At 69.6% G+C, this 57,671-nt stretch carries 35 protein-coding genes (1 of these 35 cut by a window edge); 9 read left to right on the top strand and 26 right to left on the bottom strand.

From position 1 onward, the window contains the following. The 5 genes from ACIPFH_RS02270 to proB form a co-directional block, all read right to left on the bottom strand. Positions 1 to 904, bottom strand: the 5' portion of a protein-coding gene (locus ACIPFH_RS02270) for a hypothetical protein (protein ID WP_356254004.1). It extends 167 nt beyond the left edge of the window; only the first 904 of its 1,071 coding nucleotides appear in the window; its start codon is at positions 902 to 904; its stop codon lies off the left edge, out of view. Positions 905 to 970: 66 nt separating this feature from the next. Then, positions 971 to 1,555 (bottom strand): hypothetical protein, encoded by a 585-nt coding sequence (locus tag ACIPFH_RS02265; protein WP_401822212.1) that lies wholly within the window; start codon positions 1,553 to 1,555, stop codon positions 971 to 973. Positions 1,556 to 1,648: 93 nt separating this feature from the next. Beyond that, on the bottom strand, positions 1,649 to 2,935 hold the full coding sequence (locus tag ACIPFH_RS02260; RefSeq protein ID WP_401822211.1) for a glutamate-5-semialdehyde dehydrogenase: 1,287 nt from the start codon (positions 2,933 to 2,935) through the stop codon (positions 1,649 to 1,651). Positions 2,936 to 3,138: 203 nt separating this feature from the next. Continuing rightward, positions 3,139 to 3,696 carry a hypothetical protein gene (locus ACIPFH_RS02255; RefSeq protein ID WP_401822209.1) on the bottom strand — a complete coding sequence of 186 codons (558 nt, stop codon included), beginning with the start codon at positions 3,694 to 3,696 and terminating at the stop codon, positions 3,139 to 3,141. 123 nt (positions 3,697 to 3,819) lie between these two features. Beyond that, a complete protein-coding gene (gene proB / locus ACIPFH_RS02250) occupies positions 3,820 to 4,926 on the bottom strand; it encodes a glutamate 5-kinase (protein WP_359119136.1) in 1,107 nt (368 codons plus the stop codon). A gap of 238 nt (positions 4,927 to 5,164) precedes the next feature. Between proB and ACIPFH_RS02245 the strand changes: the two genes are divergently transcribed. After that, the gene (locus ACIPFH_RS02245; RefSeq protein WP_401822206.1) at positions 5,165 to 6,565 is read left to right on the top strand and encodes a polysaccharide pyruvyl transferase family protein; all 1,401 of its coding nucleotides are present in this window, start codon (positions 5,165 to 5,167) and stop codon (positions 6,563 to 6,565) included. A gap of 130 nt (positions 6,566 to 6,695) precedes the next feature. On the opposite strand, the gene ACIPFH_RS02240 is transcribed toward ACIPFH_RS02245, so the two are convergent. The 13 genes from ACIPFH_RS02240 to ACIPFH_RS02180 all read right to left on the bottom strand — a co-directional run bounded on the left by ACIPFH_RS02240 (position 6,696) and on the right by ACIPFH_RS02180 (position 30,884). Beyond that, entirely contained in the window at positions 6,696 to 7,925 is a 1,230-nt protein-coding gene (locus ACIPFH_RS02240) for a glycosyltransferase family 2 protein (protein ID WP_401822203.1), read from the bottom strand. 176 nt (positions 7,926 to 8,101) lie between these two features. After that, positions 8,102 to 10,192 carry a hypothetical protein gene (locus ACIPFH_RS02235; RefSeq protein ID WP_401822202.1) on the bottom strand — a complete coding sequence of 697 codons (2,091 nt, stop codon included), beginning with the start codon at positions 10,190 to 10,192 and terminating at the stop codon, positions 8,102 to 8,104. Positions 10,193 to 10,349: 157 nt separating this feature from the next. Further along, entirely contained in the window at positions 10,350 to 11,849 is a 1,500-nt protein-coding gene (locus tag ACIPFH_RS02230; RefSeq protein WP_401822199.1) for a D-ribitol-5-phosphate cytidylyltransferase, read from the bottom strand. Positions 11,850 to 12,091: 242 nt separating this feature from the next. Continuing rightward, positions 12,092 to 12,838, bottom strand: a complete 747-nt coding sequence (locus ACIPFH_RS02225) for a hypothetical protein (protein WP_401822197.1) — start codon at positions 12,836 to 12,838, stop codon at positions 12,092 to 12,094. A gap of 202 nt (positions 12,839 to 13,040) precedes the next feature. Further along, entirely contained in the window at positions 13,041 to 14,477 is a 1,437-nt protein-coding gene (gene obgE, locus ACIPFH_RS02220) for a GTPase ObgE (protein ID WP_401823707.1), read from the bottom strand. A 139-nt stretch (positions 14,478 to 14,616) separates the two neighbouring features. Further along, positions 14,617 to 14,871, bottom strand: a complete 255-nt coding sequence (gene rpmA, locus ACIPFH_RS02215; RefSeq protein WP_003990207.1) for a 50S ribosomal protein L27 — start codon at positions 14,869 to 14,871, stop codon at positions 14,617 to 14,619. A 14-nt stretch (positions 14,872 to 14,885) separates the two neighbouring features. Next, complete coding sequence (rplU, locus tag ACIPFH_RS02210; protein WP_030601628.1) at positions 14,886 to 15,206, bottom strand: 50S ribosomal protein L21; 321 nt, start codon at positions 15,204 to 15,206, stop codon at positions 14,886 to 14,888. 221 nt (positions 15,207 to 15,427) lie between these two features. Then, positions 15,428 to 15,904, bottom strand: coding sequence for a hypothetical protein (locus ACIPFH_RS02205; RefSeq protein WP_401822194.1), 477 nt, complete (start codon positions 15,902 to 15,904; stop codon positions 15,428 to 15,430). A 7-nt stretch (positions 15,905 to 15,911) separates the two neighbouring features. After that, positions 15,912 to 22,805, bottom strand: a complete 6,894-nt coding sequence (locus ACIPFH_RS02200) for a polymorphic toxin-type HINT domain-containing protein (protein WP_401822192.1) — start codon at positions 22,803 to 22,805, stop codon at positions 15,912 to 15,914. Between the two features lie 155 nt (positions 22,806 to 22,960). Further along, the gene (locus ACIPFH_RS02195) at positions 22,961 to 26,638 is read right to left on the bottom strand and encodes a LamG domain-containing protein (RefSeq protein ID WP_401822189.1); all 3,678 of its coding nucleotides are present in this window, start codon (positions 26,636 to 26,638) and stop codon (positions 22,961 to 22,963) included. A 74-nt stretch (positions 26,639 to 26,712) separates the two neighbouring features. Then, positions 26,713 to 28,323 (bottom strand): VCBS repeat-containing protein, encoded by a 1,611-nt coding sequence (locus ACIPFH_RS02190; RefSeq protein WP_401822188.1) that lies wholly within the window; start codon positions 28,321 to 28,323, stop codon positions 26,713 to 26,715. 136 nt (positions 28,324 to 28,459) lie between these two features. After that, positions 28,460 to 29,908, bottom strand: coding sequence for a VCBS repeat-containing protein (locus ACIPFH_RS02185; protein WP_401822186.1), 1,449 nt, complete (start codon positions 29,906 to 29,908; stop codon positions 28,460 to 28,462). A gap of 334 nt (positions 29,909 to 30,242) precedes the next feature. Then, positions 30,243 to 30,884, bottom strand: a complete 642-nt coding sequence (locus ACIPFH_RS02180; protein WP_401823704.1) for a Uma2 family endonuclease — start codon at positions 30,882 to 30,884, stop codon at positions 30,243 to 30,245. Between the two features lie 179 nt (positions 30,885 to 31,063). Between ACIPFH_RS02180 and ACIPFH_RS02175 the strand changes: the two genes are divergently transcribed. Together ACIPFH_RS02175 and ACIPFH_RS02170 are read left to right on the top strand one after the other, a co-directional pair. Next, positions 31,064 to 31,324 (top strand): DUF397 domain-containing protein, encoded by a 261-nt coding sequence (locus ACIPFH_RS02175; protein WP_401822184.1) that lies wholly within the window; start codon positions 31,064 to 31,066, stop codon positions 31,322 to 31,324. Continuing rightward, positions 31,321 to 31,794 (top strand): DUF5959 family protein, encoded by a 474-nt coding sequence (locus ACIPFH_RS02170; protein WP_401822183.1) that lies wholly within the window; start codon positions 31,321 to 31,323, stop codon positions 31,792 to 31,794. Before ACIPFH_RS02175 ends, ACIPFH_RS02170 begins: the two co-directional genes overlap by 4 nt. Before the next feature lie 102 nt (positions 31,795 to 31,896). Here the strand turns inward: ACIPFH_RS02170 and ACIPFH_RS02165 are convergent, their stop codons facing one another. Together ACIPFH_RS02165 and ACIPFH_RS02160 are read right to left on the bottom strand one after the other, a co-directional pair. Further along, on the bottom strand, positions 31,897 to 38,898 hold the full coding sequence (locus tag ACIPFH_RS02165; protein WP_401822180.1) for a polymorphic toxin-type HINT domain-containing protein: 7,002 nt from the start codon (positions 38,896 to 38,898) through the stop codon (positions 31,897 to 31,899). Between the two features lie 232 nt (positions 38,899 to 39,130). Next, positions 39,131 to 39,331, bottom strand: a complete 201-nt coding sequence (locus tag ACIPFH_RS02160; protein ID WP_401822179.1) for a hypothetical protein — start codon at positions 39,329 to 39,331, stop codon at positions 39,131 to 39,133. Positions 39,332 to 39,755: 424 nt separating this feature from the next. Here ACIPFH_RS02160 and ACIPFH_RS02155 point away from each other — a divergent pair, with 424 nt between their 5' ends. Together ACIPFH_RS02155 and ACIPFH_RS02150 are read left to right on the top strand one after the other, a co-directional pair. Next, a complete protein-coding gene (locus ACIPFH_RS02155) occupies positions 39,756 to 41,513 on the top strand; it encodes a D-glucuronyl C5-epimerase family protein (RefSeq protein WP_401822178.1) in 1,758 nt (585 codons plus the stop codon). Between the two features lie 141 nt (positions 41,514 to 41,654). Then, positions 41,655 to 42,260, top strand: a complete 606-nt coding sequence (locus tag ACIPFH_RS02150; RefSeq protein WP_401822177.1) for an acyltransferase — start codon at positions 41,655 to 41,657, stop codon at positions 42,258 to 42,260. Between the two features lie 87 nt (positions 42,261 to 42,347). Here the strand turns inward: ACIPFH_RS02150 and ACIPFH_RS02145 are convergent, their stop codons facing one another. Next, positions 42,348 to 44,489 carry a glycosyltransferase gene (locus ACIPFH_RS02145; RefSeq protein WP_401822176.1) on the bottom strand — a complete coding sequence of 714 codons (2,142 nt, stop codon included), beginning with the start codon at positions 44,487 to 44,489 and terminating at the stop codon, positions 42,348 to 42,350. A gap of 148 nt (positions 44,490 to 44,637) precedes the next feature. Next, entirely contained in the window at positions 44,638 to 46,008 is a 1,371-nt protein-coding gene (locus ACIPFH_RS02140; RefSeq protein WP_401822174.1) for a glycosyltransferase family 4 protein, read from the bottom strand. 525 nt (positions 46,009 to 46,533) lie between these two features. Between ACIPFH_RS02140 and wecB the strand changes: the two genes are divergently transcribed. From wecB to ACIPFH_RS02120, 4 genes are all read left to right on the top strand, one after another. Further along, positions 46,534 to 47,610: a non-hydrolyzing UDP-N-acetylglucosamine 2-epimerase gene (wecB, locus tag ACIPFH_RS02135; protein ID WP_356249059.1), complete on the top strand. Its 1,077-nt coding sequence runs from the start codon at positions 46,534 to 46,536 to the stop codon at positions 47,608 to 47,610. A 111-nt stretch (positions 47,611 to 47,721) separates the two neighbouring features. Further along, complete coding sequence (locus ACIPFH_RS02130; RefSeq protein ID WP_356249061.1) at positions 47,722 to 49,044, top strand: glycosyltransferase; 1,323 nt, start codon at positions 47,722 to 47,724, stop codon at positions 49,042 to 49,044. Next, on the top strand, positions 49,041 to 50,705 hold the full coding sequence (locus tag ACIPFH_RS02125) for a hypothetical protein (protein ID WP_401822172.1): 1,665 nt from the start codon (positions 49,041 to 49,043) through the stop codon (positions 50,703 to 50,705). Before ACIPFH_RS02130 ends, ACIPFH_RS02125 begins: the two co-directional genes overlap by 4 nt. A gap of 12 nt (positions 50,706 to 50,717) precedes the next feature. Further along, the gene (locus ACIPFH_RS02120) at positions 50,718 to 51,842 is read left to right on the top strand and encodes an acyltransferase family protein (RefSeq protein ID WP_401822171.1); all 1,125 of its coding nucleotides are present in this window, start codon (positions 50,718 to 50,720) and stop codon (positions 51,840 to 51,842) included. Positions 51,843 to 51,945: 103 nt separating this feature from the next. Here ACIPFH_RS02120 and ACIPFH_RS02115 read toward each other — a convergent pair whose 3' ends face one another. From ACIPFH_RS02115 to ACIPFH_RS02100, 4 genes are all read right to left on the bottom strand, one after another. Then, positions 51,946 to 53,229: a nucleotide sugar dehydrogenase gene (locus tag ACIPFH_RS02115; RefSeq protein WP_356249067.1), complete on the bottom strand. Its 1,284-nt coding sequence runs from the start codon at positions 53,227 to 53,229 to the stop codon at positions 51,946 to 51,948. A gap of 9 nt (positions 53,230 to 53,238) precedes the next feature. After that, the gene (locus ACIPFH_RS02110) at positions 53,239 to 54,945 is read right to left on the bottom strand and encodes a glycosyltransferase family 2 protein (RefSeq protein WP_401822170.1); all 1,707 of its coding nucleotides are present in this window, start codon (positions 54,943 to 54,945) and stop codon (positions 53,239 to 53,241) included. A gap of 108 nt (positions 54,946 to 55,053) precedes the next feature. After that, the gene (locus ACIPFH_RS02105) at positions 55,054 to 56,079 is read right to left on the bottom strand and encodes a Gfo/Idh/MocA family protein (protein ID WP_401822169.1); all 1,026 of its coding nucleotides are present in this window, start codon (positions 56,077 to 56,079) and stop codon (positions 55,054 to 55,056) included. Then, a complete protein-coding gene (locus ACIPFH_RS02100; protein WP_401822167.1) occupies positions 56,076 to 57,191 on the bottom strand; it encodes a DegT/DnrJ/EryC1/StrS family aminotransferase in 1,116 nt (371 codons plus the stop codon). The genes ACIPFH_RS02105 and ACIPFH_RS02100 overlap by 4 nt, the downstream gene beginning before the upstream one ends. Positions 57,192 to 57,671: the final 480 nt, after the last annotated feature.

Here is a 57,671-nt window from a genome sequence, read left to right as displayed (position 1 = left end):
GGACATAGGACACGATCAGCCGGACCTGATGGGTGCGCAGGTCGGTGCGGTCGAAGCGGAAGTGCAGCTCACGGCGGACGGTGAAGAGGGAGGCCTGGGTGTCCGCGCCCGCGCCGGTCGGCCGCAGCGCGTACACGAAGGTGTGGTCGGCGGTCACCTCGAGGGTCGAGGAGTCGGTCTCGGCGGCCTGGAGTGTGCCCTGGACGCGGATCTTGTCGTCGGCCAGCTGAGCCTGGGCGGGGTCGAAGCGGACCAGCCAGCCCGTCGGCGCGTGCCTGCCGTCGGCGGCCGGGTGGCTGAAGCTCTCGTCGAACTGGTCGAGCTGGTCGGCCGCGATCAGGGTCCGCACGGGCCGCACCTGCTGCCGGGTGAGCACCTCCGGGTAGAGGGAGGAGTGCACGATGTACTCCCTGGCCGTGGTCAGGGCGGTGACGACCTGGCTGTCGGAGAAGTGCGCGGTACGCCGGGAGGCGGGCAGCGGGATGCCCTGGGCGCCGATGCGGAACTGCGCGGCGGGACTGTGCGCGAACAGCGACTCGGGGTCGGCCGCCCCGGGCACGACGCCCTGGGGGGAGAGTGGGATGACGGTCATCCGCAGGGGCTCGACGGACCGACGCATCTCGGAACTCTCGTAGGGGTTGCGTACGCCCATGTAGACGGCGGTGCCGAAGGCCACGGCGATGAGCAGCACCAGGATCAGCGCCTGCCGCGACAGGCCCCGGCGCAGCGGTGGCCTGCGGCGGACGGCGGGCGCGTGGTCGGCCATGCGCTCCTGTGCGGAGTACTCCTGGATGCGGGCAGCGCGGACGAACGATTCGTCGAAGACGACGGATCGGTACTCGTCCTCTCCACCTCCGGGAGTGCCCTCGGGTGTCTGCTCCGGTGGGTCTCCGGGCCCGGCCATACTTTGAGAGTAGGTCGCGCGGACCCCGGGTAAACGCCCCGCCGTACGGCAACTTCTGACATGCGTTCAGGGCGTGCGCGGTATCGCGGAGACAGGTGGCCGGGAGTGGTCGGCGGACGCCGACGGAGGCGGCACGCTGCCCTGTTCCAGACCGGTCGTGGCGGGCGGCGGCACCTGGTCGCGGCTGCCCGAGGACGAGCCCCGGTAGACCGCGGCGAAGGCCAGCGCGACCATGCCGACGCCCATCACGAGGGCGAGCATCCAGGCCACGGGGCGATGCCAGCGGACCTGCCTGCCGTACGCCCCGGGGTTGCCGTAGCGGCGTTCCCAGGCTTCGGGCAGGTCGGCGTCGTCCAGATCGTCCAGGTCCGGATCATGGCCGAAATCACCGGGTCCGTCGGGACCGTAGGCGTCGTCGTAGCGGTCGCCTCTGGCGCGGGCCCGGCGGGCCTCGCTCTCGGAGGCCTCGGCTCTCGCCTCCGCGGCGGCCAGGAGGCGTTCGACGGCGGTCGGCTCGTGCACCACGGCCGCCCTGACGAAGGCCTCGTCGAAGACCACGGAGGCGAACTCTTCGTCCGACACCCCGCGGTCGTGGTCGTCGTCGGGCTCCCAGCCGTCAGGGAACGGCATACCCCCCACGTCCTCCGGCACAGCTCCAGAGTAGACCTGGGGGGTCGATTTGGGCAGGCGGTAGCCGGATTCGTCCGCCGGATGAGACGGCTCTCACGGCTTCCGCAGGGCGCCTCAGCGCCGTACGTGCCCGTCGCCCGTGACGATGTACTTGGTGCTGGTCAGCTCCGGCAGGCCCATCGGGCCCCGGGCGTGCAGCTTCTGGGTGGAGATACCGATCTCCGCGCCGAAGCCGAACTGGCCGCCGTCGGTGAAGCGGGTGGAGGCGTTCACAGCCACCGTGGTGGAGTCGACCAACTGGGTGAAGCGGCGGGCGGCCTGCTGCGAGGTGGTGACGATGGCCTCGGTGTGGCCGGAGGTCCACAGCCGGATGTGCTCGACGGCCCGGTCCAGCGAGTCGACGACGGCGGCGGCGATGTCGTAGGAGAGGTACTCCGTCTCCCAGTCCTCGGGCGTGGCCTCGACCACGGTCGCCTTGGAGTCCTCGGCGTACGCCAGCACGCGTTCGTCGGCGTGCACGGTCACGCCCGCCTCCGCGAGGGCGTCGAGGGCGCGCGGCAGGAACCGGGGGGCGATGTCCTGGTGGACCAGGAGGGTCTCGGCGGCGTTGCAGACGCTGACCCGGTGCGCCTTGGAGTTGATCAGGATGTCGATCGCCATGTCGAGGTCGGCGTGGGCGTCGACGTAGACGTGGCAGTTGCCGGTGCCGGTCTCGATGACCGGCACCGTGGACTCCGTGACGACGGTCCGGATGAGCGAGGCGCCGCCGCGCGGGATGAGGACGTCGACCAGGCCGCGGGCGCGCATCAGCTCGCGCACGCTGTCGCGGCCCTCGCCGGGTACCAGCTGAACGGCGTCGGCGGGCAGCCCGGCCCCGCCGACGGCGTCGCGGACCACCCTGACGAGGGCGGCGTTGGACTCGTAGGCGGAGGACGAGCCGCGCAGCAGGACCGCGTTGCCGGCCTTCAGGCAGAGGGCGGCGGCGTCCACGGTGACGTTCGGGCGGGCCTCGTAGATGATGCCGACGACGCCGAGCGGGACGCGGACCTGACGCAGGTCGATCCCGTTGGGGAGGGTGGAGCCGCGGACGACCTCGCCGACCGGGTCGGGCAGCGCGACGACGTCCCGGACGTCCGAGGCGATGGCCCGCACCCGCTCCGGGGTGAGGGTCAGCCGGTCGACGATCGACTCGCTGGTACCCGCCTCGCGGGCCTTGGCGATGTCCTTCGCGTTGGCCTCGACGATTTCGCTCGTACGGACCTCCAGCGCGTCCGCGATGGCGAGCAGCGCGTCGTCCTTGGCGGCCCGCGGCAGCGGCGCGAGGTCGGCGGCGGCCGCCTTGGCCCGGTAGGCGGCGCGGGTGACCGGGGACATGGAGTCGTACGGCGAGAGCGTGGTCATAAGGGAAGGGTAGTGCGCCGTGCGGGCCGGTCCACCGTTCGTTCCACACCCCGAGATGTGCCGGGTGCCGGTGCCCCGGGACACCCGTCGGACCGTCCGCCCGACCGGCCGTCGGACCATCGGCCGAGGCGCCTGCCGAACCGGCTGTCGGACCGCCCGCCGAAGCGCCTTACGGGGCGTCCTGGGGCCTGCCGGTGGCGGGGTCAGTACGGGTGGACGCCGACCGGGGTCGCCGGGGCCGGTCCGTAGCCCTCCGCGATGCGCTGGTGATAGGTCTGGCGGTCGATGACCTCCAGGCCGACGATCTCCCAGGGCGGCAGTCCGGCGGTCTGGCGGTGCTCACCCCACAGGCGCAGGGCGACGGCGGCCGCGTCATGCAGGTCGCGGGCCTCCTCCCAGTACCGGATCTCCGCGTGATCGCCCGCGTATCTGCTGGTCAGGAGGAAGGGATGGTCGTGGGCGAGCTGTTCGAGGGCCCGCCGGACCTCCTTCAGCGGGGCCTCCTCACCGGAGACGCTGAGGGTGACGTGCCACAGCCGAGGGACGTCCACGGGCTGCCCGCCCTTCGGCTCGGCGCCCTCCTGGGCCCGGTACCGGTCGCCGGCCGCCACGCTGGTCAGGGCCCGCTCCTCGCCCGGCGCACGCGAGGGCGCCTGACCCGTGGCGCGTGACGGCGCCGGACTGGCCGTCCGCGGTGGCGCCGAAGCGGTTTCGCCGGTACTCCCACGGGCCGCTGCCACCCCAGGGCGCACTCGTCTCACGACGGCCTCCTTTACGCAGCGCTCGTGCGGAATCTGTCCCTGGAACAAAGTTGAGCAGGCCGCACGGCTCCGCGGGGCGGTTTCACGGAACGTCCCCCACCGGTACGGACCGTTCGAGCGGGTTTACGGGTGCAGGATCACCAGGTCGTCCCGGTGGACGACCTCGCGCTCGTACTCCGCGCCCAGCTCCTTGGCCAGTTCCCTGGTCGACCGCCCGATCAGCTGGGGGATCTCCTTGGCGTCGAAGTTGACGAGACCGCGGGCCACCGCACGCCCCCGGGTGTCGCGCAGTTCGACGGGATCGCCCGCGCTGAACTCGCCCTCGACGGCGGCGATCCCGGCCGGCAGCAGTGAGGTGCGCCGCTCGACGACCGCGCGCACCGCCCCGTCGTCCAGCGTCAGCGAGCCCTGCGGGGTCGAGGCGTGCTGGAGCCACAGCAGCCGGTCGGCGGAGCGCTTGCCGGTGGGACGGAAGTAGGTGCCGGTGTCCCCGCCGGTGAAGGCTTCGGCCGCGTGGACGGCGCTGGTGAGGACCACGGGGATGCCGGCGGCGGCCGCGATCCGGGCGGCCTCGACCTTGGTGACCATGCCGCCGGTGCCGACGCCGGCCTTGCCGGTGCTGCCGATCTCGACGTGCGCGAGGTCCCCGGGGCCCCGCACCTCGGCGATCCGTGAGGTGCCCGGCCTGCCGGGGTCGCCGTCGTACACGCCGTCGACGTCGGACAGCAGGATCAGCAGGTCCGCGTGGACGAGGTGGGCGACGAGGGCGGCGAGCCGGTCGTTGTCGCCGAACCGGATCTCGTCGGTGGCCACCGTGTCGTTCTCGTTGACGATCGGGAAGGCGCCCATCGCGAGCAGCTCGTCGAGGGTGCGGGAGGCGTTGCGGTGGTGGGCGCGCCGGCTCATGTCGTCGCTGGTCAGCAGCACCTGGCCGACGCGGACGCCGTAGCGGGCGAAGGAGGCGGTGTAGCGGGCCACGAGCAGGCCCTGGCCGACGCTCGCCGCGGCCTGCTGGCGGGCGAGGTCCCGGGGCCGGCGGCGCAGGCCCAGCGGGGCGAGACCGGCGGCGATGGCTCCGGACGAGACGAGAACGATCTCCTTCTCGCCACCGCTGCGGCTCTTGGCGAGGACGTCGACGAGTGCGTCGACCCGGTCGGCGTCCAGCCCGCCGGAGGCGGTGGTCAGCGACGAGGAGCCGACCTTGACGACGATCCTGCGGGCCTCGCTCACGGCCTGCCTTGCCCCTGCCACCTTGTTCTTCGCCCCTTGCGTAGGTCGACGGCTGCCCGCCTGGCAATCTACGCGAACGGGGGCGGAGGCCGCGCATGGGTTTCACTGCGCGGACAGGCGCAGCGCCGTAACCGTTTGCTCACAGTTTGCATACGGCAAAAAGGGTGTATCGGTTCCACATGAAATTCGAAGAGAACCCAAATTTATTTTGAAGTTTGTGTGACCTACAGTTCGCCCTGTGAAGCGCATACTCCTGCGATCGGGGAAGAGCCCCTTCGACGTCGTCCCGGTCGAGGAAGCCCTCCACCGCGACGTGATCGCCACCAACTCCGGCAACCTGATCTTCAGCGATGCCGCCCACAAGATCCTCACCACACCCGACACCGAGGTCGTCTCGAACGGCATGCGGACCGATGTGAACGCGGCGGCCCGCATCAACGAGGAGTACGACGCCTTCGTCGTGCCCCTCGCCAACGCCTTCCGGCCGACCTTCGAGCAGCCGCTCAAGCGGCTGACCAGGCTCATCGGGAAGCTGAAGATCCCGGTCGTGGTGATGGGCGTGGGCGCGCAGGCCCCCTTGGACCAGGACCCGACGCGGCTGAAGGCGATGGAGCCCACCGTGCGCGCCTTCTGCTCGGCGGTGCTGGAGCACAGCGCTTCCATCGGCGTGCGGGGCGAGTTCACCGAGAAGTACCTCACCGACATGGGCTTCCGGGACGTCGAGGTCATCGGCTGCCCGTCGATGTTCATGCACGGCGACCGGCTCACGGTGGAGAAGCGGGCGGCGGCGCTCACCGCGGACTCACGGATAGCGGTCAACGGTTCGCACACCGCGGTGCGCACCGGAGGCCTGCACCGCATCATCACCCGCACCCACGCGCACTACCCGAACCTGCGCTACATAGGCCAGAACCTCACCGACGCACGGCAGTTGCACTGGCGGGACGTGGACTCCCCGGCCGGCCGGATGACGCAGATGCCGACCCACCCCGACCACCCGATGTACCGGGAGGACAAGGTCCGGGTGTACATCGACCCGGTCACCTGGATCGACGACCTCAAGGAGTACGACTTCTCCTTCGGCGGGCGCATCCACGGCAACATCGCGGCACTGCTGGCGGGCACACCCGCGTCCGTGCTGGCCTTCGACTCGCGCACGCTGGAGCTGTGCCGCTACTTCGAGATACCGCACCGGCTGCTCAGCGAGGTGCCCGCGGACCTCGACCCGGCCGACCTGTACGAGGAGGCCGACTTCACCGGGCTCACCGGCAATCACAAGGAACGCTTCGACCGGTTCACCGCGTTCCTGGACAAGAACGGGCTGCCGAACACCTTCACCCACGGCGACGGCGGCGAGGCCTTCGAGAAGAAGCTGCGCTCACTGTCCTTCCCGGCGGGCGTGCGCCCCTGGAACGACACCGACCTCGCCTCGCTCGCCGGCCGGTTCGGCTGGCTCCAGCAGCGCATCACCGAACTGGACACCCACAACGCCCAGTTGCAGCGCGACCTGGCCAAGAACCGGTCCGGGGCGAGAGTCACCGCCAAGGCCTCCGCGGTCATTCCCGCACCGTCGATCTACCGCCGCGCGAAGCGCGTGGTGGGAGGCCCGCTGCGCCGCGCGTTGAAGCCGGGCAAGTAAGTAGGCCGCCGCGCGCTGAAGCCGGGCAAGTAGGCCGCCGGCCGCCGAAGCCGGCCGCCGAAGCCGGGTGCGGCGGCCGACGAGCCGCGCACACGCGTCTTCCAGGCCGCCGCGCCCCGCGCCCGCGTCCTCAGGCCGCGGCGGTGCCGCCCGGCCTCATCGTGCGCCGGCGCAGCCTGCGCAGCTTCCGGCGTACCTTGCGGGTGAAGCCGCGCAGGAGGGTCTCGGTCGGGGCGTTGCGCCAGCCCGGGAACTCCTTGGCCTCGCGGGGCTCGGCGAGGTAGACCCGGTCGGGTATGCCGGCCGTGCGGGAGCCGTAGTGCGGGTAGGCCAGGTAGAGCTGGGTGTTGCGCTTCTTCAGGACCGGAGTCGGCGTGGTCTTGGCCTTGATGAACTCGAGGACGTCCACGAGGAGTTCGGGGCGCCCGCGGGCCACCAGCTCCAGACGCAGCCGCTCGTGGACCCGGAGCCGTTGGGCGACGCCCTCGTTCCAGTACGCGTCCATCAGCGGCTTGGCCAGCTCCATCTTGGTGCGCCGGATCTCCTCGTCGTTCCTGAGGAAGACGGGCCCGAACTGCGGCAGCACGGTGACGAGGAAGGGGCGCACCATGAGCACGTCCCGCTTGGGGCCGGGCGGGACGAGACGCTCCAGCAGGCCCATCAGGGCGCGCGCGGAGTCGAAGCGCAGGGTGTAGCTCCCGCTCTTGGTCACATGCTTGCCGTCACTGCGGCCCACCAGGTAGTAGCAGGTGTAGTCGGCGACCACGGAGACGCCGTCGGCCCGCAGATAGGCCTCCATCGTGAACAGGGCGTCCTCGCCGGTCCACAGGGACTCGTCGAAGCGCATGCCGTGACGCTCGAGGAACTCCCGCCGGAACAGCTTCTGCGCGCTGAGGGTGAACTTGATGTTGGAGGAGTAGACGTCCGTGCGGTCGAGAGTCTTGCCCCACATCGACTTCGGCGGGTTGCGGTTGATGCCCTCGACCCGGCCGAGGACCACGTCCGTGCCGTTTCGGTCGGCGATGGCGACCATGCGCTCCAGGGCCTCGGCGCCGAGCCGGTCGTCGGCGTCGAGGAAGAAGACGTAGCGCCCGGCGGCCTTGGAGAGGCCGACGTTGCGCGGGCCGCTGGGGCCGCCGGAGTTCGCCTGGCGGATCACGGTGACGGACATGGGAGCCCGGGCGGCGAACTCCTCCAGGTACTCCCCGGTGCCGTCCTGTGAACCGTCGTCCACGGCGATGACCTCCAGGCGCCCCGCGTCCAGGGTCTGCGCCTCGACCGATGCCAGGCACTCGACCAGGTACGGCATCGCTTCGTACGCCCCGATGACCACCGTGACGTCAGGCTGCACAGCGGTCACTTTTCCCTCTCATCGCGCACCGATTCCCTCATATGAACACTTTGGATACCCGGTAGACGATGGATGAACGGGGTGGGTTGCTCGGGTTTCGGTACGTGTTGCACATCACAGGAAGCACAGAAGGCCGGGGCCCCGGAAAGCGCTCTCCGGGGCCCCGGCCTCAGGAAATACGGGCGTCATCCGGCCGTAACGCCCTTGGGCAGTTCCGCTCCGTCGTCCGGAGCGGCGCCGACCGCGCCGTCCGCGCCGGCGGCGTGGGAGTCCTGGCCGACGTTGCGTGCCTCCGACTTCAGCGCGAGGTCGGTGATCGCGGTGTCGAAGCGTTGGAGCGAGGTGGGCTCGTCGGGTCCGAGCAGGTACTCCTTGAGTTCCTCGCGGTCCTTGGCCAGCGGATCGGCGGCCGGGTCGCGGACCGCGTCCAGCAGCTGGTCCAGCTCGGCGGCGCTGTTGCTGAGGATCACTGCCGCGCGCACCGCGGTGTTCTGCCGCCTGAACTCCTCCGCGCCCAGCTCCGCGGAGTCCGCGACCGCATACGGTTTGCCGCTCGCGATGAAGTCGGAGACCACGCTGGAGATGTCGGAGACCATCGCCTCGGAGGCGTTGAAGCAGTCGTACAGCCGGGGTTCGGTGCCGGTGATCACCCGGTGCTCGAAGGAGGGGAAGGAGCGCCAGTAGGTCTCGTTCCACTCGGCGCGCAGCCGGGCCGCCTCCTCGTGCTTGCGGACGTCGACGATGCCGTCGCGGCTCGTCACCGCCTCGTCGGCACGCTCGTCGAACGCGAGGGAGAGACCGTCCAGACGGGCCTTGAGACGGGTCAGTTCCGCCTTGGCCTCGGCCTGGGCCGCCGGGTCCGCGGTGAAGCGGGGGTCGCCCGCCCGCTGGGCGGCGGCCTTCTTGATCAGGGCGGTGATCCGCCGGTGGGCGGCACCCGCCTTGGCGCTGCGGGTGCCGGTGAAGGGGTGCGGCTTGTACAGGACGCGGACCGGGGGCTCGGCCGCGACCAGCTTCTTCACGATGTTCTCGCCGGCCAGCAGGAGCGAGGTGTTGCCCGGGTTGTCGTCCCAGCCCTCCCAGGTGGGCGCGTACAGAACCGTCGGGACGCGCCCCACGGGTGTGCCGGCCCCGGTCCTGATCGGCGCCAGCTGCGGACGGCCGACCTCCACGATGTCCTCGTCGCGGATGCCGACGTCGGCGATGGCGTAGCGGTCGCGGCCGGCGCGGCCGGCGGTCCACACCTCGTCGTAGACCTTGCTGAACGGGTTGACGCTGGCGGCCTTGTCGCTGTCGCCGTGGCCGATGAAGACGTGCTTCATGGTCGGCACGCGCAGCAGGTGGATGTTCTTGCCGACGTTCGCGCAGTACAACGCGACCCGCACCATGGTCAGGTCCATGTTCATCAGGTGCACCCCCCCGGGCACGCAGACGACAGGGACCGACGTGGGCGCCATCTTCTCCAGGACGGTGCGCTCACGCAGGATGACCAGGGGCCGGGACTCCATCTGCTCCATGGTCTCCAGCCACATGTTGACCTGGTAGGCGGAGTCGTCGGAGCCCGAGAAGTACAGCACCGTCTGCGGCCTGTACTCGCGCAGCCAGGCACTGACGATGCCCAGGACCTTGTCGGCCTTCGGCGGCAGCCGCTTCGCCCGCAGGTGCGGCACCAGCGCGAGCACGTACAGCCCGCCCAGGCCCAGGGTGACGCCGATACCGACGTAGCCCGGGAGCACCGAGTCGTCGAACGCGCAGACGAGCAGGCCGACGACCGCCGCGAGGTCGAGGTGCAGCATCTTCACAGTGGCACGGCTCAGCAGGGCGCGCGGCGGGGCGTCCGGTATGCGCAGCCGGGAGGCCAGGTCGACGTTCCTGGTCACGACCGGCATCTGCCGGCGCTTGCCGATCAGGGCGACCAGCGCGCCGTGCGGGGCCTGGAGACCGAAGAACACCGTGAAGCACGCGATGGCCGCGTAGAAGACCGGCTCCTGGGAGAGGTCGAGTCTCGCCAGCAGCAGGATCAGCAGCAGTTCGCGGACCAGGAACCGGGTGGACAGACCGGCCCGCACCTTGCCCAGAAGGCCGATGAGGCGACTGCCCTTGCGGTGGAGGTAGAGGTCCGCCAGGTACGTCACGGCGGCCGCGGCGGCGAAGGCGGGGGCGCTCGGGACGAGCGCGGCCGCCATGAGGCCGGGGTAGCCCAGCATCATGAGGACCGCTGCGGCCAGTTCGGCCGCGCTGCCCACCCGGGCCACGCGAATAGCGGTGGATATCACGGAGAAACCTGCTCTGGGAGGGGGCCGGTCATAGGTACTAAAAGTCCGGAAAATCCTTTGTGAAGGTTTCGGGAATTTTACGGATTCAGGCCTCTGTGAATTCTCCGTAAACAGGGAGCAACAGAGGCCTGAAAAATCGATGGCTATTTACGCTGGATTATGCCATGCCATCCTGTCGGTCGAGCACTCCGGCCAGCGCCTGCTCGAAGTCGGAAGCCCGGCCGGCGGCCGCCGTCGGGTCCTGCTGGCGGACGTCGATGACATGCCCGGTGAGCTCGGAGAGCAGCACGTCGAGCGAGGTGCGGGCGACCGCCTCGGAGGAGAGCAGGCTGCCCGAGGGCTCCTGCCCGAAGGCCTTGGTACGCATGGGCGTCGCCGTACGCTCCGGGTTCACGCAATTCACCCGGATGCCGTCACCGGCCCACTCGTCGGACAGGGCCTGGGTGAGATTCACCATGGCGGCCTTGGTCGAGGAGTACAGGCTGTACTCGGCGCGGCCGCGGGTGTAGCTGCTGGACGTGTACAGCAGCAACTGACCCTTCGTTTCCGCCAGGTACTTGTACGCCGAACGAGCGATCTGCACGGGTGCCAGGTAGTTGACCTTCAGCGCTTCCTCGATGGTCGCGTTGTCGGTCTCGGCCAGCTTGCCGATACGCAGTACGCCGGCGGTGTTGACGACATAGTCGATGCGCCCGGTCTCGCTGTAGGCCTTGGACAGGGCGTCGTCCACCTCCTCCGGGTTCTCCACGTGCGTGCCGGTGGTGGAACGGCCCAGGGCGTAGACCTTGGCGCCGTACGACCCGGCGAGCTCGGCGATGTCCTTGCCGATGCCGTACGAACCGCCGAAGACGACGACGGTCTTACCGGTGAGCAGCTCGCGGTAGACCTCCTCGCCCTTCTGCTCAGGCGTGGCGGAGGAGGCCAGCTGGAAGAGCTTGTCGGCGATGAAGACGTCGACGGGCTGGGTCACCTTCATGTTGTACTCGTCGCCCGCCACGACGTGGATCGGCACGTCCGGCAGGTAGCGCAGCACGACGGTGCAGTCGTCGGTGGCCTGGAAGTTTGGGTCGCCCGCCGCCACCTCGTAGGCCCGGCGGATGGTGGACAGCTTGAACGCCTGGGGCGTCTGGCCGCGGCGCAGCCGGGAGCGGTCCGGGATCTCGGTGATGAACTCGCCGTCCTCGCCGTGCGTGCGCGTGACGATGATGGTGTCCGCGGACGGGATGGCGACGTCGACGGCCTGGTAGCGCTCCAGCGCCGCGACGCAGTCGTCGATGACGCGCCGCGAGAGCAGGGGGCGCACGGCGTCGTGGAAGAGAACGTTGAGGTCCTCGCCGTCGGCCAGCCCCTCGCCCAGGGCCGCGATGGCGCGCTCGGTGGTCTCGTTCCGCGTGGAGCCGCCCTCGATGATCTTCCGGACCTTCCTGAAGCCGGCCTTGGAAACGATCTTCTCGATGTCGGATACATAGCCCGGCGCCATCAGCACGATGATGTCGTCGACCGAGTCGGCCTTCTCGAAGGTGGTCAGGGTGTGCTCGATGACTGCCTTGCCTGCGATCTTCAGCAGCTGCTTGGGGATCGACAGACCCACGCGCTGGCCGGTGCCACCGGCCAGGATCACTGCGGTGGTACGGGGCTTGGCTATGCGATGGGACACAGAGGACCTACCTTGGGGCGACAGGGAACGGGGAAATGGTCCCACTTGCGGTTACCGCGATGCAAGGTGAGCGCCGTTCGCTGCAAATGTGCACGCAACCTGGCATTCACCTTGCCTCGCTGATGATTGAGAGAACACGACGCTGCTTCCCCGGATGGTCCTGGGAAATCCTGTGAGTTACTCCACAAGAAGTATGTCATTGCCGAGAGTGACGAAGTGACTCGAACAAGCGCCGAACGACCTCAGCGCCGCCCGAGCCGTTCGAGGCAGCGGTGCCCGAGAACCCGCACGAGCTCCTTCGACGAGGCCTGGTGCACCGCTCGCGCCGAGACCCCGGGCGACGCGGCCGCCGCGGCGAGCGCCCCGTACAGGGCCTGAGCGGCCACCTCGGGCGCGATCCGGGCCTCACCGGACTCCAGCCCGGCGGACTTCGGCACTGCGGACAGCAGGGCCGGATCGCCGATCACCCGCACCCGCGTCAACTCGATCCGACCCGCCATCTCGGCGCCGATCCCGGCGGCCGCCCGGACCGCCCAGTCGGGTGTCGGGATCTTCACGTCGCGTGACGCGGGACTGCACCTGTTCTTCATATGCATGACCGCGCCGTTGCGGATCAGTCGTGAATAGAGCTCATCGGGGAGACCATTTCCGCGGAATTCCTTGTTGAGGGTGCGCAGCATTTCGGTCTCGGCGAGGGCGAGAGAGCGATTCGCCGTGTCCGGAACGGGCTGGAGAAGATTCGCGGGCAGCCCGAGCAGCTCCTCGAACGTGCCTAGCAGCCCGCCCCGGTCCCGGTCGTCCACCACGACGACGGTGACCCGCAGCGGGCGCGTGCCGGCGGTCAGCGGGGTGGGTCCCGCGGGGTCCGGGGCGCCGTCGCTCGTACAGTCCCTGGGGTTCGTACAGTCCGTGGGGTTCGCATAGCCCGTGGGGTTCATACAGCCCGTGGGGCTCGTACAGCCCGTGAGGTTCCCGCAGTCCGTCTCCATGGTCAGGGAACGGTAAGACGGGTTCCTTAGGGGACGCTGAGAGGAGCCTGGGGCACAGCTGAGTCCCGGCTCCGGGCAGCGGCTTTTTCACATCGGGCGTTTCACACCCGCCGGACCCGGTTCCCACCGAACAGGAACGGCGGGGCGGGCCCCCTTGAAGGAGGCCCGCCCCGCCGCATCGGTGCGACCGGCGAGGGAGGACTCAGAAGGGCTCGAAGCCCTCGAACTCCTGGGCCGCCTCGTCGCGTTCGGCCTGCTTGTCCCGGCGGCGCTGGGTCGCGGGACGCGGCTCCTCGAAGCGGTGGTCCTCGCCCCGGCGGCCGAGCATCTCGGCGCCGGCCGTCACGGACGGCTCCCAGTCGAAGACGACCGCGTTGTCCTCGGGGCCGATGGCGACGCCGTCGCCGCCCCGGGCGCCCGCCTTCATCAACGCGTCCTCCACACCGAGGCGGTTGAGCCGGTCGGCGAGGTAGCCGACGGCCTCGTCGTTGCTGAAGTCGGTCTGCCGCACCCAGCGTTCGGGCTTCTCGCCCCGGACGCGGAACAGGCCGTCCTCCTCCAGCGTGACGGTGAAGCCGGCGTCGTCGACCGCCTTCGGACGGATGACGACCCGGGTCGCCTCCTCCTTCGGCCTGGCCGCGCGCGCCGCGCCCACCATCTCGGCGAGGGCGAAGGACAGTTCCTTCAGACCCGTGTGGGCGACCGCGGACACCTCGAAGACGCTGTAGCCGCGTGCCTCCAGGTCCGGGCGGACCATCTCGGCGAGGTCCTTGCCGTCCGGTACGTCGATCTTGTTCAGCACCACGAGCCGCGGCCGGTTGCCGAGGCCGCCGTACTGCTTGAGCTCCTCCTCGATGATGTCGAGGTCGGAGAGCGGGTCGCGCTCGGACTCCAGGGTCGCCGTGTCCAGCACATGCACGAGGACGCTGCACCGCTCGACGTGGCGCAGGAACTCCAGGCCCAGACCCTTGCCCTGGCTCGCGCCCGGGATCAGGCCCGGCACGTCGGCGATCGTGTAGACCGTGGAACCGGCCGTCACCACGCCCAGGTTCGGGACGAGGGTCGTGAACGGGTAGTCCGCGATCTTCGGCTTGGCGGCGGACAGGACCGAGATCAGCGAGGACTTGCCCGCGCTCGGGTAGCCGACGAGGGCCACGTCCGCGACCGTCTTCAGCTCCAGGACGATGTCCTGGAGGCCCCCGGGCACACCGAGCAGCGCGAAGCCTGGCGCCTTGCGGCGGGCCGAGGCCAGCGCCGCGTTGCCCAGGCCGCCGCGACCGCCCTGGGCGGCGACGTACGAGGTGCCGTGGCCGACCAGGTCCGCCAGCACGTTGCCGGCCTTGTCCTGGATCACCGTGCCGTCCGGGACCGGCAGGATCAGGTCCTGGCCGTCCTTGCCGGAGCGGTTGCCGCCCTCGCCGGGCTTGCCGTTGGTGGCGCTGCGGTGGGGCTTGTGGTGGTAGTCGAGGAGCGTGGTGACCGACTGGTCGACGACCAGGATCACATCGCCGCCACGGCCGCCGTTGCCCCCGTCGGGGCCACCGAGCGGCTTGAACTTCTCACGGTGGACGGAGGCACAGCCGTGGCCTCCGTTACCCGCGGCGACATGCAGTTCGACGCGGTCCACGAAGGTGGTCATGGTGGGTGCCTCCAGCACTACGAAAACGTAAGGATCCAGCTACTGCTGTGAACTACTGCTCTGTCTACTGCTCTAACACGCGAAAGGCGGACCCGCCTTCCCACACGGGAAGTGAGGTCCGCCTCGCGAAAGCTTCCGATCAGGCGACCGGAACGATGTTCACGACCTTGCGGCCACGGTGGGTGCCGAACTGCACCGAACCGGCCTCCAGGGCGAACAGCGTGTCGTCGCCGCCACGGCCGACGCCCGCGCCGGGGTGGAAGTGCGTGCCGCGCTGGCGGACCAGGATCTCACCCGCGTTGACGACCTGACCGCCGAAGCGCTTCACGCCGAGCCGCTGGGCATTGGAGTCGCGACCGTTCCGGGTGGACGATGCGCCCTTCTTGTGTGCCATGTCTCCTCAGTCCCTTACTTCGCAGCCGCGGGGATCTCAGTGACCTTGATCGCCGTGTACTGCTGGCGGTGGCCCTGACGACGGCGGTAGCCGGTCTTGTTCTTGTAGCGAAGGATGTCGATCTTCACACCCTTGTGGTGGTCCACGACCTCGGCCTGCACCTTGATGCCGGCCAGCACCCACGGGTCGCTGGTCACAGCTTCGCCGTCGACAACGAGCAGGGTCGAGAGCTCGACCGTGTCGCCAACCTTGGCAGTGGAAATCTTGTCAACCTCAACGATGTCGCCGACAGCAACCTTGTGCTGGCGACCACCGCTGCGCACGATGGCGTACACGCGGATCTCACTCTCTCGCTCTGGGACGGCATCCCCGCAGTCCAGCCGCCCGGGAACGAACACGGACGGCCTCTCCCGGCCACCTAGGTACCGGTACCCGGGAGGAAGAGGGTTTACGGAGATGTGGCACGTCAACCGACACGCCGAGGGACAAGGCTACGGGGCCCGGCTTGAGGGGTCAAACCGGGCCCCGTGCCACGTGGTGGCCAGAGGGCGTGGGCCTAACTGCGGCGTGACTCCGTCAGGAATCGCCGGACGCCCCTCAGGGGCACCTCGATGGCGGGGCGATCCAGCGCCGCACCCTCCAGATGCACGAGAACCCGCACTTCGCCGCGATCCGGAAACGCCGCCACGATTGCCGAGACACACGACGTGAGGACGTCTTGGACGTAGTCCTCGATCTCGACGTCCGTAGGCTCGGTGACCGCCCTGTCCATCGCTCTGGGAGCCGCTGCCACGATGAACGGCGGCGCTCCGTCCTTGAGGCGATTTGCCAGAATCTGCACCTCACCCCGGCGGGGCGCTCCCCCGTAGCGCTCATGCGCGAGGGGACCGTTCAGGATCGCGGCATCGCAGTCCCATCCGGTCTCGGGCACCGAGCCCACCCGGATGTCGACCTCGGCGATCCCGCCCAGTGCCGCCCGGCACGCCGCGACGACTTCCTCTGTCCCCGAGGCGATCACGTAGTCCACCTTCATGCCCGCATCACCCGCAACTCATGCTCGGCATGAGGCTGGGCCTGCTCAGCTTGGGCAGCACGTCGTCCTGCAGGGCGACCCCGCCGTCCACGACATCGGCCGTATAGGCCATGCGAGCCGACTCGGGAAGGTCGGCGAGGCTGACCTTGGTGCGGGTCATCGTGTAGGACCCCTCCTTCTTGAACGCCTTGAACGCCCGGCGCGCATACTCCGCCGCACCTCTTTCCGTGAAGGAGAAGTACTTGACGCCCTGGGTGCTCCTGAAGGCGCGGTTCTTGTGGATGTCGTCCCGCTCCATGCCCTTGACCGCCCGCCAGAGGTAGATCTCGTCCGGCCCCAGGTCACCGCCACGGTTGTGCACCAGGAGCGGCGACCGGCCCGCGACCACATAGTAGGTGTGGATGCCTGCGACGGTGAGGTCGTACGTCCGCTGCCGCTCCTCGAATTGGCGCACGCCCACGAGGTCGACCGTGGCTCCGTCGGGCGTGCGCAGGGTCATGCCCGGCTTCAGGTCACCGGCGTCGACCCACTCTCCCTCGGACTCCGCCCAGAAGGGATGCGTGGTGGTGGACACCAGTTTCGCCGAGGCGCCGGCGTCCGTGGTGATGGTGAGGTCGACGAAGTGCTTGTCGTCCTTCGTGACGATGGTGCCGACGACGTCCCGGACCGTCGTCTCGCCCGTCTCCGGGTCGGTCACCACGACCTCGTCACCGAGTTCGACGTTCTCGATGGGGCGGCTGCTGCCGTCAGCGAGGAGAACCTTCGTACCGGGCAGGAAGCTGTGGTTCTCGATCTCGCACGAGGTCTTGTTCCTCTTGAGGGCCTGCGCCGCCTTCTTTTTCGCGTCGGCCAGTTTCTCCGCGGCCTTGGACAGACCGCCCCTCGCCTTGCCGAGTGCCTTGCTCGCCTTGAAGTAGCCCTTGGCTCCGCCGATCAGGTCTCCGACCAGGCCGGTGACCCGCTTGGCGAGTTTGAGGCCCTTGGCCCACTTCCACGGGGCGCCGTACTTGGCGAGGATCTTGCCCGCGAGGCCGCCCGCGAAGCTGCCGGCGATGTTGAGCAGGGTCTCGCCACACGCTCCCATGTCACCGCTGGAGATGCAGTCCAGGGCCGCGTCAACGCCCAGGATGTCCCGGGCGATCTTGATCAGCGCCTTGCCCGCGGACTTGATGCGCTGCTTGGCGGAGGACTGCTGCTGTTGCGCCGCCGCCACGTCGCCGGACGCCTTGCTGACGTCGGACTGCGCCCTCGAGACCTCCGGGTCCGTGTCGGTGACCGGCATTCCGCCGCGGCACTCGATCAGGCCCTCCCGGCACTCCGGGATGATCATGCCGCTGGGGTCGGCGTGCGTGACCGGGGAGTTGTTGGCGTAGGCGTAGCCGTTGATCTGCTGCGGCTGGGTGTAGTCGATGACAGGGTCGACGGATATGAACTTGCCGATGACCGCGTCGTACTCCCGTGCCCCCAGGCGTGTGAGCCCGGTTGAGGCGTCGATCGTGCCTCCGACGAAGCCCTTCTGCCCGGGCCAGACGCCGGTCGTCGCACCCCGTTCGACGCCGAAGGGATCGAAGCGGCGCTGGGCTACCGCACCCGTCGCGCTGTCGATGCCCAGTTCACCCGTCTCGTGGTGGTCGGAGGCGACGAAGGACAGCTTGCCGCCGCCTCGGACGGCGACGGTCTGTTCGGCGTATTCGTAGTAGCGCGTGGCCTCCTTTCTGGTGCCGTCGGCGGACAGCTTCAGCTCGGTGCCCGGCAGGTAGACAGTCGTGCCGGAGGTGTCCTTGCGCTGGATACGGGCACCGGTCGAGTCGTAGAGGTAGGTGGCCTTCGAGCCGTTCGCCTCGGTGACGTCGGTCAGGGTCCCGGAATCGCTCCAGACAAGCGACTGGGCGTCGCCACCGATGGTGCGCTTGGTGGTGTTGCCCGCGTCGTCGTACTCGTAGGTCGACTGCTTGTTCCCGGTGGGGGTCGTCTCCGTGGCCTTGGTGACCTGGTGCGGTCCGTCACCGAGAGTGCCCGCACCGCCGTACTCGTAGCCGCGGGTGATGTTCTTGGCCGCGTTCAGACCGGTGTCGTGAAGGGTCTCCGACGTCCGGTTGCCGAGGGCGTCGGTCTCGTACGACTTCCAGTACGGGGCCGGACCGCCGAGCGAGGTCGAACCCGCGGCAGACGTGCACGCCGAGGGCCCGGTGCCCTCCACGGGCGTGGTGGAGCCGCGCGTGCCGGAGCCGGACGCGGTCGTGGCGGTGGCCGCCGGGGTCCAGGCGTCCTGGAGGCGCTGCCTACCGTCGTAGGCGAAGCACTGCAGGTCCGGTGAAGCGGAGTTCGCCGTGTCCGCGATGGACAGGACGTTGCCCGCCTGGTCGTAGGAGTAGTTCGCGTCCTTGGCCGGGGCGGTCGCGCCGTAGACGTCGACCGTCGAACGGGTCAGGCGATCGGTGCCCTTCTCGTAGTCGAAGGTCTGCCACACCTTCTTGCCGCTGCCCGCGTACAGCTCCAGCTGCTGGAGCTGGCTGTCCCGGGAATAGACCGTGTTGGTGACGTACGAGGAGGTACCCGTCATCGTCATGGGGCGCTGCAGGGAGTCGTACGTGTACGTCAGCGCCTCAGCCGGCAGGTCGCCGATGGCCGGCAGCCCCGAGGACTGGAGCGTGCCGTCACGGTTGTACGTCGAGGTGTAGACGTAGGTACCGGCCAGGTCGCCTTGTGAGGCCGGGACTTGGTACGCGGTCTTCAGCGGACGGTAGAACTCGTCCATGCTCTGGACGGCCACCGCGAAGTACTCCGTCGAGGAGACATAGCTCAGATGGCCGTAGGCCTGGCCCAGCCAGCCCGCCTTGTCGTACTTGGTCTCCGAGAGCTTGGTTCCCGTGTCCGCGTCGCCCTGCCAGGTCGAGATGGCGCGACCGAGCTTGTCGTAGACCGTGGAGATCTTCTTGTCGCGGCCGTCGTACGTGACGACCGGCCGGTCCAGCTCGTCGTACTCGGTGCGCGAGGTGCCCGCGTCGGGGTCGATCGACTTCTTCTGGCGGCCCAGCTGGTCGTACTCGTAGCGCCACACGTTGTTCTTGGCGTCGGTGACCGTCTCCAGCAGACCGTTCGTGTTGTACGTGTACCTGGTCGAGTCGTACGGCACACCGGCTCCGGGAGAGGAGCCCCTGTAGTGCCGGATCTCGGAGACGTTCCCCTGTCCGTCGTTGACGGTCGTCGTGGGCACACCGCCGACCGGCGGGTCGACGTGGGTGAGCTCACCGTCGTACGTCGTCGTGGTCCGCCACTGCTCAGCGCCGGAGACCGCGAAGATCTCGGCGGTCGCCCGGCCCAGCCCGTCGTACTCCAGCAGGCTCTGCGCGCCGACCTGGCCGTTGCTCACGAGCAGCAGTTCGTCCGAGGCGGCGCCATCCGCGTTGTAGGTGGAGTTGGTCTTCCTGACGTTGCCCGTGCCGTCGTACCAGGTGTCGGCGACCATACGGGTGCTGTCGAGACCCTCGGTCTGGATCTGACGGGAACGCAGCAGGCTGTCGTAGAGCTGGTACTCCGCGCCGTAGCTGCCGTCGTTCTCGATCTTCTCCGTCTTGATCGCGGTGACCTTGTCCTTGCGGACGTTGTACGAGTACTTGATGCTCGGCGTCTGGGTCGAGGCCCGGTCCGGCAGCCACACCGAGGTCAGGCGGCCCAGCGCGTCGTAGGCGAGGTCGGTCCGCTTGCCGTTCGGGTCGGTCTGGCCCGTCGACATGCCCCAGGCGGGGGCGTAGTCGGTGATCGTGTTGTGCCCGAGGGCGTTGGTGACGGTCGTCCTGGTCAGCAGGCCGTTCGTCTCGGCGTAGACGGTCTTCGTCTGGTCCGACGTCCCGTACTGCTTGGCGTCCTTCTGGGTCAGCGGACGGCCGTAGGCGTCGTAGGTCGTGGCGCCGGTGATCTGGTAGGTGGCCGTGGTGCCGTCGTGCGACGTCAGCCGTTCGGTCTTGGTGGCGTCACCCTTGGTGGGCGCCGCGCCGAACGCGCCGCCGTCGTAGGAGGTGCGCTCGTCGCCCAGGACCTGCGTCTTGCGGTCCGGGGTCGTGGCGCACTTCACCGACACGACCTCGCTGCGGGAGGGCAGCGACAGGATGTTCTTCGCCGCGTTGTCCGCGTAGGTGGTGCGGGTGCAGGTGTCGTCCTTCGTGGTGGACACGTCGCCCTGGTCGTCGACGGTCAGGACGCGGCCGGTGCCGTTCGTCGTGTCGTACGTCGTCGTGGACTTCGTCTCGCTCCAGGTGCCGTCGGACTTCAGGCTGAAGCCCCGGCCGGTCTGGGTACGCACGATCACCGCGTTGCTTGTGCCCCAACTGTTCTTCTGCGTGGCGGTGTTGTACTTGAAGGGCGTGTTGATCGTCTTGCCGACCAGCTTGGCGCCGTCGTAGGTGGCGACCTCCAGCTCCTGGCCGGTGAACTCCTCCTCGTCGGTGTACGAGGCTCCTGTGGAGTCCTTGACCGTCACCGAGCGTGCGTTGCCGTCGGCGTCCTTGTCACCGTCCATACCCTGCATGAACGTGTAGTCGACGCGCGTCTTCTGCACATCGGCGGTGCCGCTGGTGACCCTGACCTTGCCGTAGCCCTGCCAGCCGCCCCAGGTCAGGTACTTGGCGTCGGTGATGCCGTCCGGCTTCGCCTTACGCCAGGCCGCGTCGCCCTGGTAGTCGTAGCGGGTGACCATCGAGTCACTGCCGCCGGTGCGGTCGGTCTCGATGACCGCGGAGACGACGTACTTGTGGAACCAGTCCGTGATCGGGTCGACATAGCCCGGCGGGGCCCACTTCACGGGGTAGCAGCGCTTGACCGACTCGCCCGGCTTCGGCAGCGAGGCCTTGGTGCAGTCGGGCGACGCGTAGGTGACGTCGAGCTGGGCGCCCGTCTCGCTGAGGACCATCGAGAGGCGGAAGCGGTAGAACGGGGCGATGTTGTCGCCGATCGCGTCCACCCGGTTGGCGAGCTGCTCGCCGAAGAGGTCGACCGACGGCAGCTTCACCGCCGTGCCGGCCCGTCCCTCGTGCTCGATCTTCGACAGCCACAGCGTCTTGGAGTCGTCGCCATTGTCAGTGAACAGGTGCGTCAGGCTCCAGGCGTCCACGTCCTGGTAGGTCGTGGCGTCCTTGCGCATCTGCGTGACGACCGACGTCAGCCGCTTCGTCGTGAAGAACGTCGGCACGGGTGACGTGCACTTGGTGGCGGACTTGCACTCCTGGTCGACCGGGACGTCCGGCCAGTGGGAGGCGTTCGCCTTGGTGCGCTTGCTCTCCGCGCAGTCGAAGTCGGAGGTCACCAGGCAGCGTTCGGCGGTGTTGAAGACGATCCGGGCCGGAGCCTTCGCCGCGTAGACCTTCGTGTCCTGCTGGCCGTAGTCGACGCGCTTCAGGTAGCCGCCGCGGTGGTACGCGGTGCCGTTGACGTCCGTCTTGCCGTTCAGCGCGTAGTAGTTGGTCTCGCGGTCGTAGAAGTAGGACATCACGTTGCCGTGGGTGTCCTTGACGTAGTCCAGACTCCACCGCCACGCCTGCTGGCAGTACGCGCTGGTGAACGTGGCGTTGTAGCAGGGCTCACCCGAGTCGTCGCCGAAGACCGGCGTCGTCCACGTGGAGTTGGTCTCCTCGTTGCCCGTCGCCCAGCCCGGCAGACGGTTCTGGCCGAAGTAGTACTCGGTGCCGTCCGCGGTGGTGACGCGCCAGTACTCGCCGTCGTTGTCGCCGTTGGTGGCGCCCGTCAGCTTCTCGACCTTGCTGCCGTCGTCGGAGGACATGTGCCACTTGCCGGTGGTGTCGTCCTTGACCAGTTCACCGGCCGAACCGTTGAGCATGACGGTGGCGTTCTCGAATGCCCAGCACTGCTCGGCCGAGCTGTCGTGACCGTCCTCGGAGCACGGCTTGTAACGACGCTCGATGTAGCCCGGGTCGTAGGAGAAGCCCTCGCCGACCCAGGAGCCCTGGTTGTTGGTGGCCGAGGTGCGGCCGTCCGCCGACTGGGACGAGTAGCCGAGACCGACGGTCGGGGTGAGGCCGCCCGGGGTCGGCACCGTGTTCAGCGGGTAGTTCCAGTTGAACGCGCCGGAGGAGGTGGCGACGCTCCAGCTCGCGGACGGAGACAGGGCGGTCGCCTTGTACGTGCCCTGCGCGCTCGACGGACCCGCCGCCACCGCCACCAGAGAGGCCGCGGTGCCGGCCATCGTCGAGACGCCCTCGGCGGGAGCCGGGGCGGCCGTCACGTCGGCGGAGACCGTGCCCGACTTCACGTCGTTCACCGTCGGCAGCGCCTTCGGCCGCTCCGGGCACGCCTTGCTGCCCGGAGTCGCGACAGCGGCACACGCCGGGAGCTGGACCAGCTGAAGACGGGAGGCGTAGGAGCCGCCGAAGCCCTCGGCGAACTCCGAGTAGTCGACCGTGAGACGGACCTTCGCGGCCGCGTCCTCTCCGTCGGCACGCTCCACGCCGAGGAGGACGCCGGCGCCGAGCTGTCCCGCGCGCTTCGGGTCGAGGACGTCGACGCGGACCTTGTCCGCAGCCGTCGCCGCCTCGCCCTTCGCGGCCTTGGACGTCTTGGACGCCTTGGAGGCCTGGAGCGCCTTGCCGACCTTGACCGGCAGGCCGCCGGCCTCGGTCGCGGCGGACGCGCCGACGGTCACCTCGGCGCCGCCCTGCTTCGGCCACACCGCCTTGTCGAGGCCCTTGACCGCCGCCTTGCGCGCCGGATCCGAAGGGCGGGACTTCGCTTTCGCGTCGGACCCCTTGGCGGGATCCCCGTCGTCCTGGACGCCGGGACGGCTGGTGCGGCCCCGATCGCCCTCGTCGAGCGCCAATGCCTGAACCGACGACGCGGACAACGCGAGCGTGAGCCCGAGCACTGTCGCGACAACCGTCGATCTGGGCATGCGGCGGCTCAGTGAGCGGCCACGGAAAAACATTCGGCAACTTCCTGATCGAAGGAGAACGTCATGAAGGGAATGAGAAAGAACGCTGACAGGACAGGTGTGCCGGGCCCGCAATGGACCCGGCACACATCAGAACTGACGGACCATCAGGTCGGTCAGAGGTCGGAGACGGCCGTCAGCGCGGCCATCTGCTGCACCGCGATCGGGTCGGCGGCGCCGCTGTAGACGCGGACCTCGTCGATCGCGCCGGCGAAGTACTCGCTCGCCCCGCGCAGCGAACGGCCCACCTGGAGGCCGCCGGTGGCGGACCACAGGGTGTCGTTCGTGCCGTAGGCGCCGGCGACCAGCTGGCCCTCCACGTACAGACGGATCGTGTTGGCGAAGGCGTCGTAGACGACCGCCAGGTGCTGGCCGGAACCGCCGGTGTCGGGCAGTTCCTGGTCGTCGGTGAAGGTGACGACCGCGGGGGCGGCCACGTCCGACTTGGCGACGGCCAGCTCCCACTGGCCGGTGGTCGCCTGATAGCGGACCTGGACGCGGTTGGCGTTGGCGCCCGGCAGGGACAGCACCGTCTGCGACTTCTCCGGGTCCAGCGAGGTGAGCTGGGCGCGGGCGGTCACGGTGAAGCTGCTGTTGCCGGTGACCGGGGCGGTCGCGGTGGACGCGTAGTCCCCGTCGCCGTCCAGCACCAGGTTGCCGTCGCCGACCAGGGCGGCCGTGTCGAACAGCGGGTCGGCGGGGCGGTAGATGGAGGCGTTGCCCGCCAGGGTGAGGGCCTGACCGCCGCCGGTCTCGACGGAGGCGCCGCTGGTGGCGTCGTCGAGCTGCCAGTAGCCCTTGCGCGTCGGCTTCACGGTCATCAGCTCGGCGACCTCGGCCGCCAGGACGACGCGGTCGAAGACACGGACCTCGGCGAGGTCACCTGTGAAGTTGTCGCGGTAGCCGCTCTTGGCCGTGGTGCGGCCGATCTGCAGCGGGCCGTACGACTTCCAGGTGGAGCGCCGCGCGGCGGACGCCTTCAGGTCCTTGTTGATGTAGAGCTGGAGCACCGGTCCGCCGGTCTTCTGCGCGTCGTACACGCCGGTCAGCAGCACCCACTGGTCCTTGACCACGGAGATTCCGGTGGAGACGGCCTTCCACTCGCCGAGCGAGTCCACGTCGTTGACCGGGACGGAGAACTTCCAGGTCTGCGCGGTCGCGTCGTAGCCGAGGGTGAAGCCGGGCTCGCCGGTGCCGTCCTGGCTGACCACCGTCATGTTCTTGTCCAGCGCGGTGGGCCTGACCCAGGCGCTGACGCTGAAGCTCTTGGCGGAGTCGAGGACGGTCTCGCTGGCGTCGAGGTAGGACTCGGCGGTGCCGTCGAAGCGGGCGGCCTTGTCGACCTTCCCACCGGGGCCGTCCACGCCGAAGGTGACGGCGCTGCCGACGGTCGCCGAGTACTCGCCGCTCTCGTCGTGGGCCTCGCCGCCGGCCTCGTCGGCGAGGTTCCACTGCCCGACGACCGGGCGGCCCTCGGCCACCAGGAAGTCGTAGGAGGCGCTGCTGGCATGCGTCGCCTTGTCGATGGCGATCACTTCGAGCACGTGCCGCCCGGCCCTGGTCGGCACCCACTGCGTGGTGACGGAGCCGCCGCCGGTGGTCGGGTTGAGGGGGGCGAGCGCCGCGCCGTCGAAGGAGTACTGGTACTTGACGACGTCGGTGTCCGCGATCTTGTCGTTCGGGTTGGGCGAGAAGGTGAAGCTGCCGTAGGTGCCCACGCCGTCGTGGTAGACGGTGTCCGACGGGTACTGCTTCGACATCACGAGCGGCTTGCCCGGCCACGTCGCGTCGTAGACGAACTCGCAGCGCTGGGCGGGGTCCCCGTCCGAGCTCCAGGGGCCGTTGCCGTCACCGTCGTTGGCGCGTGCGCTCCAGTAGATGACGGTGTTCTGCGGGATGCTCGACCTGACGGTGTGCTCGAACTTCGTGTTGGCGGTCGGGGAGAGCGCGTCCTTCGTGATGTAGGTGTACGAGCCCGGAGTGGTCCCGCCCCATTCGATCTTGAACTCGACCTTCACCTTGTCGGTCTGGCCGTTGCCGTGGTCGGGGTCGCTCGCGATGGCCCTCAGCTTGGGCGGAGTGTCGACGGTGGGACGGGTCGCGCCCCACTTGCACACGCCACCCGGGTCGGTGGACATGTCGGACGTCTTGATCTGCCGCGGCAGGTTGTTGTACGAGACGGACAGGTAGGCGTTGCCGCAGATCCGCTTCCACTCGGCGAAGCGGGACTCGTCGGCCGCGCGCAGGCCCAGCGTCATCGAGTTCCAGCCGCCGGCCGCGGCCGTCTTGATCTCGCTCGTCAACTCACCGCTCGCGCCGCTCTCGAAGTGGAGGTTGGCCTGGCTGGAGCAGGAGGTCGGGGAGATCGCCTTGTCGACGGTCTGGAGATAGTCGTCCCAGTCGTCCGAGGTGTTGGACCAGTTGCTGGACGAGGAGAGCGAGTAGTTCTGGCCGCCGATCCGGTACAGCTGGATGGGCTCGGCGGTCGGGGAGGCACTGTAGATGTGCTCCACCCGCGCCGAGAACGTCGCGCCCAGGATCTGCTTCCCCTTGTAGAAGGAGAGCGGCATCGTGAACATCACCCGGCGCGTGCCGACGCCGTTGCAGGAGACCGGGTTGTAGTCGGTCGGGCACTTGCCCACGCCCGCGCTGCCGGAGTACTTCCAGTCCTGCTCGCTGGGCATCCCGGACATGACGCCGGTCCAGGAGGTCCGCGAGGTGGTGCGCTGGATCGGGTCGATGACGACCGGGAAGACGGTGTCCGTGCCCTTGAGGAGCTTCTGGTCGGGGACGAGACGGAGCTTGCCCTTGCCGACCTCGACACCGAGCTGGGCGACGCGGCCGCCGCCGCCCGGGCCTTCGAGCGCGGCCTCCGGGGTGGCCTGCGGGCCGGGGGTGGCCGAGGCGGCGGTCGGGGCGGCGGTCGTGCCGGACGCGGTGGCGGTGGCGTCCGCGCCGGCCACGGCGGCCGACGCGGCCTTCAGCGCCTTCGCGACGGCCTTGGGGCCCTGCTTCCTGCTCGTCGCCTCCTGGACGGCGGCCGAGTCCCACATCGAGGGCTTGCCCGCCTGGAAGACGGTGCCGCCGACGACGGAGTCCTCCGCGAGGATCGCTCCGGTCGCGTCCTCGGTGACCTTCAGGCCGTCGGTCGCCATGCCCAGGTCGAGCTGGGCCAGCCTCGGATCGGCCGCTGCCTCCGGCGTCCTGACCACGAGCAGGTGACCGAAGCCGTCCGCCTCGGCCCGCACCGTCAGGTCCACGCCGGGCAGGGCGTCGGCGTACGTGGCCGTGTCCCCCTCCACCGTGGGCGCGGGCAGCTTGCCGTACGGCCAGGTCAGGGCGAACTCACGGCCCGCCCGCTGCATCGTCACGAACGGCTTGCCCGCCTGACCGGCGGAGAAGGCCAGCTCGACGGTGGCGGCCTTCGGCCCCCAGCTGCCGTCGGCCCGCTTCACCAGCGTCGCGTCGACCTTGACCCACTTGCCGCCCTGCACCGTGCGCACCGGCTCGGTGTACTCCCGGGCGGTGAATGTGCCGTCGGGCTCCGCGAAGATCTCCCGGCGCTCCGTGCGCAGACCCACGACCTCGGTCTTCTTGCCGCTGTCCTTCGCGGCCGCCATGGCCTGCTGCTCGGTCACCATCGGCTGGCCGGCGGCGACCGGTGCCGGTCCCGCCGGCGCACCGCCCGGCAGGACCGCCAGGGTCCCGGCCGTCACCGCGCCGGCGACGGCTGCCGCGACGGCGGCGCGCACCAGCACGCCACGCCGTATCGGTCTCTGTGTGTCTGCGGACACGCGTCCACTCTCCCGTTGGGTCAGGTCGGTTGCGTCAGGTTGTCTGTGGGAAGCCGGTCGTCGGTCGTGGGCCGTCATCGGACTGCCGTCCCGAACGCGGCGCCGCCGGCGGGGATGCCGCCCTCGCCGGGCTTCCATGTCTGGGTGGGCGCACCGCCCGAGGCCACGTTCCACGGGAAGCCGTGGACCGCGCGCCCCTCCGCCGGCCCGTAGGGCACGCCCACGTACAGCAGCGACGGACCGGCACCGAGGCCGAGGCCGGCGTACGTCCGGGCCGAAGGTCCGGAGGGGATGCCCTTGCCCGGTTCGATCCACGCGTCCGAGGCACCGGGCGCCCCGATCATCGGGAGGATCTGGACGCCGCCGGCCTCCGGGGCCTCCTCGGCGGCCTCCTCGCCGGGGGCGCCCACGGCGAGGCGCATGGTGGTCGCCGTACTCACCACGTTGGTGGTGGTGTTGACGGCGGCGAGCCGCTGGCCGAAGAAGTCGCCGGCCTCGGCGTCCCCCTCGACGCCTTCGACGTTCTGGTCGATCCAGTTGAGCAGGACGACCGTGCCGTCGGCCTTGACGTGGTAGACGTGCACCGCTCCGGCGTCGACGGTGGTGCCGAGGTCCTCCCCCGGCACGCCCACGGCGAGGACCGAGTCGGTGATGGTGGCCGCTCCCGTCGGGCGGTAGGGGGCCATCGCGAGGGCGGCGCCGTAGCGATCGTCGGTCTGGGCCGCGAGGTCCGGGTTCGTTCCGACGGTGCGGGCCTGCCCCATGCCGAAGAGCGGGTCCGGGACGCCGTCGGTGTTGATCGACGGCCTGAAGGCGACGACACCGCCGGCGAACGAGGCCGTACCGAGGCTCTCGCCGGGGGCGCCGACCACGAAGTGCCGGTCGGTGGCGGCGATCGAGGCCCCGAAACGGTCGTAGGGCTCGGCGTCCTCCCACACCCCGGTGGTGTCCTGGCCCACGGACGCGGCCTGGTAGTCGGTGCCGTAGACGTAGCCGATCACGCCGATGTCCGCGCCGGCCGCCCCGTCCTCGCCCGGAACGCCGACGACCAGGAAGGGGAAGCCGGTGATCGAGGTGCCGGCCGCGACCGCGTAGCCGAGCCAGTCGTCGGTCTCGGGGCCGCCGCCCAGGGGCTGGGTCTCGCCCTGGACGAAGCCCCTGCTGTTGAACTCGGACCCGACGGCGGTCGTCGAGCCGTAGATCACCTGGACGTAGCCCGCGTCCTTGACGGTGCCGACGTCCTCGTACGGGATGCCGACGGCCAGGTCGCTGCAGCCGTCCTTGTTGGCGTCGTACACCGCGAGCGAGAAGCCGAACTGGTCCCCGTCCTCGGGGGCGTCGGCCACGTTGGCGGTGTCCTGCGAGATCTCGGCGACGCCCTTGCCGCCGCCGAGCACAATGTGGACCAGGCCCGCCCGCGCATGGCCCGACACGGTGGCGTCGGGGTCGGCGATGGCCGTGTCCCGGACGCCGTCGCCGTTGAAGTCCGACGAGGTACCGGCCGTGCAGGCGACGGCCGCCACGGCCGGGGTGCCGCCGGCGGCCAGACCCACGAGCAGCAGCGCCGCTGCGAGCGACCCGGCGGCGCCGCGGCGGGGGCCGGAGCGGGCCCGTGTCGGATGTCTTCGGCCGGACGGGCGACGGCGACCCGCCTGGTCTGCCGTCCGGTGTCCGCGTGCGGACATGGGTATTCCTCCCCGTGGGGCTTTGGGTGCTTGTGGTCTCTGTGCGGTCGTCACCGCCGTGCCCGGACATCCGGGCACGGCGACGAACCGGAGGAAGAGGGAGAGAAGGAGCCGGAAGGGCTGACGGGGAGGTTGCTCAGCCGATGACCGCGCCGAAGGCGACGCCGGTCGCCGGCACCCCGCCCACGCCGGGCTTGATCGTCTGGGTCGCGGCCCCGCCGGACGCCACGTTCCACGGGAAGCCGTAGACCGCGCGGGTCTCCGCCGGGCCGTAGGGCACACCGACGTAGAGCAGGGAGGGGGTGGCGGCCAGCGAGATGCCGGTCAGCATGCGCGGCGCGGGCGTCGGCCCGACGCCGTAGCCGGGGTCGATCCAGTTGTCGGAGGCGCCGGGCGCGCCGACCAGCGGAACGATCTGGACGCCGCCCTTCTCCGCGTGCTCCTCGGCCGACTCCTCGCCGGGCACGCCGATCGCGAGCCGGGTGGTGGTGGCGGTGGAGGTGGCGTTCGGGGAGGAGTTGACGGCTGCGAGCCGCTTGCCGAAGAAGTCACCGGCCTCGGCGTCCTGGTCCACGTCGGCCGTGTTCTGGTCGATCCAGGCGGTCTCGGTGAAGGTGCCGTTGGCGGCGAGCTTGAAGACCTGGACGGCGCCGGCGTCGACGGTCGTCGACAGATCCTCGCCCGGGACGCCCACGACGAGCAGCGACTCGGTGGTGGAGGTGGCGCCGGAGGCGCGGTACGGGACCATGGCGAGCGCGGCACCGAACTGGTCGCCGACCTCCTCGGCCCCGGAGATCACGTCCTGGTCCTGGCCGAGTCCGCCGAGCGGCTTCGGGGAGCCGGAGGTGAGCGTGTGGTTGAAGAAGGCCACGCCGCCCGCGAAGGCCACGGTGCCGATCGCCTCGCCGGGCGTGCCGACCGCGAAGTGGGTCGGGGTCGCGGCGAGTGTGGAGCCGAAGCGGTCGTCCTGCTCGGCGGCGCCGGGGACGGCGCCGGCGACGTCGGTGTCCTGGTGGACGAAGGCCATCGTCATCGCCGTGCCGCTGAGGTAGTGGAACCCGCCCGCGTCCTCGATGTCACCGATCGATTCACCGGGAACGCCGATGATCAGGTACGGCGTGCCGGCCGAGGTCTTGCCGGCGGCCAGCGCGTAGCCCACCCAGTCCTCAGGCTCCTGGCCGCCGCCCAGGGGCTTGTCGGTGCCCTGGTAGAGCTCCTTGACGGCCTTGGTACCTGCGTTGAGCCCGCTCGTGGACCCGTAGATCACGTGCACGTTGCCGGCGTCGGGCACGGTGCCCATGTCCTCGTAGGGGATGCCGACCACCAGGTCGCTGCACCCGTCGAGGTCGGCGTCGTACACCGCCAGCGAATGGCCGAACTGGTCGCCCGCCTCGGGCGCCCCCGGGATGCTGTCGAGGGCCTGCGACAGGGTGAGGACACCCTTGCCGCCGCCGTAGACGACCTGCACCTCACCGGCCCTGGCCGCGCTACCGACGGTGGCCTCGGGATCGGCGATCGCCGTGTCCCTGATCCCGTCGCCGTTGAAGTCCGACTCGACGCCCGAGGGACAGGCGACGGCGGCCATGGCCGGCGTCCCACCTGCCCCGAGCCCCCAAGTCAGCAATGCCCCTGCCAAAACGGTGACGGAACCACGCCGCCACACTTTCCCCACCCTTGACACAGACGCCCCGTAGATAAAGAGGAACTAAAGAAGGTCAAGGGATCATCTCTTTACATGAAGTGCACATGCAACACCTGTCATGTCTGCCTGAACATGACATGGATCACAGAAATCGCGTGTCACTTTCAGAGCTCCTGGCATATGCCGGACAGTCAGACAATCCGGACGCCCCAGCCGGAAGAAGGGGCGGCCGACGAACCGGCGGACCCTGCTGAGTCGATGGGCGTGGGCGTCGACCTCAGGGATTACCAGCCTCGGCGGTCGCGTCCGTGCCGGCGCGGGGCGCCTTGGCATCGGCCTCGGGCAGGAGGAATCCCGCGGTGTCCAGCTCGAAGTCGAAGGGGGCCGGGATGCGCACGGGCCGCCCGAAGGGAACGTTGGTCCGGGACCGGTAGCCCTTGGGGGACGGGTCCCAGAGGACGTTGATCTCCCCGATTCCCATGTCCAAAAGCAAATACACAGGGACAACCCGCCCGTACGTCTCCATCTTGTCGATCGAGTCGACATCCTTGGCCGAGTCCGAGGTCAGCTCGGCGGCGAGGGAGAGGGCGGCCCCGTCGGCGTGACGTCCTTCTGCGTCGAAGGCGGACTCGTCGGCGACGAAGAGACCGGGCCCGTAGCCCCGCTCGGAGGAAGGGAAGACGAAGAGGAACGGCGAGGTCTCGGTGACATGCCCCTCAGGAGCATGCGCCTCCACCTGCTCACGCAGTCTTCGCATGGGACGCAGGTGACGCAGCTTCGACCACGGCGACACGACGATCTTCCCCCGGATGAGCTCGGCCTTGTAGCCGGCAGGTGTGTCCAGTTCCTCGACGATCCGGAGCATGTCCTCGAAGGCTCCGCTCCGAGGCGCGTCTATGGCCGCGGGCCGCTCGGTCATGATGGTCACCACGATCCTCCACCGGTTACAGAGCGTGTCACACGATTCACGACAGCGCCGGACCGTGACCAACGCCCGGCCTTCGGCCACCCTCACGCAGGAGCCGCCGCCCGCACCGCGGCCGACACCCCGACCTCGCACCGCTCCCAACTCGCCCAAGGCCTCTGAAGGAGCACTCCATGCCCGAACTGCGCTGGCAGAAGTCCACGTACAGCCAGGAGGCCTCCGCCTGCGTCTACCTCGCCACCACCCCCGCCGGAACGATCCTCCTCCGCGAAAGCGACGAACCGGAAACGGTCGTCACCATCGACACCGCACATTCGCCGCACTTATATCCGCCTTCCAAGCACGTACATAAGCTTCGGAGCGCCGGATATCACCGTCAAGGAAAGGAAAGCTCCGCACCGGCCGCAGTGCGGACAGGTAAGGTTAAGCCATGACACCCGAAAACAACACTGTAGATTTGATCAGACTGTCCGATGGCGACAACACCTTCCGTGTGCGAGTTTTGGGACGACGCAGTCCCGGAATCCTGCCGACCCACGACCTGCTCGATGCAGAAGCCGTCATCGAGAGCAGTTTCGTCAACGGGCGGCTCGATATTTGCTTCCACCCGGCAGACCTTGAATCCTGGTCCCGAATCCTGGATTCTCTCGATGTGGGCCGCGCCGCAGATTGGCTGGACACAGGAAACGGCCCGGTCATCAAGATTGATTTTCCCGAAGATGATCCCCGCCTTCCAGTCATTCAAGTCGAGGACACGTCCGCCTCCGGAACCTCTGCGACCATCCCGATCACAGCAGGCGAGGGGTGGGTCGAAGAACAGCGTCATCGACTGAACGAAGTCCTGCAGGCATGGCCGAGCGAGGTCAGGAGAACTTCACCAGGCGCCTACGAGTGGCGTCGCTGAACTACTCCGAACATGTTCAACCGAGCACGGAAACCAAAACGTGTGCGGGGAGCGCCTCCTCAGAGGCGCTGCCCGCACACATCTCAAGGGTTCAGCGGCCAGTTATTGGAAGAATGTTCTGGCCATCATCCAACCGGTATCGTCGAAGGCTTCCATCGAGATGGCAAACGGTACGTTACTGCCCGCTCTGTAGTGTGGCGTGGATGAGAACATGATGGTATTTCGGCTATTGGTGACGTACTCAGCGATCTCCTCCTCGAAGATTCTCATATCCCCGTTGTCGATAGCGCCCGTGGTTCTGACAATGTTCTCCGGCGTGGTGCCAGATCCACCGAGGGCCTTCGGAAGGAGATGCCCGCGCGCATCCCCGTTGGCACCGCTCACGAAGCCCGGCGGCCTGATACCCCGAGTCGCCTTCGTCCCACTCCCGATCATTTGCGGCGTAACCTCCGCCACAATGCCGGAGCGGCGCTCGTCGGCACCGATGCTGCCATAGTCGATCTCACCGCAGTTGTGCACCAGCAGCGGAGTCTCGCCAGCGTGCACGTAGTACGCGTGGATACCGCTGATCGTGAGGTCGTGCGTCCGCTGACGTTCGTCGAAACGGCGCGTGCTCTCCAACTCGACCGACTCGCCGTCCGCCGTGTGCAGCCGCATGCCCGGCCTGAGGTCGCCGGCGTCGATCCACCTGTTCTCCACGTCCACCCAGAAGGGGTGAGTTGTGGTGGAGACGAGGGCCTCGGCACTACCGGAGTCACCCCTGATCGTCAGATCGACGAAGTGTTTGTCGTCCTCGGTGACGATCGTGCCGACGACCTCACGGACCGTCGTTCCACCACTCTTCGGGTCAGTCGTCTTGACCTTGTCGCCGAGCCTGACCTTCTCGATCGGCTTCGTCTTGCCGTTGGCGAGCAGAACCCTCGTGCCTGGTAGGAAACTGTGGGGCGCCGGGCACGAGTCGTTGCCCTTCTTCTTGAGCGCGGCCGCGGCCTTCTTCCTGGCCTCCGCCAGCCTCTCCGTGGCCTTGGTCAGCCCGGCTCTCGCCTTGCCCAGCGCCTTGTTCGCCTTGAAGTAGCCCTTCGCGCCGCCGATCAGGTCCTTGACCAGCCCAGCGACACGTTTGACGAGTTTGAGGCCCTTGGCCCACTTCCAGGGGGCGCCGTACTTGGCGAGGATCTTGCCCGCCAGGCCGCCCGCGAAGCTGCCGGCGATGTTGAGCAGGGTCTCGCCACACGCTCCCATGTCGCCGCTGGAGATGCAGTCCAGGGCCGCGTCCACGCCCAGGATGTCCCGGGCGATCTTGATCAGCGCCTTGCCCGCGGACTTGATGCGCTGCTTGGCGGAGGACTGCTGCGCCTGCGCCGACGCCACGTCGGCGGAGGCCGCGTCGGCATCCGACTGCGCGTCGTCGACGTCCTTGTTGCCGGTCTCCTTCTTGTAGGTGCCCGCGTAGGCCGAGCAGTAGACCGGGAAGCAACTCTCCAGTCCCGACGGGTCGGACAGGGTCACCGGGGTGTTGTCGGCGTACGCGTAGCCGTTGATCTGGTCCGGCCTGGTGTAGTCGATGATCGGGTCGACCGATATGAACTTGCCGATCGCCGAGTCGTACTCCCGCGCCCCAAGGTGGGTCAGGCCGGTCGAGGCGTCGATCGTGCCGCCGACATAGCCCTTCTCCCCCGGCCAGGAACCGAGCTTCTCGCCGCGCTCCACACCGTAGGGGTCGAAGCGCCGCTGGGAGATCACGCCCGTGGCGGAGTCGATCGCCACCTCGCCCGTGCCGTGGTGATCGGCGGCGGTGAAGGACAGTTTCGCCGCGGTGCGGACCGCGACGGTCTGGCCGGCGTACTCGTAGTAGCGGGTTGCCTCCTTCTTGGTGCCGTCGGCCGACAGCTTCAGCTCGGTGCCCGGCAGGTAGACGGTCGTGCCGGAGGGGTCCTTGCGCACGATACGACTGCCGGAGGCGTCGTACACGTAGCTGGTCTTCGAGCCGTTCGCCTCGGTGACCTCGCTGACCTTGCCCTGGTCGTTCCAGAGGAGGGCCTGCGCGTTGCCGCCGATGGTGCGCTTGGTGGTGTTGCCGGAGTCGTCGTACTCGTACGCCGACTGCCGCTGCCCGGTCGGGGTCTGCTCGGTGACCTTGGTGACCTGGTGCGGTCCGTCACCGAGGGCCCCCGCGCCGCCGTACTCGTAGCTGCGCGTGATGTTCTTCGCCGCGTTGAGCGTGGTGTCGTGGTTGATCTCGGAGACGCGGTTGCCGATGGCGTCGGTCTCGTACGACTTCCAGTACGGGGCCGGACCGCCGAGGGCGCTCGAACCGGCGGCGGAAGTGCACGCGGTGGGGCCGGTGCCGTCCACCGGGGTGGTGGAGCCGCGAGTCCCGGAACCGGCCGCGGTCGTCGCGGTTGCCGACGGGGTCCAGGCGTCCTGGAGACGCTGCCGGCTGTCGTAGGCGAAGCACTGCACGTCCGGCGAGGCGGAGTTCCCGGTGTCCGCGATGGACAGGACGTTGCCCGCCTGGTCGTAGGAGTAGTTCGCGTCCTTGGCCGGCGCGGTCGCGCCGTAGACGTCGACCAGGGACCGGGTCAGCCGGTCGGTGCCCTTCTCGTAGCTGAGGGTCTGCCAGACCTTCTTCCCGCTGCCGCCCGTGGACAGCTCCAGCTGCTGGAGCTGACTGGTCCTGGAGTAGACGGTGTTGGTGACGTACGAGTCAACGGTTCCCTTCATCGTCATAGGCCGCTGCAGGGAGTCGTACGTGTAGGTCACCGCCTCCGCCGGAAGGTCTCCGATGGCGGGCATGCCGGCGGTCTGGACCGTTCCGTCCCGGTTGTACGTGGTGGTGAAGGCGTACGTTCCGGCCAGGTCGCCCTGTGAGGCCGGGACCTGGTAGGCGGTCTGCAGCGGGCGGTAGAACTCGTCCATCGACTGGACGGCCGTGGCGAAGTACTCCGTCGGCGAGACGTAGCTCAGCGTGCCGTAGGCCAGACCCAGCCAGCCCGCCTTGTCGTACTTCGTCTCGCTCAGCTTCGTGCCGGTACCCGCGTCACCCTGCCAGGTCGTGAGGACTCGCCCGAGCTTGTCGTAGACCGTGGAGGTCTTCTTGTCGCGGCCGTCGTACGACACGACCGGCCGGTCCAGTTCGTCGTACTCGGTACGCGAGGTACCCGCGTCGGGGTCGATCGACTTCTTCTTACGGCCCAGCTGGTCGTACTCGTAGCGCCACACGTTGTTCTTGGCGTCGGTGACCGTCTCCAGCAGACCGGCCACGTTGTACGTGTACTTGGTCGAGTCGTACGGCACGCCCACACCCGGCGAGGCGCCCTGGTAGTGGCGGATCTCGGAGACATTGCCCTGCCCGTCCGTGACGGACGTCGTGGGCACACCGCCGACCGGCGGGTCGACGTGCGTCAGCTCGCCGTCGTAGGTGGTTCTCGTACGCCACTGCTCGGCACCCGAGACCGCGAAGATCTCGGCGGTCGTCCGGCCCAGGCCGTCGTACTCCAGCAGGCTCTGCGCACTGACCTGGCCGTTGCTCACCAGCAGCAGCTCGCCCTCGGCCGCGCCGTCCGCGTTGTAGGTCGAGTTGGTCTTCCTGACGTTGCCGGTGGCGTCGTACCAGGTGTCGGCGACCATGCGGGAGCCGCTCGGGCCCTCGGTCTGGATCTGGCGGGCCCGCAGCATGCTGTCGTAGAGCTGGTACTCCGCGCCGTAGGAGCCGTCGTTCTCGATCTTCTCCGTCTTGATCGCGGTGACCTTGTCCTTGCGGACGTTGTACGAGTACTTGATGCTCGGCGTCTGCGTCGACGCCCGGTCCGCCAGCCACACCGAGGTCAGCCGGCCCAGCGCGTCGTAGGCGAGCTCGGTCCGCTGGCCGTTCGGGTCGGTCTGGCCCTTGGACATACCCCAGGCGGGGGCGTAGTCGGTGATGGTGTTGTGCCCGAGGGCGTTGGTGACGACCGTCTTCGTCAGCAGGCCGTTGGTCTCGGTGTAGACGGTCTTCGTCGCGTCGGACGTCCCGTACTGCTTGGCGTCCTGCTGGGACTTCGGACGGCCGAAGTCGTCGTAGGTCGTGGCACCGGTGATCTGGTAGGTGGCCGTGGTGCCGTCGTGCGACGTCAGCCGTTCGGTCTTGGTGGCGTCGCCCTTGGTGGGCGCCGCTGCGAACGCGCCGCCGTCGTAGGAGGTGCGCTCGTCCGCCAGGACCTGCGTCTTGCGGTCGGGCGTCGTGGCGCACTTGACCGACACACTCTCACTGCGGGCGGGCAGCGACAGGATGTTCTTGGCCGCGTTGTCCGCGTAAGTGGTGCGGGTGCAGGTGTCGTCCTTGGCCGTGGAGACGTCGCCGAGGTCCTCGACCGTCAGCACGCGGCCGGTGGCGTTGGCCGTGTCGTACGTCGTGGTGGACTTCGTCTCGCGCCAGGTGCCGTCGGACTTCAGGCTGAAGCCACGGCCGGTCTGCGTACGCACGATCGCCGCGTTGGTGGTGCCCCAGCTGTTGGTCTGGGTCGCCGTGTAGTACTTCCACGGGGTGTCGATCGTCTTGCCGACCAGCTTGGCACCGTCGTAGGTGGCCGCCTCCAACTGGTGGCCCGTGAACTCCTCGGAGTCCGTGTACGCGGCTCCCGTGGAGTCCTTGACGGTCACCGAGCGGGCGTTGCCGGCCGAGTCCTTGTCACCGTCCATGCCCTGCAGGTACGTGTAGTCGACCCGGGTGGTCTGCTTGTCGGAGCTGCCGCTGGTGACCTTGACCTTGCCGTAGCCCTGCCAGCCGCCCCAGGTCAGGTACTTGGCGTCGGTGATGCCGTCCGGCTTCGCCTTACGCCAGGCCGCGTCGCCCTGGTAGTCGTAGCGGGTGACCATCGAGTCACTGCCGCCGGTGCGGTCCGTCTCGATGACCGCCGACACGACGTACTTGTGGAACCAGTCCGTGATCGGCTCGGTGTACCCGGGCGGCGCCCACTTCACCGGATAACAGCGCTTCGTCGACTCGCCCGGCTTCGGCAGCGAGGCCTTCGCACAGTCGGTCGGCGCGTAGGTGACGTCGAGCTGGGCGCCGGTGTCGCTGAGGACCATCGACAGCCGGTAGCGGTAGAACGGGGCGATGTTGTCGCCGATCGCGTCCACCCGGTTGGCGAGCTGCTCGCCGAAGAGGTCGACCGACGGCAGCTTCACCGCCGTGCCGGCCCGTCCCTCGTGCTCGATCTTCGACAGCCACAGCGTCTTGGAGTCGTCGCCGTTGTCCGTGAACAGGTGCGTGAAACTCCAGGCGTCCACGTCCTGGTAGGTCGTGGCGTCCTTGCGCATCTGCGTGACGACCGACGTCAGCCGCTTCGTCGTGAAGAACGTCTGGACCGGCGAGGTGCACTTGGTGGCGGACTTGCACTCCTGGTCGACCGGGACGTCCGGCCAGTGGGAGGCGTTCGCCTTGGTGCGCTTGCTCTCCGCGCAGTCGAAGTCGGAGGTCACCAGGCAGCGTTCGGCGGTGTTGAAGACGATCCGGGCCGGAGCCTTCGCCGCGTAGACCTTCGTGTCCTGCTGGCCGTAGTCGACGCGCTTCAGGTAGCCGCCGCGGTGGTACGCGGTGCCGTTGACGTCCGTCTTGCCGTTCAGCGCGTAGTAGTTGGTCTCGCGGTCGTAGAAGTAGGACATCACGTTGCCGTGGGTGTCCTTGACGTAGTCCAGACTCCACCGCCACGCCTGCTGGCAGTACGCGCTGGTGAACGTGGCGTTGTAGCAGGGCTCACCCGAGTCGTCGCCGAAGACCGGCGTCGTCCACGTGGAGTTGGTCTCCTCGTTCCCGGTCGCCCAGCCCGGCAGACGGTTCAGGCCGAAGGAGTACTCCGTGCCGTCGGAGGTCGTGACCTTCCAGTACTCGCCCTTGTCGCCGGCGCTGCCGTCGTCGCCGTTGGTTGCGCCCGTCAGCTTCTCGACCTTCGCGCCGTCGTCGGACGACAGGTGCCACTTACCGGTGGTGTCGTCCTTGACCAGTTCACCGGACGCCCCGGCGAGCATGACCGTGGCGTTCTCGAACGCCCAGCACTGCTCGGCCGAGCTGTCGTGACCGTCCTCGGAACAGGGCTTGTAACGACGCTCGATGTAACCGGGGTCGTAGGAGAAGCCCTCGCCTATCCACGAACCCTGGTTGTTCGTCGCCGAGGTGCGGCCGTCCGCCGACTGAGAGGAGTAGCCGAGACCCACGGTGGGGGTCAGACCGCCCGGGGTCGGCACCGAGGACAGCGGGTAGTTCCAGCTGAACCCACCGGAGGAAGGAGCCACGCTCCAACTGGATGACGGGGAAAGGGCAGTGGCCTTGTACGTGCCCTGCGCACTGGAAGGGCCGGCGGCGACCGCCACCAGAGAGGCCGCGTCGGCCGCCATGGTGGAGACGCCCTCGGCGGGAGCCGGGGCGGCCGTCACGTCGGCGGAGACCGTGCCCGACTTCACGTCGTTCACCGTCGGCAGCGCCTTCGGCCGCTCCGGGCACGCCTTGCTGCCCGGAGTCGCGACAGCGGCACACGCCGGGAGCTGGACCAGCTGAAGACGGGAGGCGTAGGAGCCGCCGAAGCCCTCGGCGAACTCCGAGTAGTCGACCGTGAGACGGACCTTCGCGGCCTCCTCGGCACCATCGGCCCGCGCCACGTCGAGCAGGACTCCGGCGCCGAGCTGCTCGGCGCGCTTCGGGTCGAGGACGTCGACGCGGACCTTGTCCGCAGCCGTCGTCGTCTTCGCCTCGCCCTTCGCCGAACCCTTCGCGCCGGCCTCCCCAGTGATCTCGGTCGAGGCGGGGGCCGGGGCTTTCGCCTTGCCGACCTTGACCGGCAGGCCGCCGGCCTCGGTCGCGGCGGTCGCGCCGACGGTCACCTCGGCGCCGCCCTGCTTCGGCCACACCGCCTTGTCGAGGCCCTTGACCGCCGCCTTGCGCGCCGGGTCGGAGGGGCGGGACTTCGCTTTCGCGTCGGATCCCTTGGCGGGATCCCCGTCGTCCTGGACGCCGGGACGGCTGGTGCGGCCCCGATCGCCCTCGTCGAGCGCCAATGCCTGAACCGACGACGCGGACAACGCGAGCGTGAGCCCGAGCACTGTCGCGACAACCGTCGATCTGGGCATGCGGCGGCTCAGTGAGCGGCCACGGAAAAACATTCGGCAACTTCCTGATCGAAGGAGAACGTCATGAGCAGAACCTCCGTGAAGGAGGGTTACGTCTGTGTGCCAACAGCACGCGTACACACCGAACTTGACTGTCCGTCACACACGAGGAGGCGTCGGCGGGCCGGACATCAACCGAATGCCGTCGCCGGCCGAGAAGGGCTTGTCGAGCAGGTCGGCCGGTTGTGCGCGCTCACGCCGCGTCCGCCGCCGGGACGGCACGCGCGAAGGCGGCCGTCGTGGTGCACTCGCCGGGGGCGCCGACCGAGAAGTGCCGGTCGGTGGCGGTGACAGAAGCGCTGGAACGTTCGCAGCGCTCGGCATCCTCCCCTGACAGCGTTGCCAGAGGATCCGCGAACGCCGCGTCCCCCATTCCGTCGCCATGGACGTCCACGTCGACTCCGCCGACGCGTCCGGCCGCGCAAGCCGGAGACACAGAAACGATCCCGCTCAGGCCTGACCGGAGAAGTGCCGCTGTCGCGACGACAGCGCCCCCGCGCCAACGCCCCATCCCCACCCCGGACACCAGAAGTCACCATCCCCGTACAGTCGGTCGATCGTGCAGATCCTTTACCGACCTCTTACTTCTCACCAGAGATGCATGTCCGACATGATCACATTCCCATGGTCACAGTTTCATCACAGAAACCCCGCAGGCGTCGCCAAATACCCCAGCTCGCACACACATGCCCCAATTAGCTTTTCCCCTTCGTTCAGTTGAACTTCTTTACTGGTTGGGGGATTCAGGGGCCGCAGGGGACTTTCGCCAAGATCGTGGCTCCGTACGGCCCATAACACCCGTGGGGGGTAGACAAGTCATGCCTGGAAAGAGACGTGTCGAGCTGGGGCGCAGGCGGTTCATCAGGGTCGCCGGCGGTTCCGTCGCCGGGGTCGCGGTGGTGGGTGGGGGAACCTTCACCGCGCTGGCCACGGGAGTTCTGGACTCCCCCTCGCCGGATCTGCTCGACGGGGTGCCGCGCTCCCTCGTGCTGAGCCTTCCGGACGCCCCGGGCAGCACCCAGCCGCCGGTCCCGGAACTGCCGGACCAGCTCGGTGACGGTGTCCTCAGCCCACCGAGTCCGGGCACTCGGATCCCCTACACCGGGGGCACGCCGGACCCCGCCGAGACGACCGTACCGACCACGCTGCCGTTCGAGTTCAAGACCTCGGGCTACAAGCTCGACACCGAACTCCCGGAGTACATGCGGCCCTGGCGCGACCGGCCCACCACCTGGTCCAACGTCACGCCCAACACGGAGAACGTGTACCTCGACGCCGAGGGCGCCGTGCAGTACCGGCCGGACCGCAACACGCCGGGCTACGACCAGCCCGTCACCCAGATCCAGTTCGGGCTCGGCTGCGTCTCGAGCTACCGCACCGCGACCGACCCCACCCGCAAGGCGCTCTTCCTCACGCGCGCCAAGGCGCAGGCGAAGCGGCTCATCGACAAGCGCGTGGAGACACGCGGGGCCTGGTACTTCCCGTATCCCTTCGACTGGTACCACCCCGAGCACAGCGGCGTCACCTACAAGGCACCCTGGTACTCGGGCATGGCACAGGGCGAGTCGATCAGCCTCTTCATCCAGCTGACGCAGCTGGACGGGGTCACCGAAGAGGAGAAGACGCTCTACAGGGCCGCGGCCGACGGCGCGTTCGCCTCGCTGCTGCGCGGGGACAACGCCAAGCCGTGGGTCGTCAACAAGGACAAGAACGGCTACCTGTGGATCCAGGAGTACCCGGGCGCCACGGCCGGCACCGGTGACTACACCTTCAACGGCATGATCTTCGCCACCTTCGGCCTCTGGGACTACTACGTCGCCACCGGCAACGAACTGGCCCTCAAGATGTACGACGGAGCGGTCACCACCATCCGCGACCACTTCACGCGGCTGCGCCAGGCGAAGTGGCTCTCGTACTACTGCAACACGCACCGGGTGCCGACCAAGGGCTACCACCAGCACCACATCAACCTGTTCCGCCAGCTCCACTGGCAGACCGGCAGCCCCACCTTCGCAGCTCAGCAGGACACGCTGATCAACGACTACCCCTACGCCCAGACCAACCTGCCGGCGGGCTCGGTCGTCGCGTTCGCCGCCGGTACGCACACGCTGTACAAGCTGAAGACGCAGGGCGCGCCCCTCTACGGCTGGTCCCCCACCATGAAGGACGCCCAGCTGGCGACCAAGAAGGTGACCTTCTCCAAGGCCACCCAGGCTCCCGTGGACGTCCGCCGCCGCATCGAGGGCCGCGGGATCTACTACCGCATCAGCGCCGGCGCGTACGCGGGCTACTGGGTCGGGGAGTACTACCCGAAGGTGTTCCTGCGCGGGGTGCACCTGCCCACCACCTTCCGCCCGCAGCGCACCGCCACGTTCCCGGCGAACGTCTCGATCACCTGCATCAAGTTCGGCAGCGACGGCAAGACCGGCACCACGAAGACGGTGAAGTTCGCCAACAGCTCCAAGGCCCCCTTCGACCAGCGGGCCATCGTCAACGGCCGGCCCATGCTGCGGATCACCGCGGGCGGGCTGACCGGGTACTGGGTGCCGAACGGGCCGGTCCTGACGGACGGATAGCAGACGGGCGGCGGCCGCGCCGTCCGCCGCGTCCACGCGCGGGCCGGCGCGGGGCCGCCCGGCCCGCGGCCCGCGCGTGAACGTCGTCCGCCCGGCCCCGTATGCTCGCCAACCGAAGCCACACACCGGAAGGCAGCAGAAGTGAACTACAGGGTCCAGCCCAGCGCGCAGGTCGACGACAGTGCCGAGATCGGCGACGGCAGCAGCGTCTGGGACCTCGCGCAGATCCGCGAGGGCGCGCGCCTCGGTGCGGGCTGCGTCATCGGCCGTGGCGCGTACGTCGGTTCCGGCGTCCACATGGGCGACAACTGCAAGCTGCAGAACTACGCGCTCGTCTACGAGCCGGCCGAACTCGGCGACGGTGTCTTCATCGGCCCCGCCGTGGTCCTCACCAACGACCACAACCCGCGTTCCGTGGACCCGGACGGCAAGCAGAAGCGGGGCGGCGACTGGGAGGCCGTCGGCGTGAAGATCGCCGACGGGGCGTCCATCGGCGCCCGCGCCGTGTGCGTCGCGCCGATCACCATCGGCCGCTGGGCCATGGTCGCCGCCGGCGCCGTCGTCACCAAGGACGTGCCGGACTTCGGTCTGGTCGTCGGTGTCCCCGCGCGGCAGGTCGGCTGGGTCGGCAAGACCGGCGTCAAGCTGGTCGCGCGCGCGGGCGAGGCCGATGTGTGGGAGTGCCCGCAGACCGGTGAGCTGTACGACGAGAAGGACGGCGTGCTGGCGGAGCGGACCGCGGGCTAGTCCCCTGGTCCAGTCGTCCCTCCCTCATTTCAGAAGCGGAAGAAGGGTTCGGCCGCGTCCAACGGGACGCGGCCGAACCCTTTTTGACTACGCTTCCTTGCCCAGCAGCAGCCGGTCGAACTCGCGGCTCACCACCGACCAGTCCCACATCGTCAGCGCGTGCTTCGCCGCGGGCTCCGTCGCCGCGCGCCAGCTGTCCTCCGTGGCCGTGAGCTTGAGGATCCGCTCCGCGGCCTCCTCGGGCGTCGAGACGACCCAGTCGGCCGGGAAGAGCGTGCGCGGCCCGTTCTCCAGCGAGGCGAAGAACGGCCAGTCGCGGACCACCGGGAGCGCACCGCTGACGGTGCCCTCCACCAGGCCGCAGTGGAAGCTCTCGCGGACCGAGCTGCTCAGGATGACGCCGACCTCGGTGAGCGCCGCCGGCACGTCGTCCGTCTGGCCCACCAGGTGTACGGCGCCGGCCGCCTCCAGCTCCTCCAGGTCCGCCTGGAGCAGGTCGTCGTAGGCGCGGACGGCGGCTCCCGCCTTGCGGGGCAGGCCCTCGCCGATGACGACCAGGCGGTAGCGCTCGTCCTTCTCGCGCAGCAGCCGCAGCACCTGCACCGCCCAGCGCGGGTCCTTGGCCACGGCGCTGACGCCGACCAGACCGAGGTGGAAGCGGGCGTCCGGGTCGGTCTTCTCCCGGTTGAAGGGCAGCAGGTCCATGGCGTTGGGGACGACGTGCGTCGTGGCGGTGTCGGGTCCGGCCAGCTGCGGCAGGACCTTCTCCACCACCTCGCGCAGATGGTCGCTGACCAGGATCAGGTCGTCGACCCGCGTGAAGTCCACGAGATGCGGCCAGAACGCGAAGGCCTCGTAGCTGTGCAGCCGTATGACCATCCGTGTGGTGCCGGGGTCGACGGCGGTGAAGAGCGCGGCGGCGTTGGTGCACCAGTCGACGAATACGGTGTCCGCCCAGTCGAGATGGGGGCGCAGCGCCTCCTCGACCTTGTCGTGGAAGGCCGGCTGGCCGCCCAGCGCGTGCTCCATGATCCGCTTGATGCCACGGACCAGCGGCCGCAGCGTCTCGTCCTCGTTGACGTCGAGATAGCGGATCTCGACCTCGGGGTGGTTCTCGTAGCGGTCCCGGATCGCCTTGAGGAAGGCGGCGTTGGCGTACGTCGTGACCAGCAGCCGCAGCGGGCGTCCGGTCGGGGCCGGCGCGGCCGGGAGGGCGCGGCCGCGCGGCGCGGACAGCGCCTTGAACGCGGCGTTCTTGCGGAAGACCGCGAGGTAGGCGTCGGGGTCGTCGGCCATCGGCGAGGAGACCCCGTCGAAGTGCAGACCCCGGTTGAAGGCGAGGGCGAACGCCGTGGAGAGCTGGTCGGCGGCGGCCGCGAGGTCCTTCTTCTTGAACCGCTGGTCCGCGAGGTTCAGCGCGGCCCCGATGGCCTTGTTGCGCAGCTTCGGGTTGTCGTGACCACGGGCCAGGTCGGCGCGGGCGGCGTCCGCGAGCAGGGCGGCGCTGAGCTTGCGGTTGCCGATCCGCTCGGCGGCCTGGTCCAGCACCAGCGTGGCGCCGGTCCTGCGGCCGCCCTTCGCCATGCTCAGGCTCACCCGGCGGGCCAGCTTGGCGCGCATCGCGTCCGGGACGCGCGGCGCGACCACCGCGGTCCGCCAGGCCTTGGCGCCGATCGCGGTGCGCATCACGGCGGGCGACGACGCCCGGCGCAGCACGGCACCGGCACTGCGGCGGACACCGCGCTTGGTGGAGCGCAGGGTGACGGTGGGCGAGGGGACGGTACGGACGGCGTCGCGCAGCGCGTACTGCACCGGACGCTCGCCGCGCGCCTGGAGGGCCCGAAGGCCGGGTGCGACACCGAAGACCGCGTCGGCCCGCCGGTTGCGCTCGGCGAGCCGCCAGACGGTGTACACGGCGTTCGCGTCCAGGGCGACCAGGACCTGCGTCCGGCGCGCGTCACGCAGGACCCACCGGTTGCGTTCCGCGCTCGCCCAGGTCCTGCGGGCGGGCGGCAGCTTCGCGACGCGCTTGGCGAAGACGTCGCCCCGCTCGGCGGCCGCCTCGGTCAGCGAGCACACGTCGGCGGCGTCGAGGACGCCGTCAACCGCTTCGCGATCGAAGTAACCGGCCAGCCGCACGGTCGCTCCCGCGGCCCTGAACTGTTCGACGGCGGCTTTCAGCATCGAGAGCGTCGGCGCCGTACCGGCGACCAGAAGTACGTGGGTCATGCGAGGAGGTCCTCCACCTGTTCTGCGTCCGTGCGGGGGTCGTGCTGTGGACGTGGGGGGGGGGGGGGGGGGGGGGGCGGGGGGGGGGCGGGCGGCCCCCCCCCCCCCCCCCCCCCCCCCCCCCACGCCGTGGGTCACAGCCGTCCCGTCACACGGCCTTCCCGTCGCCGGGCAGCAGCCGGCTGTAGATCTGGTCCAGGACCACGGCCTGGGCCTCCCAGGTCCACTTCTCGAGCAGCCCCGGGTCGTCGTAGGCGGCCTTGTAGCGCTCCGGGTTGGCGAGGACGGCCTTGACGGCGCGTACGTAGTCCTCGACGTCCTGCGCCTTGAAGATCTCGCCCTGACCGGTCTTCTCGACCATCTCGGCCATGGTGCGGATGTCACTGACCACCAGCGGCAGCCGGGCCTGGGAGTACTCGAAGAACTTGTTGCTCAGGGCCAGTTCGTGGTTGGGCAGGTGGTGCAGCGGGCTGACCGCCGCGTCCGCCGTGGACAGGAACTCGGGCACCTGCCAGTGCGGCACGAAGGGCAGGATGTGGGCACGGTCGCCCACGCCCAGCTCCTCGATCAACTCGATGATCTTCTTGGTGGCGGGGAAGTGCTTGCCCGACGGCGGCAGGGAGACGAGTGCGACATGCACGTCCGGCATCCGCGTCAGACCCTCGATGATGGTCTCCACGCCGCGCACCGGGTTGATGCCACCGCAGTACGCCAGCAGCGGGGTGTCCGCGTCGACGCCGCACAGCTCCCGCAGGTCGGGGACCGGGTCCACGTCGGCCACCTCGTCGGGGGCCGGGCGCATCACCGGGGCGTTCAGGACGACGTAGGGCGTCTCCTGGAGCTTGTGTCCCTTGACCAGCAGCTCGGCGAGCGAGGGCGAGACGGTGATCGCCGCGTCGGCGAAGACCGCGTGCTCCTTCTCCCAGGCCACGTGACCCGGGATCCAGCGGTCGTGGTGGGAGTGCAGACCGGGCACGAACTCGTGCGCGTCCCAGACCAGCTTGACCGGGTGCCCCGCGGCCCGCAGACGGACGGCGGACCGGGCGGCCACGCCCAGCATGCGGAAGTCGTGCGCGTGGATCAGGTCGGGCTTGAGTTCGTCGATGTGCGGGCCGAAGGCCAGCTCGAAGTCCCACAGGTACGGAAGCAGCCGACGCCAGGCACGCTGCCCCATGGTGAGCTGCCAGAACTTGATCTGGAGCTTGTCGAGCGGCGTGTCGAACGTGGAGCGCTTGCGCTTGGCGCGGTGCGTCAGGCGCGAACGCAGGGACACCCACTGGCTCGTCGCCTTCGCGGCGGCCTTGGGCACGACCAGACGGGCGGCCGCGCCACTGGCGCTCGGACGGCCGGGGCCGCCGGCCTTGGCCGCGGCGGCCCGGAACCGGAGATCCGCGCGCCAGGCCTTCACCTGCTGCTTGCGGTACTTGGCGATCTGGGGCGAGCGGTACGCGAGCGGGCTGCGCCAGCGCAGGCCGTGCCTGTCCTGCCGGCTGGGGCCGAGCGGGCTCGGCTTGGGCACCAGACGGACCTCGGCCTCACCGATGTTCCAGGTCTGGATCTCGGGAGCGGGTGAAATTCCGAAAAGAACGACCTCCCACCCGGCTTCGGCGGCAGATCGAGCCGACTTCTGGACACGCGAGTCATTTCGGACACCGTTGTCGACCAGCATCACAATTCGGCCTCGGGAGGCCGCTCTCGGCCTTCTCTGCCCGTCGGTGCTGTCGAGCTCCATGTATGTGTGCCTTTCCTGAATCTGAAGCTTCTGGCACGTTGCAGGAGCCCGCAAGGATGTTCGGGCCCGCACACCAGTTTCCGTCCAAAGCGGGCGTCTCGCGCAGTGCACTGGGGCGCTGACGGCACGGCTGCATAACCCGATAACCCGGCCCACCGAAGCATACCGTCAGTGAAGAGCCGCCCCGCGGCACCGGCCGCGCCGTTGCAGGGCCGTTGCAGGGCTGTCGCCGGGCCGCGACGGCGGTACCCGGCGCGCCCGTATGATCTGGGTTCGGCCGTCCATACGTTTTATTCGGTAGGAGCAGCGCACGTGAAGGTCATCAGTGTCGTGGGCGCACGCCCCCAGTTGGTCAAGCTCGCGCCCATCGCGGCGGCTTTCTCCGACACCCCCCACGAGCACGTCATCGTGCACACGGGCCAGCACTACGACGCGGACCTCTCCGATGTCTTCTTCTCCGGTCTGGGCATCCCGGACCCCGACGTGCACCTCGGTGTCGGCTCCGGCGGCCACGGTGAGCAGACCGGCGCGGTCCTCGCCGCCATGGACAAGGTGCTGGAGACGGAGAAGCCCGACTGGGTGCTGGTGTACGGCGACACGAACTCGACCGTCGCCGGCGCGCTCTCCGCGGTGAAGCTGCACTACCGCGTCGCCCACCTCGAGGCCGGCCTGCGCTCCTTCAACCGGCGGATGCCGGAGGAGCACAACCGCGTCCTCACCGACCACGCCGCCGACCTGCTGCTCGCGCCGACCGAGGAGGCCATGCGCCACCTCTCGAACGAGGGCCTGGCGCACCGCTCCACCCTCGTCGGCGACGTCATGGTCGACGTGTGCCTGCGCATCCGCGACGCCGTGCTCGCCGGTGAGCACCCCCGCCCGGCGCTGCCCGAGGGCATCGACGCCGACGCCCCCTACCTGGTGTCGACGCTGCACCGCCCGGACAACACCGACGACCCGGAGCGGCTCGCCGCCATCATCGGCTCGCTGGCCGCCCTGCCCGTCCCGGTGGCGCTGCTGGCCCACCCGCGTCTGGTGGCCCGCGCCGAGCAGCACGGCATCGAGCTGAACCAGGGCGCGGTGCGGGTCGGCCGTCCCCTTCCCTACGCCGGTCTCGTGGGCGCCGTCCTCGGCTCCGCCGGCGTGGTCACCGATTCGGGTGGTCTCCAGAAGGAGGCCTTCCTGCTGGGCCGCGCCTGCACCACCGTGCGCCCGGAGACCGAGTGGGTCGAGACCCTCGAGGACGGCTGGAACCACCTCGTGCCCGACCCGCACGAGACCCCCGGCTTCACCGAGCTCGCCACCCGTCCGGCGCCCGAGACCCCGCGCGGTACGCCGTACGGTGACGGGAACGCCGCCGTGCGCGCGGTCAGGGCCATCGTCGAGGCCTGATCCCGCCGCCGCTCTCGTCACCGTTCCATCAGTCTCTCGGAGCACCCCTTGCGAAACGTGATCAAGCGCCCCCGGACGACGGGCCCGCGACCCGACGGAGTCCGTCCGCACATGATCTACCTGGCCATCGGCTTCCCGCCGGCGGCCAAGAGCTGTGCGTACCGGATGCGTGAGACGGCGAACAAGTTCGTCGAACTCGGCTGGGACGTGACCGTCCTCACCATCGCGGAGGAGTCCTGGGAGCGTGAGTACGGTCTCGACCACACGCTCTCCGACCCGGTGGACCCGCGGGTGCGGATCGTCGAACTGCCGCTGGCCCGCGAGGACCTGGAGACCGACATCCGGCTGTTCACCGAGGACCGGGCGCTGAACCCGATCCGCTGGATGCAGCGGGAGCGGGACCGCCACCTGGAGCACTTCCCGGAGCCGGTGTTCGGCGGCTGGCGTTCGGCCCTGGAGCAGGGTGTCGTGGACATCCACCGCGAGTTCCCGGCCGACCTGCTGCTGGCGAGCTGCGCGCCGTACGTCAACCTGGCCGCCGCCTGGAAGCTGTGGGAGACGCACAAGGTCCCCTACGCGATCGACTTCCGTGACGGCTGGTCGGTCGACGTCATCGGCGGTGGCGAGGCGTTCACCCGTGACTCCGTCGCGGGCGAGTGGGAGGAGCGCGTCCTGTCGGACGCCGTCGCGATCTGGTGCGTCAACGACCCGATCGCGGACTTCTACCGGGAGCGCTACCCGCAGCTCGCCGAGCGCGTCCACGTGGTGCGCAACGGATTCGACCCGGACAGCGTCCCGGAGGTGCACGGCCAGGCGGACCCGGAGAAGGGCCTGACCTTCGGTTACCTGGGCTCGGTGAACTTCAAGCCGGCGTTCCTCGCCACCGTCCTGGACGGCTGGCGGGCGGCTCGGGAGCGCGACCCGCTGGTCGCCCGGTCCCGGTTCGAGATCCGCGGGCACATCGGCGCGGGCGCCAGCCGCGAGGCCAACGCCCACATGACGCTCATCCGGCAGGCCGAGCCCGACGGTGTGCTGTTCGGCGGCCCGGTGCCCAAGGCGGAGGTCGGACCGACCTACGGCCGCTGGGACGCGCTGGTCCTGATGCTCGTCGGCGGCCGCTTCGTCACCTCGGGCAAGGTGTACGAGTTCATGGCCTCCGGGCTGCCGGTGGTCTCCGCCCACGAGGTGGACCACGACGCCTCCGCCGTGCTGGCGGGGCACCCCCTGTGGACCGGGGCCTGCGGCCTCGACGCGGAGGGCATCGCCGATTCGTTCGTCAAGGCGGCCCGGATGGCCGTGGAGACGACTTCCGAGCAGCGTGCCGAGGCGCGCGCCCACGCGGCCCGGTTCACCCGCGGCCTGCTGATGGCCCCCGCGGCCGAGCAGCTGAGCGATGCCGTCCGTCCGGCGCTCGCGGGGAGCCCGCGGGCATGACGACGGACAAACGGGGGGTTCGGCGGCTGCCCGGAGCGGTCGCCCGTCGTGCTCTGGATCCGAGGGTGCTGCGGACCGGGGCGGGTGCACGTGCCTGGCGGTTCGTGGTGTCGGCTCCGGGTCTGTCCGACTCGCTGCGCTTCCGTATCGCCCAGCGCGTGCGGGACGGCCTGGACAAGGCCAACCGGCCCGAGGGCGCGGTCCTCACCCTGAGTTCGGCCGCCCGCCGTACGACCAGCGCGCGGCACCGGGCCGACCTGCTCGGCGACGCCGCTCGTCTGGAACTGGCACGCGGCCGGGCCCCACGCGCCCTGACGGCCGCCGTCTCCGCCGAACTCGCCTACGGTGACGCCCAGTTGGCCGGAGGCGACGGCACGGCGGCCGCCGCTTCCGTGGTCCGGGCGCTCCAGCTGGCCTTCCACCGGGTGCTGCACTTCGACCGGACCACGTCACCGCTCGCCAAGGACCCCGACGCCTACCTGGCCGAACTGCGCGGCAGCACGGCCGTCCGGGCGCTGACCGAGGGAGCGGGCCGCGCCGCCGAGCCCGCCGCCCCGCCGGCCGACCGGCCGCTGCGCCTGCTGTTCGTCACCCGGGGCAACGCGAACTTCCTCCGGCAGATCCGCGACCACTACCGGGCGCACCCCGGTGTCGAGGTCCGGTCCCTGGACCTGGGGGATGAGCCCGAGCTCGACAAGCTGGCCACCTCTCTCACCCGGCTCGCGGCCCACCGCCTGGGCGACGACCAGGAGTTCGGCCGACAGGCCGAGGAGCTCCTGCGCCCCCACCTGGACTGGGCGGACACCGTCTTCGTCGACTGGTGTGTCGGCCCGGCCGCGCTGCTGACCTCGGTGGATCCCGGCACCACGCGGATCGTCGTGCGTCTGCACAGCGCCGAGACCTTCAGTCTCTGGCCGTTCCTGGTCGACTTCTCCCGCGTCGACGACCTGGTGTTCGTCGGCGCCCATCTGCGGGATCTGACGGTCGCGGTGGTGCCCCAGCTGACGCCCGCTCAGAAGCAGCGGGCGCCCCGGCTGCACGTCATCGCCAACGCCATGGACCTGGCGGGCCAGGTGCGTCACAAGTCGGACGACGCCCGCTTCACCCTCGGGGTGACGGGGATCTCGTCGGTGGCCAAGGACCCCCGCTGGGCGATCGAGGTCCTGCGGATCCTGCGCGCCGAGGACCCCCGGTACCGGCTCCTGCTGATCGGCGAGGACGTCGACGCCAAGCTCAGTGCGGCGGCGCGCGCCTACGCCCGGCTCTACCGGGGCGACCTGGCCGAGCTGGAGCCCTCGGGCGCCGTCCGCAGGCTGGGCCAGCTGGACGACGTCCCCGCCGCGCTGACCGACGTCGGTGTGATCCTCAGCTCCTCCGTGCGGGAGAGCTTCCACTGCGGGTTCGTCGAGGGCGCCGCGAGCGGGGCCGTGCCGGTGGGCCGCGACTGGCCGTTCTTCGCGGGCAAGGCCAACGGCGCCCGCACGCTGTTCCCCGCCGACTGGGTCGTCGCCTCGCCGCAGGAGGCCGCCGAGCGGATCCTGAAGGTGACGGCGACCGCCGAGACCTGGCGGAAGGCCGGACAGGCGGCGTCCGCGCACGCGGTGGCAGCATGGGACTGGCCGGTCGTCCGTGAGGAGTTCGACCGCCTCCTGCTTTCCTGACAAGGATCTCCATTGACCTCCGTACCCGGGCCCGGTCGCGACCGGCTTCCGTCGCTGACCGGGCTCCGCTTCTGGGCGGCTCTGCTGGTCGTTCTGTACCACCTCTCCCGCCAGGTCGGCACCGTCCCGTACCTCAGCGAGACGGTCTGGTACGGCCGTAGCGGTGTGACGTTCTTCTTCGTCCTGTCGGGTGTGGTCCTCGCCTGGACGTACGAGGGCGCGCACGTGCCCACCAGGGTCTTCCTGTGGCGGCGCTTCGCCAGGATCTGGCCGCTGCTCGCCGTCAGCGTCGCGCTGTCGGTCGCCGTGTGGAGCGTCATGGACCACGCCGTGTCGCTCAAGGCGGTGGCCGCGACTCTGCTGGTGGTGCACGCCTGGTTCCCGCAGCCGGTGATGTTCACCGGGGGCAACCCGGCGGCCTGGTCGCTCAGTGACGAGGCCTTCTTCTATCTGATCTTCCCCGCCCTGCTGGCGATGCTCTCGGGCCGCCGCGCCCGGGTCTGGCTCTGGACGGCCCTCGCGGTCACCTGCGCCGCCCTGGTCCTGTGGCCTGCCCTGTCGGGCCTCTCGCCCACCACCCGCAGCTGGGCGCTGGACTACCTGCCGCTGACCCGCGCCCTGCAGTTCGTGCTGGGCGTCGTGGCCGGTCTCGCGCTCAAGCGCGGCTGGCGGCCGCCCGTGCCCCTGTGGGCGGCCGTGGGGCTCGTCGTCGGCTGGCACCTGGCCCTGATCCCGTGGTCGCACGCCGTCCCGGACGCCCTCTGGTACAGCCCCTACACCGCCTCGCAGTGGCTCTCGGCACCGATCTTCGCGGCCCTGATCTGCGCCGCCGCCCGCGCCGACCTGGACGGCAGGCGCACCGGACTCGGCGGGGCCTGGATGATCCGACTGGGGCACTGGTCGTTCGCCTGGTACCTCATCCACGAGATCGTGATCCGCGCGGCCGTCTTCGAGTGGGGCAAGCCCGCCCCTGGCGCGCAGACGCTTCTGTTCTGGGCGGGCGTGCTGGTGGTCAGCCTGGCCGCCGCGGGCGCCGCCTACCACTGGGTGGAGCACCCGGCCGAACGGCGGCTGCGCCGCGCCGGCCCTTCCGTCCCCCGCCGGCCCGACACCCGGCCGACCGTGGGCGCACAGTAGTCCCGTCGCGGAACGGCTCGGGCCCTGCCTCGTGGTGTACGAGGCAGGGCCCGAGTCCTCTGCTGTGCGGCTACCCGCTGTTCGGCTGCTGTGCGGGTGGCGCTCAGCCGCCGATGACGACGCGGCGGACGCCCTTCCAGGCCTCCGGGTCCGTCGTACGGCGACCGTCGACCAGGACGGTGACGTCCGGCAGGTCGGCCGGGGTCAGCGTGCGGTACTCGGCGTGGTCGGCCTGCAGGACCGCCGCGGTGACCTTCTCACCCGCGTGCGGGGTGAGGCCGTGCGCGACGAGCTCCTCGTCGGTGTACATCGGGTCGGACACGAACGGGACCGCGCCGCGCGCCTTGAGGGCCTCGACGGTCGGGAAGACGCCCGAGAAGGCCGTCTCCTTCACGCCACCGCGGTAGGCGGCGCCCAGCACCAGCACGTTGACGCCGGTCAGGTCGCCGTAGGCGGCGGCCAGCAGGTCGACGGCGTAGTCGGGCATCGCGGCGTTCGCCTCACGGGCCGAGCGCACGACGGTCGCCGCCGGGTCGTTCCACAGGTACATCCGCGGGTAGATCGGGATGCAGTGACCGCCGACGGCGATGCCCGGCTGGTGGATGTGGCTGTAGGGCTGCGAGTTGCAGGCCTCGATGACCTTCTTGACGTCGATGCCGTTGCTGTCGGCGAAGCGCGCGAACTGGTTCGCCAGGCCGATGTTGACGTCCCGGTAGGTCGTCTCGGCGAGCTTGGCCAGCTCGGAGGCCTCGGCGGTGCCCAGGTCCCACACGCCGTTCGGCTGGGGCAGGTCGTCGCGGGCGTCGAAGTCGAGGACGGCCTCGTAGAACTCGACACCGCGGGCGGCCGACGCCTCGTCGATGCCGCCGACCAGCTTCGGGTAGCGGCGCAGGTCGGAGAAGACACGGCCGGTGAGGACGCGCTCCGGGGAGAACACCAGGTGGAAGTCCTCGCCCGCGGTCAGGCCCGAGCCCTCGGCCAGCATCGGCGCCCAGCGGGTGCGGGTGGTGCCGACCGGGAGGGTCGTCTCGTACGAGACCAGCGTGCCGGGCTTGAGGCCCTGCGCGATCGCCTTCGTCGCGGAGTCCATCCAGCCGAAGTCCGGGGTGCCCTCGGCGTCCACGAACAGCGGGACGACCACGACGACGGCCTCGGACTCGGCGACGGCGGACGCGGTGTCCGTGGTCGCGCTCAGCAGACCGGCGTCGACGGCCTGCTTCAGCTTGACGTCGAGGTCGTGCTCGCCGGGGAACGGCTCGACGCCGGCGTTGACCAGCTCGACGACCTTCTCGTTGACGTCCGCGCCGATGACCCGGTGGCCCTTGGAGGCGAACTGCACGGCCAGCGGGAGGCCGATCTTGCCGAGTGCTACTACACAGATGTTCATGGAGGGTCGCTACTTCCTTTTGGAACCGGTCGGCTTCTTGAAACCGGCGGACTTCAACTTTCTGACACCGACCGACTTCACGCGGACGGCCAGGGACTTCAGCTTCCGGGCGGGAGCTGCCAGCGCCCGGAGGATCAGTTCCCTCTGCGGCGGGTGCATCCGGGCCGTGTCGATCACGACCCGCCCCTTGTCGTTCACCAGGGCCGACGCCCGGTAGGGGTCCCCCTCCCGGCCCCACTGGCGGGCCAGCGGCATGGGCAGGTCCCTGCCCCGCACCGGGACCTCGTACGTCGAACCGCCGACATACAGGTATACCCGCACACCGCGCTTGGCGGTGACGTACTCCAGCGGCACGCGGGCGTGCAGCACGGTGGCCCGGCCGTCCCCGGCGGGCTCCACCGTCATCTCGCCCACCGGCGCGGGCAGGACGTGGTCCGCCTTCAGCCGGCGCGCGCCGGGCTTGTCCGCCGACTTGGGCATGGCGCCCTTGACGAGCCGCAGCACCGTGCCGTCGACGTCGCCGAGGACCGGCACCCGCACGGACAGCGTGTAGGTGAGGGCCTCGCCCTGCTGCTCCCAGGCGGAGGCCAGCAACTCGGTCCCCTGGGCGAGCCGGCCCGGGACCGACTCCCCGACCAGCTCGTAGACCCGGTCGGACAGGCCGATGCGCGGGTCGCGGAAGCCGGGGTAGCGGGCGTAGGCGCGTTCGGCCTCGATGACGAACGGGGGCGCCCCGTGCTCCTGCTCCGAGCTGATCGCCTCGGCCAGTTCGTCGATCGCGCCGGCCTGCGCCAGCGCGATGCGCACCCGGCGCTTGACGTCCATCGCGTCGCGGATGCCGTCGGTGAAGTAGACGTCGGCGAGCCGCGCGATGCCCGCGCAGATCTGCCGTTGCAGTTCGCGGTCCAGGCCGGGGAAGTCGTCCTGGACGAGCTTGGCGAGCTCCCAGGTGAAGTGCCGGCGCAGCAGCGCGTCCCGGTCGGAACCCGCCTCGACGAGACCGGCCGTGAAGTCCATGATCTCGGCCGTGGCCCGCAGCCGCGCCAGGTGGTCGGCGCGGTAGGTGATGTTGCTGGCGTCACCCCGCTTGACCGCGAAGTAGCACGTGTAGTCCGCCACCACCGAGATCTTGCGCGCACGCACACAGGCCTCGATGGTGAACGGCTGGTCACTGCCCACCGGCAGGTGCTCGGGGAAGCGCAGCTTGTACTTCTCGACCAGTTCCCGCCGGAACAGCTTGGTGTTCGCCAGGGTGAACGGCAGCGCCGAGTCGTACAGGCTGATGTCCGGGTCGCTCTTCTTGTAGAGCGCCTGGTGCACATAACGGCCGTTGGTGCCGACCATCTTGCCGACGACGACGTCCGACTCGTACTTGTCGGCACACCGCACCATCCGCTCCAGCGCTTCCTCACCGAGGTGGTCGTCGGAGCCTATGAAGTACACGTACCGGCCGGTGGCCACATCCAGCGCCCGGTTGCTGGGCGCCGCCGGGCCACCGGAGTTCGGCTGGTGGATCACCTTGACGGTGTCCGGGTACAGCGCCGCGAACCGGTCGAGTTCGCGGCCGCTGTCATCGGTGGAACCGTCATCGACAGCGACGATCTCCAGCCGCTCTCGTCCGATGCTCTGCTGGACCAGGGAGTTCAGGCACTCCGTCAGGTACGGCATCGTGTTGTAGACCGCGACGACGACGCTGACGTCAGGCGCAGCACTCATTCTCGGGCTCCTGGTCTCCGCCAGCCGGCGCGGCTGGGTCCTGCGGGGAAAGTCTCACAGAACATAGGAGTCCTACCGAGCACGCACCGTTCCCCCGATGTGTGATGCTCAGCTGCCATGGACGGCCAGGTCCTCCACCGGAAGGGTAACGCTGGTGTTGCTCGTGGCCGATTCCAGCAGCGCCGCCGCCACCTCGACGGTGCGCATGCCCTGGCGCAGGGTGCAGATGTCGGCCGGCTTGCCGAGCACCGCGTCCCGGAACAGCTCGTGCTCGACCTGCAGCGGCTCGCGCTTCGGGATGGCGTACCGGATCATGTCGCCCTCGGACACACCGCGGAACGCCCGGAGAGCCTCCCACTCGGTGGTCACGGCGGCGTTGGAGTGGAACGTCAGGTCGGCGGTGAGGGTGTCGGCGATGAAGCAGCCGCGCTCACCGGTGACCGAGGTGAACCGCTCCTTGAGCGGGCTCAGCCAGTTCACCAGGTGGTTGACCATGGTGCCGTCGTCGAGCCGGCCCACCGCGGAGACCATGTCCTCGTGCTCACGGCCGCTCTTGGAGACGGTGTGCGCGGCGATGGACACGTACTGACGGCCGGTCACCCAGCCGGTGAGGTCGATGTCGTGCGTCGCGAGGTCCTTGACCACGCCGACGTCCGCGATGCGGTGCGGGAACGGGCCCTGGCGGCGGGTGACGACCTGGTAGACGTCACCGAGCTCACCGGCCTCCAGACGCGCGCGCAGCGACATCAGCGCCGGGTTGCAGCGCTCGATGTGACCGACACCGGCCACCAGGCCGCGCGACTCGAACGCCTCGACGAGACGACGGGCGCCGTCCACGCTCTCCGCGACCGGCTTCTCGATCAGCGCGCAGACGCCGGCCGCGGCGAGCGCCAGACCGACCTCCTCGTGCAGGTGCGTGGGACAGGCCACGACGGCGTAGTCCACGCCGAGGGCGATGAGCTCCTCGACGGTGTTCAGTATCGGCGCGCCCTGGGCGGCGCCGAACTTGTCGCCCATCGGGTCGACGACGGCGACGAGTTCGACGCCGTCCAGACCCGACAGGACACGGGCGTGGTGACGCCCCATGGAACCGAGGCCGACGAGACCCGCTCGCAGCGACTTCCCGGTGCTCACAGCTGCTCCCCCAGAGCATTGACGGCGGTGACGATGCGCTCCAGGTCCTGCGTGGACAGGGCCGGGTGCACGGGCAGGGACACGACCTGGGCGGCCGCGCGGTCCGTCTCGGGCAGGTCCCAGTCACGACCCGCCTTCTGGTCCGGCTCCCAGTACGGCTTCAGCCGGTGGATGGGCGTCGGGTAGTACACGGCGTTGCCGATGCGGGCCTCGGTCAGCTTGGCCATCGCGGCGTCGCGGTCACCCTGGATGCGCACCGTGTACTGGTGGTAGATGTGCCGTGCGCCCTCGGCGACCTTCGGCGTGATCACGTTCGGCGCGGTGATGTGCTCGGTGAGGTACGCGGCGTTGGCGATGCGCTGCTCGGTCCAGCCGTCCAGCTTGCGGCGCTGGACGCGGCCGATGGCGGCCGAGACGTCCGTCATCCGCACGTTGGCGCCGACGATCTCGTTGGCGTAACGCGTCTCCATGCCCTGGTTGCGCAGCAGGCGCAGGGTACGGGCGGTCGCCGCGTCCCCGGTGGAGATCATGCCGCCCTCGAGGCTGTGCATGTTCTTCGTCGGGTAGAAGCTGAACGTGCCCGCGGCACCGAAAGCGCCGACCGGGGTGCCGTGCAGCGCGGCCGCGTGGGCCTGGCAGGCGTCCTCGATCACGGCGAGCCCGTGCTGCTCGGCGATCGCCATGATCTTGTCCATGGCGGCCGGGTGACCGTACAGGTGTACGGGCATGATCGCGGCGGTGCGCGGCGACAGGGCCGCCTCGACCGCGGCCGGGTCCAGGCAGAACGTCTCCGGGTCGATGTCCGCGAAGACTACGTCGGCGCCCACCAGCCGCACCGCGTTGGCGGAGGCGGCGAAGGAGAACGACGGCACGATGACCTCGTCGCCCGGGCCGAGACCCAGGGCGAGGAGCGACAGGTGCAGCGCGGAGGTACCGGAGTTGACCGCGACGCAGTGGCGTCCGTCGACCAGCTCCGAGAACTCCTCCTCGAAGGCGGCCACCTCGGGCCCCTGGACGACCATGCCGCTGCGCAGCACGCGCACGGCAGCCTCGATCTCCTCCTCGGCGATCACAGGCTTGGCGGCCGGTATGAACTCATGGGCGTCGGTCATCGACATCCCCTCCTCTACGGCGACCTCTAAGGCGCACCACGTCATGCATGGTCGGGAAGGGACCGTGTCGATGCTCAGCACGGCCGCATCCCTGGTTGTCCGCCGATGCCTGTGAACGGGGCGGACGGGTTGTACACAGGACCCCGCCCCCCCGAGGGCTCCTTGCGGGAAGTCAGCCGCGTCCGGTCGGAAGACCGGTTGTGCTCATCGGCTGTGGTCACGGTGTGCATGTCTTTGGCCACCGGGACCACGAAGCACGTTACCAGCACGCGCACAGCGATTTTCCCTAGGGTTACCACAGTGAAACTCACGGAGCGGGTGCGCTCCGTCACAAGCGAGCACAGAGTAACCCGGCGTTGGACGCACCGCGACGCGAGACACGGGAGGCGCTGACCGGGCGCGGGGGGCCCGGGGGGGGGGGGGGGGCCGGCCCGGCGGGGGGGGGGGCGGCGCGGGGGGGGCGGCGGGGGGGGGGGCGGG

Source organism: Streptomyces sp. NPDC088157, from assembly GCF_044741545.1.
Classification (GTDB): Bacteria; Actinomycetota; Actinomycetes; order Streptomycetales; family Streptomycetaceae; genus Streptomyces.
The sequence above is the reverse complement of the archived record's forward strand: the minus strand, read 5'-3'. Positions and strand labels throughout refer to the sequence as shown.

Bases quoted from the DNA above. Each gene is read 5' to 3' on its own strand.
- ACIPFH_RS02115 (WP_356249067.1), bottom strand. From the start codon at position 53,229: ATGAACATCTGTGTAGTAGCACTCGGCAAGATCGGCCTCCCGCTGGCC.
- ACIPFH_RS02180 (WP_401823704.1), bottom strand. From the start codon at position 30,884: ATGACCGAGCGGCCCGCGGCCATAGACGCGCCTCGGAGCGGAGCCTTC.
- ACIPFH_RS02260 (WP_401822211.1), bottom strand. From the start codon at position 2,935: ATGACCACGCTCTCGCCGTACGACTCCATGTCCCCGGTCACCCGCGCC.
- ACIPFH_RS02165 (WP_401822180.1), bottom strand. From the start codon at position 38,898: ATGCCCAGATCGACGGTTGTCGCGACAGTGCTCGGGCTCACGCTCGCG.
- ACIPFH_RS02205 (WP_401822194.1), bottom strand. From the start codon at position 15,904: ATGAAGGTGGACTACGTGATCGCCTCGGGGACAGAGGAAGTCGTCGCG.
- obgE (WP_401823707.1), bottom strand. From the start codon at position 14,477: ATGACCACCTTCGTGGACCGCGTCGAACTGCATGTCGCCGCGGGTAAC.
- ACIPFH_RS02190 (WP_401822188.1), bottom strand. From the start codon at position 28,323: ATGTCCGCACGCGGACACCGGACGGCAGACCAGGCGGGTCGCCGTCGC.
- ACIPFH_RS02155 (WP_401822178.1), top strand. From the start codon at position 39,756: ATGCCTGGAAAGAGACGTGTCGAGCTGGGGCGCAGGCGGTTCATCAGG.
- ACIPFH_RS02125 (WP_401822172.1), top strand. From the start codon at position 49,041: ATGACGACGGACAAACGGGGGGTTCGGCGGCTGCCCGGAGCGGTCGCC.
- ACIPFH_RS02175 (WP_401822184.1), top strand. From the start codon at position 31,064: ATGCCCGAACTGCGCTGGCAGAAGTCCACGTACAGCCAGGAGGCCTCC.
- ACIPFH_RS02225 (WP_401822197.1), bottom strand. From the start codon at position 12,838: ATGGAGACGGACTGCGGGAACCTCACGGGCTGTACGAGCCCCACGGGC.
- rpmA (WP_003990207.1), bottom strand. From the start codon at position 14,871: ATGGCACACAAGAAGGGCGCATCGTCCACCCGGAACGGTCGCGACTCC.
- ACIPFH_RS02100 (WP_401822167.1), bottom strand. From the start codon at position 57,191: ATGACCGACGCCCATGAGTTCATACCGGCCGCCAAGCCTGTGATCGCC.
- ACIPFH_RS02185 (WP_401822186.1), bottom strand. From the start codon at position 29,908: ATGGCCGCCGTCGCCTGTCCCTCGGGCGTCGAGTCGGACTTCAACGGC.
- ACIPFH_RS02145 (WP_401822176.1), bottom strand. From the start codon at position 44,489: ATGACCCACGTACTTCTGGTCGCCGGTACGGCGCCGACGCTCTCGATG.
- ACIPFH_RS02170 (WP_401822183.1), top strand. From the start codon at position 31,321: ATGACACCCGAAAACAACACTGTAGATTTGATCAGACTGTCCGATGGC.
- ACIPFH_RS02110 (WP_401822170.1), bottom strand. From the start codon at position 54,945: ATGAGTGCTGCGCCTGACGTCAGCGTCGTCGTCGCGGTCTACAACACG.
- ACIPFH_RS02130 (WP_356249061.1), top strand. From the start codon at position 47,722: ATGATCTACCTGGCCATCGGCTTCCCGCCGGCGGCCAAGAGCTGTGCG.
- ACIPFH_RS02200 (WP_401822192.1), bottom strand. From the start codon at position 22,805: ATGCCCAGATCGACGGTTGTCGCGACAGTGCTCGGGCTCACGCTCGCG.